55 protein-coding genes and 1 pseudogene (1 of these 56 cut by a window edge) are annotated in these 55,045 nt (G+C 68.7%); 29 read left to right on the forward strand and 27 right to left on the reverse strand.

Translation table 11 applies throughout. The features are described from left to right. Both ACTIGJ_RS02265 and ACTIGJ_RS02270 read left to right on the forward strand, forming a co-directional pair. A pseudogene (locus ACTIGJ_RS02265) lies at positions 1-307 on the forward strand (signal recognition particle protein); the annotation flags it as partial. Continuing rightward, on the forward strand, positions 307-780 hold the full coding sequence (locus tag ACTIGJ_RS02270) for a GNAT family N-acetyltransferase (protein ID WP_439638655.1): 474 nt from the start codon (positions 307-309) through the stop codon (positions 778-780). The pseudogene ACTIGJ_RS02265 and the gene ACTIGJ_RS02270, both read left to right, overlap by 1 nt. An 18-nt stretch (positions 781-798) precedes the next feature. Here the strand turns inward: ACTIGJ_RS02270 and ACTIGJ_RS02275 are convergent, their stop codons facing one another. The 4 genes from ACTIGJ_RS02275 to ACTIGJ_RS02290 form a co-directional block, all read right to left on the reverse strand. Further along, a complete protein-coding gene (locus ACTIGJ_RS02275; protein ID WP_439638656.1) occupies positions 799-1,401 on the reverse strand; it encodes a nucleotidyltransferase family protein in 603 nt (200 codons plus the stop codon). After that, positions 1,398-2,504, reverse strand: a complete 1,107-nt coding sequence (locus ACTIGJ_RS02280; protein ID WP_439638657.1) for an XdhC family protein — start codon at positions 2,502-2,504, stop codon at positions 1,398-1,400. The genes ACTIGJ_RS02275 and ACTIGJ_RS02280 overlap by 4 nt, the downstream gene beginning before the upstream one ends. Before the next feature lie 145 nt (positions 2,505-2,649). Next, entirely contained in the window at positions 2,650-4,917 is a 2,268-nt protein-coding gene (locus ACTIGJ_RS02285; protein ID WP_439638922.1) for a molybdopterin cofactor-binding domain-containing protein, read from the reverse strand. Between the two features lie 29 nt (positions 4,918-4,946). Continuing rightward, positions 4,947-5,405: a (2Fe-2S)-binding protein gene (locus ACTIGJ_RS02290; protein ID WP_439638658.1), complete on the reverse strand. Its 459-nt coding sequence runs from the start codon at positions 5,403-5,405 to the stop codon at positions 4,947-4,949. Between the two features lie 210 nt (positions 5,406-5,615). Between ACTIGJ_RS02290 and rpsP the strand changes: the two genes are divergently transcribed. From rpsP to ACTIGJ_RS02320, 6 genes are all read left to right on the forward strand, one after another. Continuing rightward, positions 5,616-5,870, forward strand: coding sequence for a 30S ribosomal protein S16 (gene rpsP / locus ACTIGJ_RS02295; RefSeq protein WP_439638659.1), 255 nt, complete (start codon positions 5,616-5,618; stop codon positions 5,868-5,870). Next, on the forward strand, positions 5,870-6,394 hold the full coding sequence (rimM, locus tag ACTIGJ_RS02300) for a ribosome maturation factor RimM (RefSeq protein WP_439638660.1): 525 nt from the start codon (positions 5,870-5,872) through the stop codon (positions 6,392-6,394). Before rpsP ends, rimM begins: the two co-directional genes overlap by 1 nt. A gap of 2 nt (positions 6,395-6,396) precedes the next feature. After that, the gene (trmD, locus tag ACTIGJ_RS02305; protein WP_439638661.1) at positions 6,397-7,155 is read left to right on the forward strand and encodes a tRNA (guanosine(37)-N1)-methyltransferase TrmD; all 759 of its coding nucleotides are present in this window, start codon (positions 6,397-6,399) and stop codon (positions 7,153-7,155) included. Positions 7,156-7,182: 27 nt separating this feature from the next. Then, on the forward strand, positions 7,183-7,533 hold the full coding sequence (gene rplS / locus ACTIGJ_RS02310; RefSeq protein ID WP_439638662.1) for a 50S ribosomal protein L19: 351 nt from the start codon (positions 7,183-7,185) through the stop codon (positions 7,531-7,533). A 160-nt stretch (positions 7,534-7,693) separates the two neighbouring features. Beyond that, on the forward strand, positions 7,694-9,586 hold the full coding sequence (gene htpG, locus ACTIGJ_RS02315; protein WP_439638663.1) for a molecular chaperone HtpG: 1,893 nt from the start codon (positions 7,694-7,696) through the stop codon (positions 9,584-9,586). A 227-nt stretch (positions 9,587-9,813) separates the two neighbouring features. Then, the gene (locus tag ACTIGJ_RS02320; RefSeq protein ID WP_439638664.1) at positions 9,814-10,224 is read left to right on the forward strand and encodes a hypothetical protein; all 411 of its coding nucleotides are present in this window, start codon (positions 9,814-9,816) and stop codon (positions 10,222-10,224) included. On the opposite strand, the gene ACTIGJ_RS02325 is transcribed toward ACTIGJ_RS02320, so the two are convergent. Next, positions 10,194-10,655: a C40 family peptidase gene (locus tag ACTIGJ_RS02325; protein WP_439638665.1), complete on the reverse strand. Its 462-nt coding sequence runs from the start codon at positions 10,653-10,655 to the stop codon at positions 10,194-10,196. The two genes, ACTIGJ_RS02320 and ACTIGJ_RS02325, sit on opposite strands and share 31 nt — an antisense overlap. A gap of 23 nt (positions 10,656-10,678) precedes the next feature. Then, on the reverse strand, positions 10,679-11,632 hold the full coding sequence (gene trxB, locus ACTIGJ_RS02330) for a thioredoxin-disulfide reductase (RefSeq protein WP_439638666.1): 954 nt from the start codon (positions 11,630-11,632) through the stop codon (positions 10,679-10,681). Positions 11,633-11,863: 231 nt separating this feature from the next. Between trxB and sppA the strand changes: the two genes are divergently transcribed. Further along, the gene (sppA, locus tag ACTIGJ_RS02335) at positions 11,864-13,714 is read left to right on the forward strand and encodes a signal peptide peptidase SppA (RefSeq protein ID WP_439638667.1); all 1,851 of its coding nucleotides are present in this window, start codon (positions 11,864-11,866) and stop codon (positions 13,712-13,714) included. Positions 13,715-13,750: 36 nt separating this feature from the next. Here the strand turns inward: sppA and ACTIGJ_RS02340 are convergent, their stop codons facing one another. The 4 genes from ACTIGJ_RS02340 to ACTIGJ_RS02355 all read right to left on the reverse strand — a co-directional run bounded on the left by ACTIGJ_RS02340 (position 13,751) and on the right by ACTIGJ_RS02355 (position 17,229). Further along, a complete protein-coding gene (locus tag ACTIGJ_RS02340) occupies positions 13,751-14,626 on the reverse strand; it encodes a DUF1003 domain-containing protein (RefSeq protein WP_439638668.1) in 876 nt (291 codons plus the stop codon). Positions 14,627-14,696: 70 nt separating this feature from the next. Beyond that, positions 14,697-15,557 carry a carboxylating nicotinate-nucleotide diphosphorylase gene (gene nadC / locus ACTIGJ_RS02345; RefSeq protein WP_439638669.1) on the reverse strand — a complete coding sequence of 287 codons (861 nt, stop codon included), beginning with the start codon at positions 15,555-15,557 and terminating at the stop codon, positions 14,697-14,699. A gap of 7 nt (positions 15,558-15,564) precedes the next feature. Then, entirely contained in the window at positions 15,565-16,461 is an 897-nt protein-coding gene (gene argF / locus ACTIGJ_RS02350) for an ornithine carbamoyltransferase (RefSeq protein WP_439638670.1), read from the reverse strand. 192 nt (positions 16,462-16,653) lie between these two features. Next, positions 16,654-17,229, reverse strand: coding sequence for a superoxide dismutase (locus ACTIGJ_RS02355; protein WP_439638671.1), 576 nt, complete (start codon positions 17,227-17,229; stop codon positions 16,654-16,656). Positions 17,230-17,422: 193 nt separating this feature from the next. Here ACTIGJ_RS02355 and grxD point away from each other — a divergent pair, with 193 nt between their 5' ends. Then, positions 17,423-17,743, forward strand: coding sequence for a Grx4 family monothiol glutaredoxin (gene grxD, locus ACTIGJ_RS02360; protein ID WP_439638672.1), 321 nt, complete (start codon positions 17,423-17,425; stop codon positions 17,741-17,743). A 78-nt stretch (positions 17,744-17,821) separates the two neighbouring features. On the opposite strand, the gene ACTIGJ_RS02365 is transcribed toward grxD, so the two are convergent. From ACTIGJ_RS02365 to ACTIGJ_RS02375, 3 genes are read right to left on the reverse strand one after another with little or no spacing between them, the layout of a single operon-like run. Beyond that, a complete protein-coding gene (locus ACTIGJ_RS02365) occupies positions 17,822-18,316 on the reverse strand; it encodes a GreA/GreB family elongation factor (protein ID WP_439638673.1) in 495 nt (164 codons plus the stop codon). After that, positions 18,313-19,101 carry a dienelactone hydrolase family protein gene (locus ACTIGJ_RS02370; protein WP_439638674.1) on the reverse strand — a complete coding sequence of 263 codons (789 nt, stop codon included), beginning with the start codon at positions 19,099-19,101 and terminating at the stop codon, positions 18,313-18,315. The genes ACTIGJ_RS02365 and ACTIGJ_RS02370 overlap by 4 nt, the downstream gene beginning before the upstream one ends. 30 nt (positions 19,102-19,131) lie before the next feature. Next, positions 19,132-19,803: a glutathione S-transferase gene (locus ACTIGJ_RS02375; protein WP_439638675.1), complete on the reverse strand. Its 672-nt coding sequence runs from the start codon at positions 19,801-19,803 to the stop codon at positions 19,132-19,134. Positions 19,804-19,931: 128 nt separating this feature from the next. Between ACTIGJ_RS02375 and ACTIGJ_RS02380 the strand changes: the two genes are divergently transcribed. Next, on the forward strand, positions 19,932-20,624 hold the full coding sequence (locus ACTIGJ_RS02380) for a hypothetical protein (protein WP_439638676.1): 693 nt from the start codon (positions 19,932-19,934) through the stop codon (positions 20,622-20,624). A 39-nt stretch (positions 20,625-20,663) separates the two neighbouring features. Here the strand turns inward: ACTIGJ_RS02380 and ACTIGJ_RS02385 are convergent, their stop codons facing one another. The 3 genes from ACTIGJ_RS02385 to ACTIGJ_RS02395 form a co-directional block, all read right to left on the reverse strand. After that, positions 20,664-22,619 carry a sensor histidine kinase gene (locus ACTIGJ_RS02385; protein ID WP_439638677.1) on the reverse strand — a complete coding sequence of 652 codons (1,956 nt, stop codon included), beginning with the start codon at positions 22,617-22,619 and terminating at the stop codon, positions 20,664-20,666. Between the two features lie 93 nt (positions 22,620-22,712). Further along, positions 22,713-23,924, reverse strand: coding sequence for a diguanylate cyclase (locus ACTIGJ_RS02390; protein WP_439638678.1), 1,212 nt, complete (start codon positions 23,922-23,924; stop codon positions 22,713-22,715). A gap of 43 nt (positions 23,925-23,967) precedes the next feature. Further along, a complete protein-coding gene (locus ACTIGJ_RS02395) occupies positions 23,968-24,408 on the reverse strand; it encodes an acyl-CoA thioesterase (RefSeq protein ID WP_439638679.1) in 441 nt (146 codons plus the stop codon). A gap of 175 nt (positions 24,409-24,583) precedes the next feature. Here ACTIGJ_RS02395 and ACTIGJ_RS02400 point away from each other — a divergent pair, with 175 nt between their 5' ends. Continuing rightward, the gene (locus ACTIGJ_RS02400) at positions 24,584-25,876 is read left to right on the forward strand and encodes a hypothetical protein (protein ID WP_439638680.1); all 1,293 of its coding nucleotides are present in this window, start codon (positions 24,584-24,586) and stop codon (positions 25,874-25,876) included. 89 nt (positions 25,877-25,965) lie between these two features. Here the strand turns inward: ACTIGJ_RS02400 and ACTIGJ_RS02405 are convergent, their stop codons facing one another. From ACTIGJ_RS02405 to ACTIGJ_RS02415, 3 genes are all read right to left on the reverse strand, one after another. Next, positions 25,966-26,580: a 1-acyl-sn-glycerol-3-phosphate acyltransferase gene (locus ACTIGJ_RS02405; protein ID WP_439638681.1), complete on the reverse strand. Its 615-nt coding sequence runs from the start codon at positions 26,578-26,580 to the stop codon at positions 25,966-25,968. 2 nt (positions 26,581-26,582) lie between these two features. Further along, on the reverse strand, positions 26,583-27,521 hold the full coding sequence (locus ACTIGJ_RS02410) for an alpha/beta hydrolase (protein ID WP_439638682.1): 939 nt from the start codon (positions 27,519-27,521) through the stop codon (positions 26,583-26,585). Positions 27,522-27,585: 64 nt separating this feature from the next. Next, positions 27,586-27,789 (reverse strand): oxidoreductase-like domain-containing protein, encoded by a 204-nt coding sequence (locus ACTIGJ_RS02415; protein WP_439638683.1) that lies wholly within the window; start codon positions 27,787-27,789, stop codon positions 27,586-27,588. An 80-nt stretch (positions 27,790-27,869) separates the two neighbouring features. On the opposite strand from ACTIGJ_RS02415, the gene ACTIGJ_RS02420 reads away from it, so the two are divergent. Then, a complete protein-coding gene (locus ACTIGJ_RS02420; RefSeq protein ID WP_439638684.1) occupies positions 27,870-29,102 on the forward strand; it encodes a saccharopine dehydrogenase family protein in 1,233 nt (410 codons plus the stop codon). 99 nt (positions 29,103-29,201) lie between these two features. Here ACTIGJ_RS02420 and ACTIGJ_RS02425 read toward each other — a convergent pair whose 3' ends face one another. The 3 genes from ACTIGJ_RS02425 to ACTIGJ_RS02435 form a co-directional block, all read right to left on the reverse strand. Continuing rightward, the gene (locus tag ACTIGJ_RS02425) at positions 29,202-29,897 is read right to left on the reverse strand and encodes a histidine phosphatase family protein (protein ID WP_439638685.1); all 696 of its coding nucleotides are present in this window, start codon (positions 29,895-29,897) and stop codon (positions 29,202-29,204) included. A 22-nt stretch (positions 29,898-29,919) separates the two neighbouring features. After that, the gene (locus tag ACTIGJ_RS02430) at positions 29,920-30,801 is read right to left on the reverse strand and encodes a hypothetical protein (RefSeq protein WP_439638686.1); all 882 of its coding nucleotides are present in this window, start codon (positions 30,799-30,801) and stop codon (positions 29,920-29,922) included. Between the two features lie 190 nt (positions 30,802-30,991). Continuing rightward, a complete protein-coding gene (locus ACTIGJ_RS02435) occupies positions 30,992-31,309 on the reverse strand; it encodes a hypothetical protein (protein ID WP_439638687.1) in 318 nt (105 codons plus the stop codon). A gap of 354 nt (positions 31,310-31,663) precedes the next feature. Between ACTIGJ_RS02435 and ACTIGJ_RS02440 the strand changes: the two genes are divergently transcribed. Genes ACTIGJ_RS02440 through ACTIGJ_RS02470 form a run of 7 tightly spaced genes read left to right on the forward strand, consistent with a single transcriptional unit; the run spans position 31,664 to position 38,787 of the window. Beyond that, a complete protein-coding gene (locus tag ACTIGJ_RS02440) occupies positions 31,664-33,088 on the forward strand; it encodes a 3-oxoacyl-ACP reductase (protein WP_439638688.1) in 1,425 nt (474 codons plus the stop codon). Positions 33,089-33,107: 19 nt separating this feature from the next. Beyond that, positions 33,108-33,713 (forward strand): GTP cyclohydrolase II, encoded by a 606-nt coding sequence (gene ribA / locus ACTIGJ_RS02445; protein ID WP_439638689.1) that lies wholly within the window; start codon positions 33,108-33,110, stop codon positions 33,711-33,713. After that, complete coding sequence (locus ACTIGJ_RS02450; RefSeq protein ID WP_439638690.1) at positions 33,710-35,785, forward strand: AarF/UbiB family protein; 2,076 nt, start codon at positions 33,710-33,712, stop codon at positions 35,783-35,785. The genes ribA and ACTIGJ_RS02450 overlap by 4 nt, the downstream gene beginning before the upstream one ends. A 47-nt stretch (positions 35,786-35,832) precedes the next feature. Then, positions 35,833-36,885 carry a quinone-dependent dihydroorotate dehydrogenase gene (locus ACTIGJ_RS02455; RefSeq protein WP_439638691.1) on the forward strand — a complete coding sequence of 351 codons (1,053 nt, stop codon included), beginning with the start codon at positions 35,833-35,835 and terminating at the stop codon, positions 36,883-36,885. 29 nt (positions 36,886-36,914) lie between these two features. After that, positions 36,915-38,153, forward strand: coding sequence for an OmpA family protein (locus tag ACTIGJ_RS02460; protein ID WP_439638692.1), 1,239 nt, complete (start codon positions 36,915-36,917; stop codon positions 38,151-38,153). Further along, positions 38,150-38,341 (forward strand): DUF1289 domain-containing protein, encoded by a 192-nt coding sequence (locus ACTIGJ_RS02465; protein ID WP_439638693.1) that lies wholly within the window; start codon positions 38,150-38,152, stop codon positions 38,339-38,341. The genes ACTIGJ_RS02460 and ACTIGJ_RS02465 overlap by 4 nt, the downstream gene beginning before the upstream one ends. Continuing rightward, positions 38,338-38,787 carry an acyl-CoA thioesterase gene (locus tag ACTIGJ_RS02470; protein WP_439638694.1) on the forward strand — a complete coding sequence of 150 codons (450 nt, stop codon included), beginning with the start codon at positions 38,338-38,340 and terminating at the stop codon, positions 38,785-38,787. Before ACTIGJ_RS02465 ends, ACTIGJ_RS02470 begins: the two co-directional genes overlap by 4 nt. 17 nt (positions 38,788-38,804) lie before the next feature. On the opposite strand, the gene ACTIGJ_RS02475 is transcribed toward ACTIGJ_RS02470, so the two are convergent. Further along, positions 38,805-39,299 carry a hypothetical protein gene (locus tag ACTIGJ_RS02475; protein WP_439638695.1) on the reverse strand — a complete coding sequence of 165 codons (495 nt, stop codon included), beginning with the start codon at positions 39,297-39,299 and terminating at the stop codon, positions 38,805-38,807. Continuing rightward, complete coding sequence (purB, locus tag ACTIGJ_RS02480) at positions 39,296-40,669, reverse strand: adenylosuccinate lyase (protein WP_439638696.1); 1,374 nt, start codon at positions 40,667-40,669, stop codon at positions 39,296-39,298. The genes ACTIGJ_RS02475 and purB overlap by 4 nt, the downstream gene beginning before the upstream one ends. A gap of 179 nt (positions 40,670-40,848) precedes the next feature. Here purB and ACTIGJ_RS02485 point away from each other — a divergent pair, with 179 nt between their 5' ends. The 4 genes from ACTIGJ_RS02485 (at position 40,849) to ACTIGJ_RS02500 (ending at position 44,189) form a co-directional block, all read left to right on the forward strand. After that, the gene (locus ACTIGJ_RS02485) at positions 40,849-41,424 is read left to right on the forward strand and encodes a sigma-70 family RNA polymerase sigma factor (protein WP_439638697.1); all 576 of its coding nucleotides are present in this window, start codon (positions 40,849-40,851) and stop codon (positions 41,422-41,424) included. Between the two features lie 104 nt (positions 41,425-41,528). Next, positions 41,529-42,272 carry an anti-sigma factor gene (locus tag ACTIGJ_RS02490; RefSeq protein WP_439638698.1) on the forward strand — a complete coding sequence of 248 codons (744 nt, stop codon included), beginning with the start codon at positions 41,529-41,531 and terminating at the stop codon, positions 42,270-42,272. Positions 42,273-42,336: 64 nt separating this feature from the next. Further along, positions 42,337-43,737: a class II fumarate hydratase gene (locus ACTIGJ_RS02495; protein WP_439638699.1), complete on the forward strand. Its 1,401-nt coding sequence runs from the start codon at positions 42,337-42,339 to the stop codon at positions 43,735-43,737. Between the two features lie 11 nt (positions 43,738-43,748). Continuing rightward, complete coding sequence (locus tag ACTIGJ_RS02500; protein ID WP_439638700.1) at positions 43,749-44,189, forward strand: hypothetical protein; 441 nt, start codon at positions 43,749-43,751, stop codon at positions 44,187-44,189. A gap of 106 nt (positions 44,190-44,295) precedes the next feature. Here the strand turns inward: ACTIGJ_RS02500 and ACTIGJ_RS02505 are convergent, their stop codons facing one another. Then, positions 44,296-45,270, reverse strand: coding sequence for a quinone oxidoreductase family protein (locus ACTIGJ_RS02505; RefSeq protein WP_439638701.1), 975 nt, complete (start codon positions 45,268-45,270; stop codon positions 44,296-44,298). A 146-nt stretch (positions 45,271-45,416) separates the two neighbouring features. Between ACTIGJ_RS02505 and ACTIGJ_RS02510 the strand changes: the two genes are divergently transcribed. The 3 genes from ACTIGJ_RS02510 (at position 45,417) to ACTIGJ_RS02520 (ending at position 47,618) form a co-directional block, all read left to right on the forward strand. Beyond that, complete coding sequence (locus ACTIGJ_RS02510; protein ID WP_439638702.1) at positions 45,417-45,926, forward strand: disulfide bond formation protein B; 510 nt, start codon at positions 45,417-45,419, stop codon at positions 45,924-45,926. Between the two features lie 27 nt (positions 45,927-45,953). Continuing rightward, entirely contained in the window at positions 45,954-46,451 is a 498-nt protein-coding gene (rraA, locus tag ACTIGJ_RS02515; protein WP_439638703.1) for a ribonuclease E activity regulator RraA, read from the forward strand. A gap of 138 nt (positions 46,452-46,589) precedes the next feature. Next, positions 46,590-47,618, forward strand: a complete 1,029-nt coding sequence (locus ACTIGJ_RS02520; RefSeq protein ID WP_439638704.1) for a DUF475 domain-containing protein — start codon at positions 46,590-46,592, stop codon at positions 47,616-47,618. Positions 47,619-48,005: 387 nt separating this feature from the next. Here ACTIGJ_RS02520 and ACTIGJ_RS02525 read toward each other — a convergent pair whose 3' ends face one another. After that, positions 48,006-49,868, reverse strand: coding sequence for a hypothetical protein (locus ACTIGJ_RS02525; protein ID WP_439638705.1), 1,863 nt, complete (start codon positions 49,866-49,868; stop codon positions 48,006-48,008). Between the two features lie 109 nt (positions 49,869-49,977). Next, positions 49,978-53,142 (reverse strand): TonB-dependent receptor domain-containing protein, encoded by a 3,165-nt coding sequence (locus ACTIGJ_RS02530; RefSeq protein ID WP_439638706.1) that lies wholly within the window; start codon positions 53,140-53,142, stop codon positions 49,978-49,980. A 19-nt stretch (positions 53,143-53,161) separates the two neighbouring features. Between ACTIGJ_RS02530 and ACTIGJ_RS02535 the strand changes: the two genes are divergently transcribed. Both ACTIGJ_RS02535 and aceB read left to right on the forward strand, forming a co-directional pair. Then, the gene (locus tag ACTIGJ_RS02535) at positions 53,162-53,377 is read left to right on the forward strand and encodes a hypothetical protein (protein WP_439638707.1); all 216 of its coding nucleotides are present in this window, start codon (positions 53,162-53,164) and stop codon (positions 53,375-53,377) included. Positions 53,378-53,872: 495 nt separating this feature from the next. Beyond that, positions 53,873-55,045, forward strand: the 5' portion of a protein-coding gene (gene aceB / locus ACTIGJ_RS02540) for a malate synthase A (protein ID WP_439638708.1). It continues 408 nt past the right edge of the window; 1,173 of the gene's 1,581 nt are visible here — the first part of the coding sequence; the start codon lies at positions 53,873-53,875; its stop codon lies beyond the right edge, outside the window.

A 55,045-nucleotide genomic window follows, 5' to 3' on the forward strand; every position in this document is an offset into this window, starting at 1 on the left:
GCCCGGCGGCGCCAAGCTGCAGGCGCAGATGAAGAACGTGAAGCCGGAGAAGGAGATCAAGCGGGCGGTGGCGATCATCAATTCGATGACCAAGCAGGAGCGCCGCTATCCAGACCTGATCAAGGCCTCGCGCAAGAAGCGCATCGCCACCGGCGCCGGCGTCGAGGTGCAGGAAGTCAACAAGCTGATGCGCCAGTTCGACCAGACCAAGGAGATGATGAAGAAGCTCCAGGGTGGCGGCATGGCCAAGATGATGCGGGCGCTGGCCGGCCGCCTGCCGCCGGGCTTCGGGCCTCCGGGCCGTTGATGGCGGCAGTCGCGCTGCGGATCGCCGACTGCGATCCCGGTGATCCCCAGGCCGCAGCGCTGATCGCCCGCAGCGACGCCTACATGGGCGCGCTGTATCCGGCCGAAAGCAATCACTTCGATGGCATCGACACCTTGCGCCAGCCCAACGTGCGCTTCGTCGCCGCGTGGCAGGCCGGGCGGATGGTCGGCTGTGGCGCGGTCAAGCGCCTGCCCGGGCCGCCGGCCTACGGCGAGATCAAGCGGGTGTTCGTCGCCGAGGACTGCCGAGGCCAGGGCATTTCCCGGCGGATCATGGCGGTGCTGGAGCAGACGTTGAGCGACGCCGGCATCGGCCTGGCCCGGCTGGAAACCGGCATCCACCAGCCGGAAGCAATTGGTCTGTACCGCGCGCTCGGTTACCACGAACGCGCGCCGTTCGGCGCCTACCAGCCCGATCCGCTGAGCCTGTTCATGGAGAAGCGGCTCGGCTGAGCCGGCCGAACCGTGCACTCAGGTCGGCGGCATTCTCAGCAGGTCGTCCGGGCGGTCGATGTCGAGCCCGGCCGCCGCCAGCGGCACGGCGGTGACGCGCGCTGCCTGCGCCTTCACGACGGCGCGGGCGCCGTCGTCACCATCGAGTGCGGCCAGCGCCGGCAGACAGTCGGCCGGAAACAGGCATGGCGGGCCGCGGTTGTCGCCGAAACCGGACACCAGCAATCGGTCCGGCGACTGGCGATGCAGGTCGGCCAGGCGTCTGAGGTCGAAGCTGGTGACCTGCGGCAGATCGGCCAGCGTCAGCAGCAGCCCGGACGGTGCGGCGCGCTTCGCGAGCAACGCCTCGACGCCCTGGGCGATCGAGCGGCCGATGCCGCGCCACCATTCGCTGGCCTCGACGATGGCGAGATCGAGGCCAACCAGCTCGGCGCGCACCAGTTCGCCATGGGCGCCGATCACCATCTGCACCGGCAGGCCGGTTTCCAGCGCGGTCAGCGCCGCGTGGCGCACCAGGGTGCAGCCGTTCGGCAGCCGCGCCAGCTGCTTGGCGCTGCCGAAGCGGGTCGCAGCCCCTGCAGCCATGACCATGATCACGGGGGCGGCATTCGGCGGGTTCATGCGTGGATCGGTCCGGTGGTCTGGCTGAGCGATTCTGCCCGCCGACCGCTGGTGAGTGCGAGGATTTCGGCGCTGATCGCCAGCGCGATCTCCTCTGGCGTCTCGGCACCCAGATCGAGCCCGGCAGGTGCCCGCAGCCGTTCGGCCGGCAGGCCCGACCCGTCGCGCAACCGCTGCACGCGGCTGCGGGAGCCGAGCGAGCCGAGATAGGCCAGCGGCGTTTCGGCAAGCGCGCGCAGGTAGTCGATGTCGCGGCTCAGGTTGTGGGTCATCACCACCGCGAACGTGCGGGCATCGGCGTCGATCGCATCGCGGATGGTCGCGGCGCTGGCCGTCACCCGGCGCACGCCGTCCGGCAGCACGCCGGGCGGCACGCGGTCATCGCGATCGTCGATCAGCGTCACCTGCCAGCCCAGCACGGCAGCGATCCGCGCCAGCGCCACGGCCGCAGCGTTGATGCCGACGATGAACAGCGCATACGGCGGGATCAGCGCTTCGAGCAGCGCCTCGTAGTGATTGCCGCCGTGGCTGAACGCGACGACGGCCGGCGGGCCGGGCGGGTGTTCGAGCATCTGGTCGGCGAGCACGCCGCTGATCAGCCCGGCGCCGAATTCGTTGACCATGATCCGACCTTCGTCGATCACCATCCGGCGCGGCTTCGGTGCCAGCACCCCTTGATCGCGGCTGAACACGGTGGCCAGCACGCCGCTGCGGCGGGCGTCGAGGCAGCGGGCGGCGGCGTCGAGAAAGGCGAGGTCGGCGGTCCGGGTCAGCGGCTCGATCAGCACTTCGAGCGTGCCGCCGCAGCCCAGTTCAAGCAGCACGTCGAGGCCGGATTCGCGGTCGTAGCGGACGATGCGGGCAGCGCCGTCGGCGATCACCTCGCGCGCCCGGCCGATGATGTCGGCTTCCGGGCAGCCGCCGGACAGGCCACGCACCACGGTGCCGTCGCCGCAGACCAGCATCCGCGCGCCGGCGCGGCGGAAGGTCGAGCCGCTGGTGCGGGTCAGCGTCGCCAGCGCGCCGCCGCCGCTGGCGAAGCCGCTGTCGGCCAGCCGGCGCACGCCGGCCAGCAGGCTGCCGAATTCCTGAGGGGTGTTCATCGTGTCGGGGCAGGGGTGCGTGCGCGATCAGCGGCGATCCCGCGCGGCGAGCGCCGGACGACGCGGGACGGCACGCGCCGATCGGCGCGCCGTTGCCTGCGTCGTGCCCGCGTGCTCGTCCCGGGCGTCGCTGTGCGGGCGCGGATCAGGCGCTCAGCTGGTTGCCGAACGGCAGCTTGCGGATGCGCTTGCCGACCGCCGCGAACACCGCGTTGGCAACCGCCGGGCCGACCACCGGCGTGCCCGGTTCGCCGACGCCGGTCGGCTTTTCCGCCGACGGCACGATGTGCACCTCGATCACCGGCATCTCGTTGAGGCGCAGCGGCTGGTAGTCGGCGAAGTTGCTTTGCACGACCGCGCCCTTGTCGAAGGTGATCTCGGATTTCAGGATCGCCGCCAGGCCGTAGCCGATGCCGCCTTCCATCTGCGCGCGGACCACGTCCGGATTGATCGCCAGGCCGCAGTCGACCGCGCAGACCACGCGATCGACCTTGAGCTGGCCGTCGGCATCGATCGACACCTCGGCGACTTCGGCCACGAAGGTGTTGAACGATTCGTGCACGGCGATGCCGCGGCCGCGCTTCTTGCCGGCGACTTCCGGCAGCGGCGTGCCCCAGCCGGATTTCTCGGCGGCCAGTTCCAGCACCTTCAGGTGGCGCGGCTGCTTTTCGAGCAGCGTGCGGCGGAAGGCGACCGGGTCCTGACCGGCGGCATGGGCCAGTTCGTCGATCATGGTTTCCATCGCGTAGGCCGAATGCGTGTGGCCCACCGAGCGCCACCAGAGCACCGGCAGCGGGTAGTCGACGCTGTGCAGCTCGACCTGCAGGTTGTCGATCGCATAGCGGGTGTCGGACACGCCTTCGACCGAGGTGTGGTCGACGCCGTTGTGGACCATGTACTGTTCCAGCGGCGTGCCCTTGGCGATCGACTGGCCGACCAGGCGGCTCTGCCAGCCGGTGACCTTGCCGTCGCGGTCGAGGCCGGCCTTGATGGCGTGCACGAAGGCCGGGCGGTAATAGCCGCCGCGCAGGTCGTCCTCGCGCATCCAGACCATCTTGATCGGCGCCTCGACGCCCTTGGCGCGAGCCGCCTTGGCCAGCGAGGTCGCTTCGACGATGAAGTCGGACTTCGACGACGCGCGGCGGCCGAAGCTGCCGCCGGCGTAGACCTGCTTGATCGTCACCTGCTCGGGCTTGAGGCCGAGAATGCCGGCCGACACCTGCTGGTCGATGGTGTGGAACTGCTCGCCGTTCCAGATCGTGCAGCTGTCGGCCTTCAGGTCGACGACGCAGTTCAGCGGCTCCATCGGCGCATGCGACAGGTACGGGAACTCGTAGACCGCCTCGATCGCCTTGGCCGGCTTCTTCAGTGCGGCGGCCGCATCGCCGCGCGTCGCCGCGACGGTGCCGGGCTTGCCGGCAAGCGCCTTGAACTCGCGGAAGATCTCGGCGCTGCCCTTGGTGAACGCGGCTGCTTCGTCCCATTCGATCACCAGTGCGTCGCGCCCTTGCTTGGCGACCCAGGTGTTCTTCGCCAGCACGGCGACCGCCGCCCGGGTGGTGCCCGGCACGGCGTCGACGCGAATCACATCGACCACGCCGGCCACCGCGCGGGCCGCTGACTCGTCAACCGATTTGATCGTGGCGCCCCACTTCGGCGCGTGCGCCAGCACAGCGACCAGCATGCCGGGCAGCTGCACGTCCTGCGTGAAGATCGCCGTGCCATCGGTCTTGGCCTTGGAATCCTTGCGCGGCGTGGCCGTGGTGCCGATCAGCGTGAAGTCCTTGGGCTCCTTCAGCTTGATCGCTTCTGCCGCCGGCACCGGCTGCTTGGCCGCACTTTCAGCGAACTGGCCGAAGCTGGCTTCCTTGCGGCTGGCCGCGTGACGGATCACGCCCTTGGATACGGTGATCTCGCCGGCCGGCACCTTCCACTGCTCGGCGGCGGCGGCGACCAGCATGGCCCGTGCCGACGCACCGGCATTGCGCATCTGCAGGTGAGCATCGGCCATCGCCGTCGAGCCGCCGGTGCCCTGGGCGCCGAGCAGCGCGTTCGCATACTTCTTGGCGTCGGCCGGCGCGGCCTCGACCGAGACCTGCGCCCAGTCGGCGTCGAGTTCTTCGGCGGCCAGGGTGGCCAGGCCGGTGAACGTGCCCTGGCCCATCTCGAGGAACTTGGCGATCACCGTCACCGAGTTGTCTGCGCCGATGCGCAGGAAGGCGTTCGGCACGAACGGCGCGATGTCGGCGGCGCTCACCGCTGCCTTCTCGCTAGTGCAGGCCACCGGCCCGAAGCAGATGCCCAGCGCCAGCCCGCCGCTGGTCTGCAGGAAGCCGCGCCGGCTGACGTTGATCAGCGGTGCGCGGGTGCTGTCGTCGTCTTGCTTCGTCGTCTGGCCGGCGAAGCGCTTCATGATGCCCATGGGTCTTGCTCCGGTCAGGTTCAGGCCAGCGCCTTGGCGGCGTCGTGGATCGCGGCGCGGATGCGCACGTAGGTGGCGCAGCGGCAGACGTTGCCGCTCATCGCGGCATCGATGTCCTCGTCGTTCGGCGTCTTGTTCCTGGCCAGCAACGCCACCGCCGACATCATCTGACCCGACTGGCAGTAGCCGCACTGGACCACATCGAGCTTGCGCCACGAGGCCTGGACGGCGGCGCCGACGTTGTCGGTGACCGCGCTCTCGATCGTCACCACGTTCTTGCCGGCGGCGGCCGCCACCGGCGTGACGCAGGCGCGGATCGGGTTGCCATCGAGATGCACGGTGCAGGCCCCGCACTGGGCGATGCCGCAACCGAACTTGGTGCCGGTCAGGCCGACCTCGTCGCGGATGAACCACAGCAACGGCATCGCGGGATCGCCGTCATGCGTCTTCTTGACGCCATTGATCGACAGCTCGGTCATGAGAGGGCTCCAGGGGGCAGGTGATGGCCGCCATCATAAGGAATCGGGGATGGCTGGTGTGAACGATCGGTAACACGATGCATGATCGGTGCCGGTCGCTCGATCCGCCAGTCCGGTTGCCGCCCTGTCTTTCAATTCGGGGGGGCTGCCATTACAATCCCGCGCTTTCGCGTACCCTGCGGCAGCATTTCCCCGAGAGTTCAAAAGATCATGATGAAGATTCGTCTGGCCCGCGCTGGTGCCAAGAAGCGTCCGTTCTACCACGTCGTGGCCACCGACAGCCGTTCGTCGCGCGACGGCAAGTTCGTCGAGCGCCTGGGCTACTACAACCCGAACGCCCGCGGCGGCGAGCAGAAGCTGGTGATCGATGCCGCTCGCGTGGCCTACTGGCAGCAGAACGGCGCGCAGGTGTCCGAGCGCGTGGCCTTCCTCGTCAAGGGCGTGCCGGCCGTCGCCGCAGCCTGATGCCGGAATTGTCCCGCCGGGTGACGCTCGGTCGCGTCGCCGGCGTGTTTGGTGTCAAGGGCTGGGTCAAGGTGGTGTCGAACACCCGCCCGGCGGACAACCTCCTGAAGTATCCGCAGTGGTGGCTGGGCGCTGACGAGGGTTACCTCGCGACGCTCGTCGACGCGAAAGCGCAGGTCAACGGCATCATCGCCCAGCTCAGCGGCCGCGATGGCCAGCCGATCACCGATCGCGACATCGCGGCGCGGCTGGTCGGCAAGGACATCTCGATCGATCGCGCGGAACTGCCGCCGGCGCCGCCCGGCAGCTATTACTGGGCGGACCTGATCGGCATGACGGTCGTGTCCGGCCAGGACGAGCCGCTCGGCACGGTCACCGCGATGATGGAAAACGGCGTGCAGGACGTGCTGGTGCTGAACGACGGGATCGTCGAGCGACTGATTCCGTTCGTCCAGGGGCCGATCATCCTGAAGGTGGATCTGGATACGCGGCGCATCGTCGCCGACTGGTCGCCGGACTACTGAAGATGAAGGTCGAGGTCATCACCCTGTTCCCGGCGTTCGTGGAGCAGGTGATCACGGCCGGTATCCCGCGCAAGGCGGTCGACACGGGTGCCTTGCAGTTCCACGCCCGCGACCTGCGCGACTACAGCGAGGGGGCCGATCGCCGGGTCGATGATCGTCCTTACGGCGGTGGCCCGGGGATGGTGATGGAGCCGGGGCCGCTGAGCGATGCGATCACCGCTGCGAAAGCGGCGATCGGCAGCAGCGCCAAAGTCATCGCGATGAGCCCGCAGGGCGTCGCGATGAGCCAGGCACTGATGAAGCAGTTGAGCGCGGAGCCGGGACTGATCCTGATCTGCGGGCGGTACGAGGGGCTGGACGAGCGGGTCACGCCGCAGATCGACCTCGAAGTGTCGCTAGGCGATTTCGTGCTGTCGGGCGGGGAACTCGCCGCGATGGTGCTGGTGGACGCGGTGGCGCGGCTGCTGCCGGGCGTGCTGGGGCATGAAGGGTCGGCGGAAGCCGACAGTTTCAGCGTCGGCCTGCTCGACCATCCGCACTACACCCGCCCGCCGGTGTGGCGCGACGCCGCGGTGCCGGAGGTGCTGTTGTCCGGCGACCATGCGAAAATCGCGCGCTGGCGTTTGAAGCAGGCGCTCGGGGCCACCTTCCTGAAACGGCCTGACCTGATTGAAAAGTTGTCGTTGAGCGGTCCCCATGCCGAGCTGCTTCGGGAGTTTTTGTCCGAGCGCTCCGGCGAGAAAAACCAGACGTCGAAATGACGTCATCCATGAACGAGGTGTTGTGACATGAGCAAGATCATCCAGCAGCTGGATGCGGAAACGATGGCCGGCAAGGTCGTTCCGGATTTCCGTCCGGGCGATACCGTCGAAGTGAAGGTGAAGGTCAAGGAAGGCGACCGCGAGCGTCTCCAGGCCTATGAAGGCGTGGTCATCGCCAAGCGTTCGCGGGGCGTGAACTCCGCGTTCACCGTGCGCAAGCTGAGCCACGGCGAAGGCGTGGAGCGCGTGTTCCAAACCTACAGCCCGCAGGTCGCCGAGATTCTCGTCAAGCGCCGCGGCAGCGTTGCCCGCGCCAAGCTGTACTACCTGCGTGGCCGCCAGGGCAAGGCAGCGCGCATCAAGGAAAAGCTCAGCTGAGCCGACGCGGCACTCGGCTTTTCCCGAAAGCCGGCATCGGAAACGATGCCGGCTTTTTTGTGCCCGACGTTCCTGCCGGCGACGGTGCCGGCGGGCTCTTGAAAGCGCCGGCAGCTGAACCCAACAAGCCGGAGCTGGCCCCTTTCACCGAGACTTGCCGATGACCACCGAAACCACCAATCCGCCGCAGCAGCACGAGTTCCAGACCGAGACCCGCCAGCTGCTGAAGCTGATGATCCACTCGCTGTACTCGAACAAGGAGATCTTCCTGCGCGAGCTGGTCTCGAATGCCTCGGACGCCGCCGACAAGCTGCGCTTCCTCGCGATCCAGAATCCCTCGCTGCTCGATGGCGATGCCGAACTGGCGGTCGATCTGGTCGTCGACAGCAAGGCCGGCACCTTGACCGTCCGCGACAACGGCGTCGGCATGAGCCGCCAGGATCTGGTCGACAACCTCGGCACCATCGCCCGCTCCGGCACCAAGGCGTTCATGGAACAGCTGTCGGCCGACGCCAAGAAGGACGCCCAGCTGATCGGCCAGTTCGGTGTCGGCTTCTATTCGGCGTTCATCGTCGCCGATCGCGTCACCGTCACCTCCCGCAAGGCCGGCGAAACGCAGGCCCATGTCTGGGAATCGACCGGCGAGGGCAGCTATTCGCTGGAGCCGGCCGAGAAGGCCGGGCGCGGCACCGACATCACCCTGCATCTCCGGGACGACGAGAAGGAATTTCTCGAAGCCGGCCGCCTGGGGCACCTGGTGCGCAAGTACTCCGATCACATCGGCCTGCCGGTGCGCCTGAAGGTGGACGACGGCGAAACCGAAACGCTGAACAAGGCCGCTGCACTGTGGACGCGGCCGAAATCGGAGCTGACCGATGGCGACTACACCGGCTTCTACACCCATCTGTCGCACGATCCAGAAACGCCGCTGACCTGGGCGCACCAGCGGGTCGAAGGCAACCTCAGCTACATCTCGCTGCTGTACATCCCGAGCGCCGCGCCGTTCGATCTCTGGGATCGCGACAAGGCGCGGGGCCTGCAGCTGTACGTCAAGCGCGTGTTCATCATGGATCACGGCGCCGAGCTGCTGCCGGCCTACCTGCGCTTCGTCCGTGGCCTGGTCGATTCCGATGACCTGCCGCTGAACGTCTCGCGCGAACTGCTGCAGGGCAACCGCAACGTCGAGAAGCTCAAGGCGGCGCTGACCAAGCGGGTGCTGGATCTGCTCGACGACATGGCGCGCAACAAGCCGGACGACTACGTGAAGTTCTACGGCATCTTCGGCGCCGTGCTGAAGGAAGGCCTGATCGAGGACCAGGCCAACCGCGAGCGGATCGCCAAGCTGTGCCGCTTCGATTCCACGGCGTCGGTCGACGGCGCCAAGGTGGCGCTGGCCGACTACGTCGCCCGGATGCCGGAAGGCCAGTCGAAGATCTACTACGTCACCGCCGACACGCCTGCCGCCGCGCGTGCCGTGCCGCACGTCGAAGGCTTCCGAAAGAAAGGCTGGGAAGTGCTGCTGCTGTCCGACCGCATCGACGAATGGGTGGTCATGCACCTGCACGAGTTCGACGGCAAGAAGCTGGAATCCTGTGCTGCCGGCGGTGCCGATCTGGAATCGGCGGTCGCCACGCCGGACAAGGAAAAGGCCGAGACCGAGTTCGCGCCGCTGCTGGAGCGGATCGGCAAGTCGCTGGCCGGCAAGATCGAAAGCGCCCGGCTGTCGTCGCGCCTGGTCGAGTCGCCGGCCTGCCTGGTGGTGAGCGACTTCGGCTTCAGTCGCCGGCTGGAAAAGATCCTCAAGCAGGCCGGACAGGCGGCACCGGCGCTGCCGCCGGTGCTGGAAATCAACGCGGAACATCCGCTGGTGGCACGGCTCAAGACCGCCGCCGATGCCGAGTTCGACGACCTGGCCGCGCATCTCTACGACCAGAGCGTGCTGGCCGAAGGCGGCCAGCTCGAAGACCCGGCCGCCTTCGTGCGCCGTCTCAATGCGCTGATCCTGTCATCGGCCGCGCCGGCCGACGCCGCAAGCCGGATCATCGTCGACTGAGTCGCGCGGGCGGTTGGCGGCGGCGTCAGACAGCCGTCGCCAACGAGCCGCGCTGCTGTCGTCTGCGGGTCCAGTGCCACCCAGGGCCGCTGCCGCCGGTGTCGGAACAGCGGCCTTTTTGCGTCTGGAATCAGTGATGTCGGCACGCCGTGCAGGTTGCCGGGCAGCGCCTCCCGGACGGGAACGGAAGTTGAATCAACCCCGCCGGGCTGCGATCGGAGAACCGGGTGAACCAGCGGGAGGCGCGACAGCCGTCGCCACGAGCGGTGCAGGCGCGCGCCCGCCTGCGGCCGTGGCGTGGCCGTCGCGGCGCGGGCGGCGGCTCGGTGATCGCGCCGCTGGTGGTGGTGATGACGCTGGCGCTGCTGGCCCTGATGTTTCCGTTCGCGCTGATGGCGCCGCATGTCCGCATCGCCGAGACGCTGCAGTCGCTGCAGCTGCGGTCGTCCACGCGCCGCCGCCGCATGCCTTCGGGGCCTGCGGCGATGTCTGCTCATCGGACGGCAACTGTCGCCACATCGTGCTGCGTGACGGCATGCACGGCGGCGACCGGGTCAGCCACACGGCGCTGCTGGCGGCGGAGTCCTGCCAATGAGACAGGCGCGCGTCAGCGCAGCAGGCGGATCGTTTCCAGGTAGCGCCGCTTCCAGACCGGCGTTTCCACCGCCACCAGGCTGACCTGCCGGCCGCTGGCCGGGGCGTGGATCATCCGCCCGTCGCCGAGGTACAGGCCGACGTGCAGTCCGCCGGAATTCTCGAAACGGTAGAACAGCAGATCGCCCGGCTGGGCGTCGTCGAAGGCGATGCGGCGGCCGGCATCGCGCTGCGACGCGGTATCGCGCGGCGCCAGCACGCCGGCCTCGCCGTAGGCGTACTGCACCAGCCCGCTGCAGTCGAAGCCCGAGGGATCGCGGCCGCCGTAGACATAGGGTCGGCCGAGCTGGCCGAGTGCGGTCTGGATGATCTGCTGGCGGATGCCGGGGTTGTCGACCACCGGCGCGCTGCCACAGGCGGCCAGCAGCAACGCCAGGCCCGCCAGCAGCGCGATCCGGAGCCGCCGAACGCGCATCGGGCTGATCGCGCCGCGCCGCCTCAGCCGCCGTGCAGCTTGTCCAGATAACGCTCGGCGTCGAGCGCGGCCTGGCAGCCGGTGCCGGCCGAGGTGATCGCCTGGCGGTAGACGTGGTCCATGACGTCCCCGGCTGCGAACACGCCGTCGATGCTGGTCGCGGTGGCATTGCCTTCGCTGCCGCTCTTGACCTTCAGGTAGCCGCCGGCCATGTCCAGCTGGCCGTCGAAGATGCCGGTGTTCGGGCTGTGGCCGATGGCGACGAACACGCCGGCCAGCGGAATCTCGCGGGTCGAGCCGTCGACCAGGTTCTTGACCCGCATGCCGGTGACGCCGGTCTCGTTGCCGAGCACCTCGTCCAGCGTGGCGTTCCAGATGATCTCGACCTTGCCCTCGGCCTGCCGCTTGAACAGCTTGTCGTGCAGGATCTTCTCGCCCTTGAACTTGTCGCGGCGGTGCACGACGGTGACCTTGGCGGCGATGTTCGACAGGTACAGCGCTTCCTCGACGGCGGTGTTGCCGCCGCCGATCACCGCGACTTCCTGGCCTTTGTAGAAGAAGCCGTCGCAGGTCGCGCAGGCCGACACGCCCTTGCCCTTGAACGCGTCCTCTGACGGGATGCCGAGGTACTTGGCGCTGGCGCCGGTGGCGATGATCAGCGCATCGCAGGTGTAGCTGCCCGAGCCGCCGTTCAGCGTGAACGGGCGCTGCTTCAGGTCCACCGATTCGATGTGGTCGTAGATGAACTGGGTGTCGAAGCGTTCGGCATGGCGGCGCATGCGGTCCATCAGCTCCGGGCCCTGCAGGTGCTCGACATCGCCGGGCCAGTTGTCGACTTCGGTGGTGGTCATCAGCTGGCCGCCCTGCTCGATGCCGGTGATCAGCACCGGCTTCAGGTTGGCGCGGGCGGCATAGACGGCGGCCGTGTAACCGGCGGGACCGGAGCCGAGGATGATCAGCGGGTGATGGTTGCTCATGGGTTCTTCTTGCAGTCCGGCGCCGAGGCCGGAAAGGGGCGGATGACGAGGCGCGAAGCATAACCAGCCGCGCCGGCCGGTGGCGGTCGGCCGCCGTCGTGCGGCGCCGACGGCCGGAAAGCTGGGGCCGGCGCCGCCGTTTTCCAGTCCTGCCGCAGCGCCGCTGTGGGCCGCTGCGCCCGTGCCATACTTTTCACGACCTCCTTGCCTTCGCCACGGATTGCCCCGCCGATGAATGAGCCGCGCCCCCTGATCGTCCGCCTGTTCAACTGGATCTGGACGCTGATCGTGTTCTGCTTCCGCGCCATCGTCGTGGTGTCGGTGCTGGTGATCGTCGTCGGTCTGTGGGCCGGCTCGCGCAACCAGGTGCCGACGGTCGAGAACAACATCGCGCTGGCGGTGATTCCCACCGGCGAGATCAGCGACCAGGTGATCGACGATCAGGGCCGCGCCTTCGTGCGCCAGTTCAGCGATGCCAAGCCGGCGCAGACGCCGCTGCGGATGATCGTCGACGCCATCGAGGCGGCCGCTGTCGACAGCCGCATTCCCTCGCTGGTGATCAAGCTCGACGAGATGGCCGACGCCGGCCTGCCGCAGCTCGAGGAGATCGCCGTCGCCATCCAGCATTTCCGCGCCAGCGGCAAGCCGGTCTACGCGTTCGGCGACAACTTCGACCAGAAGCAGTACTTCCTGGCCGCGCAGGCCGACGAGATCTCGGTCGACCCGTTCGGCGCCGTGCTGCTCGAAGGCTTCTCGGTCTACACCAACTACTTCAAGGACGCGCTCGACAAGCTCGGCGTCGAAATCAACGTGTTCCGGGTCGGCGAGTTCAAATCGGCGGTCGAGCCGTACGAGCGCAACGACATGTCGCCGGAGGCGCGCACCGCCAATCAGGCCTGGCTCGGTGATCTGTGGTCGCTGTACGGCGCGTCGGTCGGCAGTGCCCGCAAGCTGACGCCGGATGCCGCCGATCGCTACATCGCCGGCATGTCGGCCGGCCTCGCCAAGCACAAGGGCGACCTGGCCGCGTACGCGCTGGAGGCCGGCCTGGTCAACAAGGTCGAGACCCAGGCCGAGTTCCGCAAGCGGATGATCGAGCGGGTCGGCGAGGACCGCCAGCACGGCTCGTTCCGGCAGATCGACGTCGGCAGCTACTACGCCGCCGTGCAGGCCGAGAAGGCGGCCGGCGGCCGCGACCAGGTGGCCGTGGTGGTGGTGCAGGGCGAGATCGTCGACGGCGAGGGCGACGAGATGCGCGCCGGTGGCGACACCATCGCCGAACTGCTCGATCGCGCGCGCCGCGACGACCACGTCAAGGCGGTGCTGCTGCGCGTCAACTCGCCGGGCGGCAGCGTCTTCGCCTCGGAAAAGATCCGCCGCGGCGTGCTGGCGCTGAAGGCGGCCGGCAAGCCGGTGGTGGCGTCGATGTCGACCCTGGCGGCCAGCGGCGGTTACTGGGTGTCGATGAACGCCGACCAGATCTGGGCCGAGCCGACCACCATCACCGGCTCGATCGGCATCTTCGGCCTGATCCCGACCATCGCCCAGCCGCTGCAGAAGCTCGGCGTGCATACCGATGGCGTCGGCACCACGCCGCTGGCCGGGGCGTTCCGCATCGACCGGCCGCTGGGCAGCGAGGTGAAGACACTGATCCAGCTGCAGATCGAGAAGGGTTATCGCAACTTCATCGAAGGCGTTGCCGAAGGCCGCAAGCTGCCGGTGGCGCAGGTCGACACCATCGCCCGCGGGCGCGTCTGGAGCGGCAAGGCGGCCAAGGAGCTGGGGCTGGTCGACTCGCTGGGCGGCTTCCCGGAAGCCGAGGCGGCCTTGGCGACGCTGGCCGGCCTGGCGCCGGGCAGCTATCGCCTGAACGAGCTGCAGCCCGACCGCGACCTGTTCAAGCAGCTGTTCGGCGATCTGTTCGGCGCCCGTCAGGGCCGCTTCGCGACGCTGGTCGAACAGCTGCCGGCGACCGGCCTCGGCGGCTCGGCGAAGGCGCTCGGCAGCGCGCTTCTGCGTCTCGACGATCCGCAGCGGGTCTACGCCTACTGCTTCTGCACGCCGCAGCTCGGCGGCCGCTAAAGCCCCTGGTGCGCCCGCCCGAGGCGACGGGGGCGATCAGCGGCCGTCGTCGCCCTCGGCTGGGGGCGCGGCGGCGCTGTCGGCGGTGCGCGCACGGTCGTGGCGCAGCCGCGCCAGTTCATCGCGCAGTTCGGCGATCTCGAACAGGATGCGGTTGATGCCGGTCTCGTTCTTGAGATTCACCGCGAAGTCGGCGTCGGCATGCAGGCGTTCCTTCTTGGTCTGTCGGTTCTGGCTCATCATCAGCAGCGGTCCCTGGACGGCGACCAGGAAGGCCAGGAAGAAGTTGAAGAACTGGTACGGATAGGGGTCGAACTGCAGCGCGGGGATCGCGTTGATCGCGGCCCAGATGCCGGTGCCGACCGACAGCACGATCAGGAACGACCAGCTGCCGTTCCATTCCGCCACCCGGTCGGCCAGCCGCTGCGCCCAGGTCAGCTGGGCATCGGCTTCCTTGTTGATGTCGCGCGAGGCGGTGGAGCCCAGCAGATCGGCCGCCACCCGCAGGCGTTTCGACATGATCGCCAGCATCGCCACGCCGACGCGCGGCGAGCCGTCGAGCTGGCGCATCAGATTGTCGCGGGTCAGTTCCAGCAGGTCGGCACCGCCGGGCGAATCGACGCTGGCCATGCGCGGCGCGCTGTCGATCAGGGCCATCTCGCCGACGAATTCGCCAGCGCCCAGCTGTTCCAGCACCACCGGCTTGAGCCCCGGCCGCGCAGCCGGCAGCAGCACCCGCACCGAGCCGCGCACCACCACGTACAGAGCCGCACCCGGTTCGCCGCGGACGAACAGCGTTTCACCGGCGGCCAGCCGGCGCGGCGTCATCCGCTCGGCGATGCCGAGCAGGTCCTGCTCCGGCAGTTCGGCGAACAGCGGCACGCGGCGCAGCAGGTGCAGGTCGTGGCTCAAGGCAGTGCTCCGTCTCGGATCGGATCAGGCTCGGCGACGAGGCTAGCAGGCGGCGACGCCTGCGTTCGGTTCAGCCGGCGCTGACGCGCATCGACAGGTCGACCGCGCGCACGTGCTTGGTGATCGCGCCGATGGAAATGCGGTCGACCCCGGTTTCGGCCAGTTGGCGGATGGTCGCCAGCGTGGCGCCGCCGGAGTACTCGATCAGGGTCCGGCCGCCGCCGGCACGATGGGCACGGGTCAGGCGCACCGCTTCGCGGATGTCGGCATCGCTGAATTCGTCGACCAGCAGCAGGTCGACGTCAGCGGCCAGCGCGGCGCGCGCCTCATCAAGCGTCTCGGCCTCGGTCATCAGCGGTACGCCGGCGTCGAGCGCCCGGGCGGCGGCGATCGCCTGGCCGATGCCGCCAGCGGCAGCGATGTGGTTTTCCTTGATCAGGATGCCGTCGTAGAGGCCGACCCGGTGGTTCTGGCCGCCGCCGCACAGCACTGCGTACTTCTGGGCGTTGCGCAGGCCGGGCAGGGTCTTGCGGGTGTCGACGATCGCGGTGCCGGTGCCGGCCACGGCATCGACATACTGGCGCACGGCGGTGGCGGTGCCGGACAGCGACTGCAGGAAGTTCAGCGCCGTGCGCTCACCGGTCAGCAGGCTGCGCGCCGCGCCGTGCAGGCGGTACAGCTGCTGATCGGGCACGACGCGGTCGCCGTCGGCGACGTCCCACTCGACGATCACCGAGGGATCGATGCGGGCGAACACCGCGTTGACCCAGGCCACGCCACAGATCACGGCGGCTTCGCGCGAAATCACCCGTGCCGAGGCGCGCTGGCCGGCCGGCACCAGCTGGGCGGTCCAGTCGCAGATGCCGACATCCTCGGCGATCGCCTGGGCGACGACCTGATCGAGGTCGGTGACGTAAGCGGGCAACGGCATGGCGCGATCAGGCGGTCAGCAGGAATTCGAGCAGCGCCATCTGCGCCCACATGCGGTTCTCGGCCTCGTCCCAGACCACCGACTGCGGGCCGTCGATGACTTCGGCCGACACTTCCTGGCCCCGATGGGCCGGCAGGCAGTGCATGAAGATGGCATCGGCCTTGGCGCGCGCCATCAGCGGCGCATCGACCTGGTAATCGGCGAAGGCGATGACCCGGCGGTTGTACTCGGCTTCCTGGCCCATGCTGGTCCAGGTATCGGTGACCAGCAGGTCGGCGCCGTTGGCGGCGAAGGTGGCGCCACGCATCTGCTCCACCGAATCGCCGGCCTGCTTGATGATCGACTCAACCGGTTCGAAACCCTTGGGGCTGGCGATCCGCAGCTTGAAACCGAACAGCGGGGCCGCCTCGATCCACGAGTGGCAGACGTTGTTGCCGTCGCCGACCCAGGCCGCGATCTTGCCGGCCGGGTCGCCACGGTGCTCGAACCAGGTCTGCATGTCGGCCAGCAGCTGGCAGGGGTGGTGGAGATCCGACAGGCCGTTGACGACCGGCACCCGCGAGGCGGCGGCGAGCGCTTCCTGGTCGGCCTGGGAATCGTTGCGGATCATGATCGCGTCGCACATCCGCGACAGCACCTTGGCGGTGTCCTCGATCGGCTCGTCGCGGCCCAACTGGGTGGCGTTGGAATGCAGGAACAGCGCGTGGCCGCCGAACTTGGCCATGCCGGCCTCGAAGCTGACCCGCGTACGCGTCGAGTTCTTGGTGAAGATCATCGCCAGCGTCTTGCCTGCGATCGGCCCGCTGCGGTTCGGGCCGGCCTTCTTCAGTTCGATGGCGCGCAGCACGATGCCGCGCAGCTCCGAAGGCGTGAAATCGCTGAGCTTGAGCAGGTGACGGGTCATTCTCGGGGTCCGGTGGAGGCACGCGCCGGGTCACGGCGGACGGCGTGCGGTGTTCAGGCATCTGGCGGACGCGCCGCCGTTCGGTGGGCCAAAAACAAAAGGGGCCGCAAGCGCGACCCCCTCGAACCATAAATGAACAGCCTGTGTGCCGTCCATGTCCCGGCGCCTGGCCGGAACAGGGACGGCCGGCGATCAGTTCAGGTTCTTCTCGACGAATTCCCAGTTCACCAGCGCCCAGAAATGCTCGAGGTAGTTCGGACGCGAGTTGCGGTAGTCGATGTAATAGGCGTGTTCCCAGACGTCGACCGTCAGCAGCGGGGTGTCGCCATTGGTCATCGGGTTGCCGGCGCCGGTGGTCGACACGATCGCCAGCGTGCCGTCACCCTTCTTCACCAGCCAGGCCCAGCCCGAACCGAAGGTGCCGATGGCCGCTTCGGTGAACTGCTTCTTGAAGTCCTCGACGCCGCCGAAGGTCTTGACCAGCGCATCGGTCAGCTTCTTGCCGGGGGCGGTCTGGTTCGGCGTCAGGCAGTGCCAGAAGAACGTGTGGTTCCAGATCTGCGCGACGTTGTTGAACAGCTTGCCGGACGACTTCTTGATCACGTCCTCGATCGAGGCGTTCTCGAACTCGGTACCGACGATCAGCTTGTTGGCCATGTCGACATAGGCCTTGTGATGCTTGCCGTAGTGATACTCGAAGGTCTCGCGCGACATGTGCGGTTCGAGCGCTTCGCGGGCGTACGGCAGTTCCGGCAGGGCAAAGGTCATGGTGTCTCTCTTGAGCGATAGGCGAATAGTCGGGTTCGGTGCGTGCGTCAGGCTCCCGACCGGCAAGCGGCGTCACGTCCGATGGCGCGATTTTAGCATCGCCCTGTAACCAGGCGGACGGCTTGAATGTAGCCGATCCGCCCGGATGGTAAAATCCGTCATCCTCCGCGGTATCGATCACGGGAAACGCTCAATGGACGCACTCGAAAGAATCAAGCAGCAAGTCACCCAGAACCCGATCATCGTCTACATGAAAGGGACGCCCGATTTCCCGCAGTGCGGCTTCTCGTCGCGTGTGGTCAAGGCGCTGAACGCCTGCGATGCCGAGTACGCGTATGTGAACATCTACGAAGACGAGGAGATCTACCGCGCCCTGCCGAAGTTCGCCAACTGGCCGACGTTCCCGCAGCTGTACGTGAAGGGCGAGCTGGTCGGTGGCTGCGACATCACGCTCGACCTGTTCCAGTCCGGCGAATTGCAGAAGATGCTGAAGGAAGCGACCGTCACCGCCTGAGGCCGACGCCTCGGCACCGGAAAACGCCCGCCCTGCGCGGGCGTTTTCCGTTTCGGCCGCCGCGAGCGGCCCGTGTGCTCAGTCGTCCGGAAACGCGATGGCCTGCACTTCGATATCGCAATCGCCGGCCGGGCGCCGCCAGGTGGCGACATCCCCGACGGCCAGGCCGATCAGCGCCCGGGCCAGCGGCGACGTCCAGCTGATCAGGCCCGCCTCCGGTTCCGCCTCGTCCTCGCCGACGATCCGGTAGCGGGTTGTCGCGCCCTGTTCGTCGATCACCGTGACCCGGGCGCCGAACGCCACCCGATCCGCCGGTCGCGGGCCGCCCACCGGCTGCGCCGAGGCGATGCGTGCCACCAGCCAGCGCCGTTCGCGATCCAGCGCGGCGCGGCGCTGGCGATGATCGACCGCCTCCGGCGCCAGGCGGGCGATGTCCGCCTCGAGCGCGCCGAGACGGGCCTGCAGCAAGGCCAGCCCTCGCGGGGTGACGTAGTTCGGATGGCGACTCAGCGGCAGTTCGGGCAGGTCTTCCGGCGCATCGCCGTCGCTTTCGCGGACATGGGCGCGGCTCATCGCAGCAGCTGTTCGCGCAGGAACGCCAGTGTCCGGTCGAGGGCCGCGCGGGTCGGCTCGCCGGCGGTGTCGATCAGATGCGTCGTCAGCACGCTGTGGGCGCTGCCGAAGCCATCCGGGTTGGCGTGGCGGTCGGCGATCTCGATGCCCTCGAAGGCGTCGCCGAACTCGCGCCGCAGGCGTTCGAAGCGGCTGCCCGGACACATGAAATCGCCCTTGAAGCGCAGGCCGAGAATTCGCGCGCCATGCTGGTCGATCTTCTCGTGGGCTGCTGCCAGTTCGGCCGGCGACACATGCAGCGCGTCGCGCCGGCCGGGCAGTGCGCCCGGCAGCGAGGGCTGTGACAGCACCGGCGCGATGACCGGCGCGTCGAGCATCATCGCCAGCCCGAAGTTGCCGGTCAGGCACATGCCGATCGCGCCTACGCCGGGCCCGCCGCATTCGGCGTGGGCTTCGCGGGCCAGCGCCCGCAGCCAGTCGACGATCGGGCTCGACTGGTTGGCGGCCAGCACGCTGAATTCCCGCGAGATGCAGACGCGCGCCAGCGAAGCGGCGAGATAGCCCGCCGAAATCGGCCGCATCGGGCTGCCGAACAGCTGCGGCAGCCAGACGCTGAAGCCAGCGTCGGCGACCCGCGTGGCGAAGGCCGCCACCTGCGGCGTGATGCCGGGGATCTCGCTCATCACGATCACGGCCGGACCGCGCCCGCGCCGGAAGACGTCACGGGTCTCGCCGAGAAGGGCATGCGGCGCGGAAACGAAACCGGGAATCGGGGCAGCGGTCATCGCGAAGGCTTCCGGGGCGGGTGGAACGGATCAGCGCAGCAACTGGTACGGGCCGCCCTTGGCCAGCGCGGCGAGCCAGGCCGGGCGGGCCTGGATGCGCGCCAGGAAGGCCTGGATATTCGGGTAGCCCTGGCCGGCGCCGCCGCGCGCCACCGCCGCTTCGAGCGGAAAACTCATGATCACGTCCGCTGCCGTCAGCTCCGGGCCGGCGAACCAGCCGGTGCCCGCCAGCGCCTGCTCGATCACCGTCAGATGCAGCTTCAGGTTGGGATCGAGATACCACTGGCCGACGCCTCGGGCGATCGCCCGGGCCACTGGCCGGACCAGCCACGGCGTCGGTGCCACCGTGGTTCTGGCGAAGATCAGCTTCATCACCAGCAGCGGCATCAGCGAGCCTTCGGCGTAGTGCAGCCAGTAGCGGTACTGGCGGCGCGCCGGGCTGCCGGCCGGTGGCAACAGGCGGCCGTTGCCGTGCCGTTCGACCAGGTGTTCGATGATGGCGCCGGTCTCGGCGATCACTTCGCCGTCGTCGCTGATCACCGGCGACTTGCCCAGCGGGTGCACGACCTTCAGTTCCGGCGGCGCCAGCATGGTTTTCGGGTCGCGCGTGTAGCGGCGCACCTGGTACGGAACAGCCAGTTCCTCGAGCAGCCAGAGAATGCGCTGGGAACGGGAGTTTTCCAGATGGTGGACGAGGATCATGGCGACCGGGCCGGAATAGGGAGCCGACAGCGTAGCCGCCGCTGCATCCGGACGCAGCCGGTGGCGCATCTCAAGGCCGCGCACTGCACAGGCTGGCTGGCAGCGCCCCACCCACGAGGAACCGCCGGATGACCCCCTTTCCGCGCGCTGCGCTGGCGCTGTCGGTCTTGCTGATATTCACGGCCTGCACGCGCCATGACGATGACTCCGAGCCGGCCCCTCGGCGCGCGGCGACCGTGCATTTCGGGCACGGCGACGGTGCCATCGGCATGGATGGCGATGCCGTGGTGATCGAAGCCGGCGGCACGCCGGACCGGGCCGTGGTGAGCCCGGATGGTCGCCTGACGATCGGCGGCGTCCTGATCGACACCGACAGCACCGGACAGGCGGCGCTGAAAGCCTACGACGCGGCGGCAGTGGCGATGAAAGGCCACGCGATCGCCATCGGCCGGACCGGTGCGGCGTTCGGCGTCGACGTGCTGCAGGACGTGGTGCGTGGCTTCTTCGACGCGCAACGGATGGAGCGGCTCGGCGAGCGCGCGCGGGCCGGCGCCAAGGGCCTGCGTGCCAGCCTGCGCGACCTGTGTACGCGGATGGGCACGCTGCACACGGCCCAGCAGGCCGCCGCTGCGGCGATACCGGCCTTCCGCCCGTACGCCGTGCTGGACCCCGAGCAGGTGCGCGACTGCTACGAGGAGATCGACGAGCAGGCCGACGACGCGGCGGATGACGCCGCCGCCGACGACGTCGACGGCCCAGTCCGCGATGCCGATCCGGCCGCCGACGTGCGGGCTGCCGGTGAAGTGCTCGTCGCGGCCTGATTCGCAGCTGCGGTTTCGGCCGCCCTCACCCGACTGCGTTCAGGCCGGCAGCACGATCCGGAACACGGTGCCGGGCGCACCCGGCTCGACGCTGATCCGGCCGCGGTGCAGGTCGACGATCTTCTTGCAGATGGTCAGGCCGATGCCGTTGCCGGGGTACTTGTCGCGGGCATTGAGACGCTGGAAGAGCACGAACACCTGGTCGGCATGGCGGGCGTCGATGCCGATGCCGTTGTCGCGCACGCTGATGATCCATTCGCCGCCGGACGGCCGCGCACCGATCTCGATCTTCGGCGTGTCCTCGGCGCGGAACTTCACGGCGTTGCCGATCAGGTTCTGGAACAGCTGCACCAGCTGCCGCTCGTTGCCGGGCACGGTCGGCAGCTCGCCGACGCGCACCAGCGCCGATGCCGCGCTGATCGCGCCCTGCAGGTTGGCCAGCGCGGTTTCGACGACCCGGTTCAGATCCACCGGCTGGGCCGGCTCGCTGCCGCGCGAAACCCGGGAATAGGCGAGCAGGTCCTCGATCAGGCTCTTCATCCGCTGCACGCCGGCGGTGACATAGCCGATGTACTCGTCGGCGTCCGGGCCGAGCTTGCCTTCGTAGCGGCGCTGCAGCAGCTGCGCGAAGCCGGCCACGGTGCGCAGCGGCTCCTGAAGGTCGTGCGAGGCGACGTAGGCGAACTGTTCCAGCTCCTGGTTCGAGCGCACCAGCTCGTCGGCGCGCGCTTTCAGCTCGGCTTCGTCGCGCTTGCGGGCGGTGATGTCCTCGGCGGCGGCGACCACCGCGAAGATCTCGCCGTCGCGGCGCAGCGCAGCGGTGGAAAACTGGATCACCACCACCCGGCCGTCCTTGCGGGTGATCGACACCACGTGGTCGGTGATCGCGCTGCCGCCTTCCAGTGTGTCGCGGTATTTCGGCAGCAGCACGTCCAGCTGGGCGCGATCGGCGATCAGGCCGAACCAGCGCATGCCCAGCAGCTCGTCGAGCGCGTAGCCGGTGATCTCGCAGGTCCGCCGGTTGGCGGTCATGAAGCGGCCGTCGCGGTCCATCGTGTAGATCGCGTTGGTGGCGTTCTCCATGACCTTCTCGCGGAACTCGTTGGCCGCCTTGAGCGCCACTTCGGCCTCGCGGCGACGGGCGATCATGTCGTTGAGGTCGGTGGCCAGCACGCCGAGTTCGTCGTTGGAGTGGATCTCGATGCGGGTGTCGAGATCGCCGCCGGCGACCCGGTGGGTGCCGTCGCGCAGGCTGTCGATGCTGCTGCGGAGATCCCGGGTCACCAGCCAGGCGACGGTCAGCGACAAGGTCAGCAGCACGCCGGCGACGCCCAGAATGATCGCCAGCAGCAGCCACTGCAGGCGCCGCGAACCTTCGGCAAGCACGGCTGAAAAGGCCTGCTCCAGCGGCGTCACCCGGCGGTTGATGTCATCGATGCGGGCCAGCAGCTGGCGCCGGGTCGCGGCGTCGAGCGGTCCGGCGCGCTCGGCGCGGATCATCTGCTCCGACACCGCCAGCAGTTCGAGCACGCAGGTGTCGGCCTCGGCCCAGATGTCGATCGCCCGGGCCAGGAAGCCGAAGCCGCGAAAGTTGCGGAACAGGAAGATCATTTCCGGGATGTCGGCGGCCGGCACGCCACCCGCCAGAAAGCCCTGGTAGACGACCACTTCGTCGTAGTCCGGCCGGCTCATTTCCAGCCGTGCGCGGCGGTCGCCCAGCGGCATCGCGATCGCGGAGCTGAACAGGACAAGGGCCTGGCGATCGCCGGCATGCAGGTAGCGGGTGATGCCGTACACGGCGTCCTTCTGGCCCTTCGACCACTGGCTTTCGGCGCCGACGTAGGCGCGCACGCCGGACGACACCGTGAACGACAGCGCGACGATCGCCAGCGCGGCGCTGGCCGAGGCGAGGAACATCGCCACCATCACACCCAGCTTGGCGCCGATCGACAGATCGCGGATGCGTTGACCGAAGGATCGAGGAGGGCGGCTCACGTCTGCGGGCTCGGTAGGAGCGCGCAGCTTACGGTCGAACCGGGCCGGCGGGCAGCGGGCGCGCCGCCCGGCGGCGACCGGCCGACTGGCGTGTCAGTCGTCAATCCGGCTGCCGGTCTTGAGGTCGGTGTAGTGATCGGAATCGGAGAACACCAGCCGGCCACGGCCGGCCCGCTTGGCCGAATACAGGGCGATGTCGGCGCGTTGCACCAGGTCGGCGGTGATCCGGTCCGGCGATACCGACGGCGACGGCGCGATCACCTGGGCAAAACCGCCCGAGGCATTGACGTCCTCGGCACCGGCGACGCCGCGTTCGCGGGCCAGGCCGTTGATGCCCTCGCGCAGCGATTCGGCGAGCTGCACCGCCACTTCCGGGCTGGCGTCGTACCAGACGGCGGCGAATTCCTCGCCGCCAATCCGGGCGCAGAAATCCTGCGGCCGGCGCATCGACTGGCTCAGCCATTCGCCGACCACGTTCAGGCAGCGATCGCCGGCCGGGTGGCCGTAGCGGTCGTTGTAGGTCTTGAAGTGGTCGACATCGAGGACCATCACGGCGACATTGCGCTGCTCGCGCATCGCATCGCGGACCAGGCGGCGCAGCTCGACGTCGAAATGGCGGCGGTTCGGCAGGCCGGTCAGGCCATCGCGGGTGGCGAGATATTCCAGCAGCCGGCCGCGGTACCAGCTCTGCCGCGCCGAGTACTCGAGCAGGTACGCGGAGATGGCGGCGACCACGATCAGCATCCATGCGGAGATGGCGTCGTAGACCGTCGGCAGGCCGATCAGCCAGATCTGCGCCGCCGACACGCCGCACATGGTCAGCACGGCCCACGGCAGCGCCGTGCGGAAACGCAGCCGGCCGAGGATCAACATGCCGGCGACGGTCATCGCCGGGAAGTCGTGCGGCACGTTGAACTGGTTCTGGTAGCCGACCACGTGCTGCGCGGTCAGGCCGATCGCGGCGATGGTGGTGGCGCCGATGGTGGCCGGGATCGACCAGCGCGTCAGCCCCGGCAGCACGGTGATCAGCAGGGCCACGGCGATCGCCGGGATCTGCACGCCGAACTGCATCAGGTGCGACAGCTTCAGGAACGGCTCCGGCGCCTGCAGCAGCGTGGCGTCGTAGAGCGGCGTGAGGCCCATCATCAGCATGCCGATCACCATGATGATGACCCGCGACGTGCGTGCGCCCTGCTCGTAGCTCGCCCGAAACTGCTGCTCCAGCGGCGCGTCGAAGCGCAGGCGCAGCAGCTGGGCTTTCTGGTCCTCGTCCGGCGGCTGGACCGGTGACGGTTCCCGGCTCACGGGCGGCTCTGCTGCGCTGACTTCGGGGCAGGCTGCGAGGACTTCATGGCGACCACCCGGCATGGCAGGTGACGACCTCGGCGGCGCCGGCGATCAGGCCGGCGCGCAGGCGCTCCGGCAGCGGCGTCTTGACCAGCGCAGGGGACACCAGCACGTAGACGGTTTCCGAGCGGGCCAGCAGGGTGTCTTCGCCCGCGCGGCGGAATTCGAACGCCAGCGTGAACGAGGTGGTGCCCTGATGCGGGCTGCTGACGCTGATGCTCAGCACATCGTCGAAGTGCGCCGGCGCGCGCCATTCGGTGGTCTGCCGCACCAGCTGGTAGTCCAGCCGGCCGTCGAGCAGTTCCGCGCCAAAGCCCAGCGCGCGCATGAATTCGGTCGCGGCAAGGTCGATGTAGTCGCCGTAGCGGGCATTGAAGACGACTTTCTGGGCATCGCATTCGCCGTAGCGGACGCGAAGCCGGTAGCGGAAGGCCGTCAGCATCAGGCGGGGCTGTGAGGGGCAGGGAAGTTTTGCATCCGCGACGCTAAAGGCTGAAATTGTCTAATCTTGGATCGGGCCGGTTCTCTAGGGGCCCGATTGACGCGACCATCGCGACCAGTTCCGGGCCACCCGGCGCGGAAGAATATTCGAAGGGGGAGAGCATATGAATCTTGGCATGTCATTGCGCGCAGTGGGACTGGCTGCGCTGCTGACGGCGGCGGCACCGGCTGTCGAAGCGCAGTTGGGACCGGGCGGCAATCCGCTGCAGACCGTGCGTTACGGTTGCTACTGGACCAACACCACCGATACCACCACCAACAACACCGGCTTCCTCGACTCGACGGCGACCTACACCGTCACCACCTTGCCGCTGAATCCGGGCAACGGCGCGCGCATCGTGATCCGCGGCCGCTTCCCGAAGGTCCGTTACTTCTCGTTCCAGATCTATGACGGCTTCCGGCCGGGCAACTTCGTCGATTCGATTCCGGATGCGCTGATCACGCCGGTGGGCGGCGCCACGCCAGCCCCGAACCCGGCCGTGCTGCCGGACGCCAACGGCTACACCGCGACCTACCAGCTGCAGGTGGTGTACCGCGATCCGCCGGCCAATCCGGCCAATCGCCAGCCGAATACGCTGTACGCCGGCGTCAGCGCGCCGATCGGCGTGTTCAACAAGACGCTGCTGTACCGCACCTATCTGCCGAACACCGATAGCAACGGTCTCGGCGGCGCGGGCCTGCCGGAGTTGATCTACGCCGGCCCGGAAGCCCAGATCAACCTCCGCAACACACCGGATACCGGTGCCTGCAAACTGGCTCAGCTGAACAACGATCTGCTGCGGGTGTTCCCGGTGCCGGGCATCGGCCAGAACCAGGCCAACGTGGCCTTCCGGCCGGTCAGCGGGCGCGGTGCCGGCGTGTTCTACCCGAACGGCGACAGCAACTACCTGCGGGCCCAGACCGGGCGGCTGTATGCGCCGCTGATCGTGGTGCGTGGCCGCCTGCCGCTGACGGCGGTGCAGCCGCCGCTGCTCGTGGCCGATCCGATGGTCCGCTACTACTCGCTGTGCCAGAACGATCTGAACACCTCGCGCAACGTCGGCTGCCTGACCGATCGCGACCTGCGCCTGCAGGCCGATGGCACGTTCACGGCCGTGATCTCGATGCCGGCCAACCGGCCGAGCCTGGCGCGTCCGGAGTTCGGCTACAACTGGCTGCCGTTCGGCGACCAGCTCAATGGCCTGACCGTGCTGCGCCAGATCCTGGCCAAGCCGGGCTTCTCGGGCGATTTCGCGCGTGCCGTCGATCGTCCGGCCTTGCCGCTGACCCGTACGCTGGGCAGCTTCGCGCCGGACATCACCTACTGCGACCGGGCGACGTTCATCTCGTACGCGCCGTCAGGCGGTGCTGCGCTGGTCGATGCCTGCCGCAAGAACTTTAGCCTGCTCGGCGGGCTGCTGGGCGGTTGATCCGGCAACTGCCGCCAAGCGTTTGAAGTCCTGCGGCCCCGCCATCCTGATCGGATGGCGGGGCCGCTTGCTTTTTGCAAGGTCGGCGGTCAGCGTCGCAGCGGCTTCGACAGGCGCTGCGGATGGCGGGCAACGCCGAATCGGCGATAGAAGCCGAGCAGTTCGGCGAAGTCGGCGTCGTAGTCGCCGCTCGGCGTCAGCGGCGGGCCGAAGGTGATGATCTTCGCCGGATAGTTGATCGACGCCGGCAGCACCGGCACGCCGGCGCCTTCGGCGATCCGGTAATAGCCGCGCTTCCAGTCATCCGCGCCGTCGCGGGTGCCTTCGGGAGCGATCAGCAGCACGAAACGCTGGCGCGACGCGAACTGGTCGATGCTCTGCTCGACCACGCCCTTCGGGCTGGCGCGGTTGATCGGAATGGCGCCGAGGCCGCGCAGCAGCCAGCCGAGCGGCCCCTTGAAGGCGCTGTCCTTGATCATCGTCGAGGCATCGACACCCAGCGCCAGCAGCGTCGCCAGGCCCAGCACGCCGTCCCAGTTGGTGGTGTGCGGCGCGCCGATCCAGACCATCTTCGGCAGGTCCGGAATCTGCCCGGTGACGCGCCAGCCGAGCAGCCGCAGGAACGCCCGGCCGAGTCCGCGCGACAGTGCGCCGCCACGGCGCGGCAACTGCGGTCCGACCGCAGGGAATGGGCCGCCGGTCACGCTCAGGCGACCAGCGTGCGCTTCAGCCAGGCAATCGCCTGATCGACGGCTTCCCGGCCCAGGCTGAGGGCGCCGAAGAACGTGTAGAAGCCGTGGATCGCGCCGTCATAGCAGCGCTGTTCGACGGCCACGCCCGCTGCGGCCAGCTTGCGTGCATAGGCATTGCCTTCGTCGCGCAGCGGATCGAACTCGGCGGTGATCACCAGCGCCGGCGGCAGACGGGCGTGCGAGGCGGCCTTGATCGGGCACAGCAGCGGGTTCTGCACGGCAGCCGGATCGCGGACGTAGTGGCCGAAGAACCAGTCCATGTCGGCCCGGGTCAGCAGATAGCCCTCGGCGTTGGCGGTCATCGACGGATAGGCGTCCGGATCGGCGTCGGCCACCGGGTAGACCAGCAGCTGGGCCTTCAGCGCCGGCCCGCCTTCGTCGCGCAGGCGCAGTGCGGTGACGGCCGCCAGGTTGCCGCCGGCGCTGTCGCCGGAGACACCGATCCGGCTGGCATCGCCATTGATCGCGCTGGCGTGTGCAGCGGCCCAGCGGGTGGCGGCCAGGCAGTCGTCGGAGGCCGCCGGGAACGGATGCTCGGGGGCCAGCCGGTAGTGCACCGACACCACCACCACACCGGCGCCGGCACTGGTTTCACGGCACAGCGTATCGAAGGTGTCGAGATCGCCGATCACGAAGCCGCCGCCGTGGAAGTACATCAGGATTGGAAACGGCCCCTGGCCGACCGGGGTGTAGACGCGCAGCGGGATCTCGCCGGCCGGGCCGGGGGCATGGGTGTCGTGGACGCTGGCCAGCACGGCCTGGCTCGGCGGCATCATCCGCATCAGCGCGTTGATCGCCTGCCGGCACTGCGCCGGCTGCAGCGTGTGGAAGGCCGGTGCACCGGCGGCGGCCAGCGACTGCAGCAGGCCCTGCACCTGGGGATTGAGCGGCATGCGTGTCTCCTCGAAGAAGGTTTGTCGTTGTTCGCGGCGCCTGCACGGCGCCGGGGCCGCGATGCTAACCCGGACCGCCGGCCGGTTCGTCGCGCTGCGCCCGGGCGGCCGCCTCGGCGGCCCGGACCGCTTCGCGCCAGCGTTGCAGCTCCTCGTCATAGACGGTGTACACGCACAGCGTGCAGCCGCTTTCGCAGCAGTCCTGGGGATTCGGCGGTTCGGGTTTGGGCGGCAGGTTCAGGTTCACCCGGAAAGTTGACGGGAGCACGCGGCGGCGCGTCAAGCAGGCGACCGGGGCAGGCGGCGGGTTACGCTTGGCGCATCACTTCCGATGCGGATGCCGCTCCGATGCCCCAGCAGATCCATCACTTCGTCGTCTTCGGCGCCACCAGCTTCGTCGGCCAGATCCTGACCCGCTATCTCTACCAGCGGCATGGCGTCGGCGGGGCCGTGAAGTGGGCGATCGCCGGACGTTCGACGACCAAGCTCGACCAGCTGCGCCAGTCGCTCGGCAGCGATGGCCGCAAGCTGCCGATGATCGTCTGCGACGCCGCCGACGAAACCGCGCTGCGCGAACTGTGCGGCACCACCGGCGCCGTGGTGTCGACGGTCGGCCCGTATGCGCTGTATGGCTCGCCGCTGGTCAAGGTCTGCGCCGAAACCGGCACCGACTACTGCGACCTGACCGGCGAGGTGCAGTGGATCCAGCGGATGATCGCTGCCCACGAAGCCACCGCCAAGGCCAGTGGCGCGCGCATCGTCCACTGCTGCGGCTTCGATTCGATTCCCAGCGATCTCGGCGTGCATTTCCTGCAGCGCCGCGCGATCGCGGCCTTCGGCGCGCCTGCCCGGCGGGTCAAGCTGCGGATCAAGGCGTTCCGGGGCGGCTTCTCCGGCGGCACGGTGGCCAGCCTGATGAACCTGCTGCGGGAAGTGTCGGCCGATCCCGGGCTGCGCAAGCAGCTGGGCAATCCCTATGCAGTGGCGCCGCCGACCCATGGCCAGCGCCCGCGTCAGCCGGACGTCAGGTTCGCGCAGTTCGACGCCGACACCGGCGGCTGGGTCGCGCCGTTCGTGATGGCGGCGATCAACACCCGGATCGTCCATCGCTCCAACGGCCTGGCCGATCATGCCTACGGCCTCGACTTTGCCTACGACGAAGCGATGATGACCGGCCCCGGCCTGAAGGGGCGCCTGACGGCGGCCGGTGTCGCGCTCGGGCTCGGCGGTTTCATGGTCGCCGGTGCCATCGGGCCGACCCGCCACCTGCTGGAGCGCTACGTCGTGCCGAAGCCGGGCGAGGGACCGTCGCCGAAGGAGCAGGAAGCGGGCTTCTTCGATCTGCGCTTCATCGGCCATACGGCGGCCGGCGAGACCCTCCGCACCCAGGTGACCGGCGATCGCGACCCCGGTTACGGCTCGACTGCCAAGATGCTCGGCGAGGCGATCGCCTGCCTGGCCTTCGATGTGCCGAAGGCCGAGCTGCCGGGCGGCTTCTGGACGCCGGCCACGGCACTTGGCGACCGGCTGATCGAGCGTCTGCAGGCGCACGCCGGCCTGCGCTTCGAACAACTCGGCTGAGCCCGCGATGGCTGCCGCCACGCAGTCGAGCGGCGGTCAGCAGGGGCGGGTGGTGGCAAGGGGGGGCGCATGGCAGCGCTGCCAGCCGCACGGCCTTGCTCAGAGCCGGGTCAGCAGCGCCGGTTCGCCGGTCAGGCGCAGGTGGGCAATGTCGTTGAAGCCGGCCAGGTTCAGGCCCTTGTCGTGCAGCTGGAACTCGTGCACCGAGGCGTTGAAGATTCGCCAGTTCAGCCGCAGCGCGGTGGCGTTGTCGATGCCCAGCGCCGCCTTCAGCACGACGGTGATGACGCCGCCCGAGGTGAACACGACGACTCGTTCGGCGCCCTGCGCAGCGCGCTGCAGGCCGGCCAGGCAGCGCGCACAGAACGCCTCCCAGGTTTCGTCGACCGGCAACTCGGCAGGCAGGCCAGCGGCCCAGGCGCCCACCACGCGGCCGAACAGCGGCCCGAACTGTCGGGGGTCTCGCAGCGCAGCCGGGCTGGTCGCGGCCAGCGTCGGATGGTCGGCCAAGACCCGAGGCAGGTAGGCCTGCACCAGCTGGGCGTGGTTGAACTCGTTGAACGCCGGGTCGGTCTCCAGCGGTGGAGCGATGGGGCCGAAGCAGCGCAGCGCCTGCTCGGCCGTGCGCTGCTGGCGTTGCAGCGTACCGGCGAGCGCCCGGTCGGCGTGAAAGCCGTCGCGCTGCCAGTGTTCACCGAGGACGACCGCCTGCCGCTCGCCGAGCGGAGACAGGCGGTCGTAATTCGAAGTACCGAACGATGCCTGGCCGTGGCGGACCAGGACGATCGTGGTCATGCGGTGCCGCGAACGGCGTGACTCAGCGGACGTAGACCGGGCCGACCAGTTCGGCGCCGACCGTCTTGCCGCCCGTGTCGGCGAGGCCCGGCGAGACGATCACCGTATAGCGGCCGGGCGCGACGCCCTTGAAGGCGATCAGGCGCGGGTTGCTGCCGTTGGTCCAGCTGCCGGCCGGCGACGCGCCCTTGGCATCGATCAGCTTGATCTGGCTGCCGGCGGCGGCGGCATCGACCGCATTGTCGAACAGCAGCACGACGGCCTTTTCGGTCGACGCTTCGCCCACGTAGACCAGGTTCAGGTGGTCGCTGCTCGGCGCGCGCTGCCACCAGGCGCTGATCACATCCTGGCCGTTGCCGAGCTTGCCGCTCGGTGCCTTGGCGGGCGCTGCGGCCGGCGCCGGGCTGGCAGCCGGCTTGGCGGTGGCCTTCGGCGCGCTGGCGACCTTCGCCGGCGCAGGGGCCGGTGCGGGAGCCGGGGCGGGTGCCGCTTCCTCGACGGCCGGTTCGGCCGCTGCCTCGGGTTCGCTGGCCGGTTCCGGCTCGCTCGGAGCGGCTTCGGCGGCCGGCGCTGCGCCTTCGGCCGCAACGCGGCTGGCGACTTCGCTGGCGACATTGGCGGCGATGCGGCGCGCCTCATCTTCCGTCAGGGCCGGGTCTTCGCTCGGCGCGGCAGCCGCCGTGCTGTCTTCAGCCGGCGCATCCGCCGCCGGAGCGGCCGGCTCGGCGCTGGCGGTTTCGGCGCCCGATTCGGCAGCGGCCGGTGCTTCACTGGCGGCGGCGGCTTCGGTGGCCGCCGGTTCGGCGCCGTGGCCCTTGCCGTTGCGGGGCAGCAGGAACGTCAATGCGGCGTAAACGATCGCAGCAGTCACGGTAACGATGACGACAACACGACTGAAATTCATTGCAAACCCCGAGAGAAGGCAGAACGCCTGATTTATTGGTTTGGACGAGCCACAGCCGGACCCGTCTCGGTGGTGCCGGCGGACGAGCCTGCGTTGCACCGTGGGTTGCGGTGCAAGCCCGTTCCTGCCGGACTGGTGACTTTGCTGTGAGGCAAGGTCATGGAAAGTTTATGCCAATTGCCGCATCGCGTCAGCGCATCGCCGTGTCCTTTTCCGAGGCCTTCCGCGCCAGCGTCCTGCGGGCGCTGGCTTCGGCGCTGATGGCGGCCTGTTCGGCCACGATGCGGGCCATTCGCGCGCGACGGCTGACCGGCTTCGGTGGGTGAGTCGCGTCCGCTGCCGCCAGTGCCGGCTCCGGCGCCTGCTGCGGCTTGACGGTTGCTGCCGCGATCCGCGATTGCCCAAGGAAGGCGACGGTCCCAACAGCCACGGCGAATGCCATGGCCTGCATGGTTTTCTTCGACATGATGGATCTCCCCAAGCCGCAACTGATGAGGCGCAGCATCATGGACCTGGCTGCGCGCGGCCGAACTATGCGCAAGGCGAATCCATCGCGTCAATGAGGAATTACCTTGTATGACCGAGACTTGCACGCAGCGTCATGCCGATTGCCAGCCCTGTATCGCGCGGTCCATCGATGTCAGCGGCGAGCGGCGGTTGCGCGCAGCCGCGAAATGCCTACCGCAACGGGCCTGTGCCGCCATCGTCCAGTGCCGCAACGGACGACAATCCGTCTCAAAAAGAAACACTTGTTGACTGAACGCGTTTTTCCATGCGCATCCGTCTTGATGCACTGCGATAATGGCAGCCGGACGACGGCAGCCCGCCGCCGGTTCGCAGCATCTTCTTCGATGGAGCAGGCATGAGCGACCGTTATCTGGATTTCACCCAATCGGCCTTCGGCAAGTCCCTGAGCGGTTTGCTGGGGCTGCCGCAACCGCCGCGCCTGCGCCGTGCCACCGGGCCCTATGCGGCGCGGCCGCTCGATGGCCAGTCCGTGATGCTGGGTAGTGCCGCGAACGGCGAACTGGCGGCGGCGTTGCTGGTGGTGCTCAAGGAAGCAGGGGCGACCGTGCAGGTGGCGACGGCGCATGCCGGCCTGTCGCCGATCAAGGCCGCGTCGGCGGCGACCGGCATCAGCCTGAAGACCGAGCCGAATCCGGAAGACCGTGCGGCGGCGCCAGTCGCCTTCGTGTTCGATGCCACCGGCATCGCCGATGCCACGCAGCTGCGCGCCTTGTACGACTTCCTGCAGCCCCGGGTCGGCCGCATTCCAGCCAATGGCCGCGTGCTGCTGCTCGGCCGCGCGCCGGCCGACGCCGGCACGCCGGCAGCGGCCGCCGCCGCTGCGGCGCTGCGCGGCTTCACCCGTTCGTTCGGCAAGGAGATCGGCAAGAAGGGCGCGACCGTCAACCTGATCGAAGTCGGACGCGGCGCCGAGGACGCGCTGGCCGGTCCGCTGCGTTTCCTGCTGAGCCCGCATGCGGCCTACATCACGGCGCAGACGCTGGCGCTCAACGCGCCGGCCGGCGATCCGGCCAGCAAGTTCTTCGCGCCACTGGGCGGCAAGGTGGCCGTGGTCACCGGTGCCGCGCGCGGCATCGGCGCCGCCATCGCCGCCACGCTGGCCCGCGAAGGGGCGCAGGTGGTCGGCATCGACCGGCCACAGGAAGAGGGGGCGCTCGGCGAGACGCTGTCGGCGTTCGGCGGCTTCGGCCTCGCGCTGGACATCACGGCAGCCGACGCGCCGCAGCGCATCGCCCAGGAGCTGACGACCCGCTTCGGCGGCATCGACATCGTCGTCCACAACGCCGGCATCACCCGCGACAAGATGCTGAAGAACATGGCGCCGCACCTCTGGGACATGGTGCTGGACGTCAACTTCGGCGCCATCCTGCGCATCAACGACGCGCTGCTGGCGCACGGCCTGAACGATGGCGCGCGGATGGTCTGCATTTCCTCCATCGGCGGCATCGCCGGTAACGCCGGGCAGACCAACTACGGCGCCACCAAGGCGGGCGTGATGGGCTACGTCGAAGCGATGGCGCCGGTGATGGCGCGGCGCGGCGGGGCGATCAATGCCGTCGCGCCGGGTTTCATCGAGACCGCGATGACCGCGCAGATGCCGACCGGGCCGCGTGAAGTCGGCCGTCGTCTGGCCAGCCTTGGCCAGGGGGGATTGCCGATTGACATCGCCGAAGCGGTGACTTTCCTGGCCAGTCCGCTCGCGAGTGCGGTCAACGGGCGTACGCTTCGCGTTTGCGGACAGAATTTTGTCGGCGCCTGAACCGTATTCCGGAAACTCGATGCCCCTACCCAAGCTGATCGCGACGGCGAAGCTGCCGACGCCGTTTGCCGTTTTCACGATGCGCGCCTACCGCTCGGCGGATGGCAAGGAGCATCTGGCACTCACGCTCGGCGATCTCGCTGCCGAAGGCCCGCCGCCGCTGGTCCGCGTCCATTCGGAATGCCTGACCGGCGACGCGCTGTTCTCCCTGCGCTGCGACTGCGGTTTCCAGCTGAACGCGGCGCTGGAAAAGATCGCCAGCGAGCGGCGCGGCGTGCTGCTCTACCTGCGTCAGGAAGGGCGCGGCATCGGGCTTGCCAACAAGGTGCGCGCCTATGCGCTGCAGGATCAGGGCGCCGACACCGTCGACGCCAATCACCAGCTCGGCTTTCCGGCCGATGACCGCGATTACGGGCTGGCGGTGGCGATGCTGCGCGACATCGGCCTGTGCCGGATCCGCCTGATGACCAACAACCCGGCCAAGCTCGATGCGCTGGTCAGGGATGGCGTCGAGGTCACCGAACGGGTGGCCATCGAACGCGGCCGCAATCCGTACAACGCCGAGTACCTCGACACCAAGATGACCCGCATGGGCCATCTGATCGGAGCCCGGGGCGAGTCGTGAACGAGCCGCCGTCGCCGCTGGTGCCGGTGCCGCCGCCGACCGAGGCCGCGTCGGCCCCGGCCGGCCGGACCGTCGCCAGGGTGCGCGGCGTGGTGCGGGAAATCGCGACGCTGGGGGTTTCCACGGTGCGCCTCAGCCGCGGCCTGGTGCCGCTGCTGGCACTGATCACCGACGAGCAGGACAGCTCGCGCGAGGATCTCGAACAGGCCATCGATACGCTGTTCTCGGCGCTCTACCGGCATCCGCTGCTGCGCCACACCGGCCGGCTGACCCAGGCGCTGCGCCGGCGCAAGCTGATTCCCGACGAGCAGTCGACCGAGGACCTGATCCGTTTCGTCGTCGAGCAGGCCGTCGCCCGCAGCCCGATGCCGGTGCCGGAAGCGCTGGTCAACGAGTTCTGGAATTTCTTCAACGAGCTGTTCGAGGCGCCCGAGCTGAAGGGCCTCGGCGAGATGACGCTGGACATGGTCCGGCTGGTGGTGCGCTCCTACGAGCCGCTGCTGCTGGAGATCGTCAACCTGCTGAAGGCCGGCCGGCGCTTCAACCAGTGGCAGCTCAACGAGCTGCTGAAGCGCGCCGCGCAGATCAAGACCGACGCCGGCATCGTGCGCCGGCAGATCCGGGCGCTGCGCTACATCAAGCCGTTCTTCGCCGTCGACCCGAAGGACTACAAGGCGCAGGCGCGGATCATTGCCCAGATGGTCAACGAGTTCGGCCCGTTCTTCGTCAAGATGGCCCAGGTCGCCGCCGCCAATGCCGACTTCCTGCCCGAGGAAATCGCCCGCGAGCTGAGCGTGTTCCACGAGGACGTGGCGCCGATGACCGCCGAGGAAGTGCGCGCCGCGTTCATCGAGTGCTACGGCAAGCCGCCGGAGAAGTTCTACCTCGGTTTCGAAGCCGACAAGCCGCTGAAGTCCGGCTCGATCGGCTCGGTGTATCTCGCCAAGAAGCCGTTCTACGAGAACAACCGCGAAGTCTTGCGGCCGGTGATCATCAAGGTCGGCCGCCACAACATCGACCGCGAGTTCGAGATCGGCAAGCTGGTGCTGGGCCTCGCCATCATGTCGACCCAGTACTGGGCCCCGCATTCGCGGCTGGCGCCGTTCCTGCGCGCGATGCAGGAGCAGGTCGACGAATTCGTCGCCGGCTTCGTCGAGGAACTGGATTTCGAGGCCGAAGCCGCCAACCACCAGCGCTTCTACCAGCGGTCCCTGCGCGGCAACCTGTTCCGGGTGCCGGAGCTGTACGGTGCCTCGCGGCGGATTCTGGAAATGGAATTCCTCGGCGATGCCGTCAGCCTGACCAAGGCGCTGTCGCGGCTGCCGCGCCGCGAACGCCGGCAGTTCCAGAACAAGGTCGTCGAGCAGCTCAGCGCCACCGTGCTGTTCCACGCCTTCGCCTACCGCGAGATGCACGGCGACCTGCATCCCGGCAACCTGATGATCGACGCCCAGGGCCGGCTGAACCTGATCGACTGGGGCAATGTCGTCGACCTCAACGGCAAGTGGCGGCCGGTCTGGGATTACCTGGCCGGCTGCATCCTCGCCGATACCGATCTGCTGACCGACGCGCTGATCCGCATTTCCACGCAGCCCGAGGAAAATGCCGGCCGCCGCGACCTGATCCGGCAACTGCTCGACGACACCCTGCGCAAGAAGGATGTCGCGCCGCTGACCCGGCGCAGCTTCGTTCGCGAACTGCGTCGCGGCGGCATGGCCGGCCTGCACCGGCGCGGCCAGACCGTGCTGCAGCTGATGGCCAACACCCAGCAGGCGGGCCTGGTGCTGCAGCGCGACTACCTGCACCTGTCGCGCTCGCTGATGGCGCTCGCCGGCAGCTACGGCAGCCTCTACGAGGGCGATCGCCGCGCGCTGCTGTTCGGCGATCTGGCGCGGATGATGGCGCGCCTGCCGCTGACCCTGGGCCGCGACTATCTCGGCCATGAATGGCGCGCGTTGCAGGATCGCTTCGGTCGCCGCGAACGCCGCCAGATCGCCGTACCGGTGCCGATGATGAAGCCGCTGCCCCACCATTCCGGCCCACCGCCTGGCGTGCTGCCGGCCGGTTCCTGAGCCGGCTGCCTGACTGAAATCCCCGACGTCGATTTGAACGAGTTCCGATGAAAGGCTACCGACTGGCGCGCAAGGCGCTGTTCACGCTCGATGCCGAGCGCTCCCACGAACTGACGATGGCCTGGCTGTCGCGGTATCCCGCGTCCGGCAGCCTGTTTGCCAGCCGGCCGGTCGACGATCCGGTGCGGCTGATGGGCCTGCAGTTCCGCAACCGCGTCGGCCTGGCCGCCGGGCTGGACAAGAACGGCGAGGCGATCGAAGCCTTCGACCGCATGGGCTTCGGCTTCATCGAGGTCGGCACCGTGACGCCCCGGCCGCAGCGCGGCAACGACCGGCCGCGGATGTTCCGCATCCCGTCGGAGAAGGCGCTGATCAACCGCCTCGGCTTCAACAACCAGGGCGTCGATGCGCTGGTCAAGCGCGCCGCCTGCGTGCGCCGCCGCGCCGTGCTCGGCATCAACATCGGCAAGAACGCCGATACGCCGATGGAGCAGGCGGAGCTCGACTACCTGGCCTGCCTGCACAAGGTCTACGCGGTGGCCGACTACATCACCGTCAACATCTCCTCGCCGAACACCAAGAATCTGCGCGACCTGCAACAGGCCGGCCGTTTCGATTCGCTGCTGGCCTCGCTCGCCGATGCCCGCGAAACGCTCAGCGCCCGCTACGGCGCGCGCCGACCGATCCTGGTCAAGATCGCCCCGGACATCGACGACGAAGGTCTGGCCAGCATCGCCGACGCCGCCCGCAAGCACGGCATCGACGGCCTGATCGCCACCAACACCACGGTGTCGCGCGACGCGGTGGCAGGCCTGCCGCACGCCCACGAGACCGGCGGCCTGTCCGGCGCGCCGCTGCTGGGTGCTTCCAACGCGATCCTCGCCAAGCTGCGCGAGCGGGTCGGGCCGGACTTTCCGTTGATCGGCGTCGGCGGCATCCAGTCGGGTGCCGATGCCGCCGCCAAGCGCGCGGCCGGCGCCGATCTCGTGCAGATCTACACCGGCCTGATCTACCGTGGCCCGGCGCTGGTCGGCGAGTGTGCGCGGGCCCTGCGCGGCACCGTGCCGGCGCTGCCGCGCGTGGTCGACGCCCTTTCCTGATGCCGTACCCGCCCCATTCGACGAACGACATGACTTTCCGATTCCCGATGATCCGCGCCGGCCTGCTGGTGGCGACCCTGATGGCCTCCGATGCGATGGCGCTTGCCGTCGACGACGACCGCGGCTACTACCTGGCCGGCTTCGGCAGCTACGAGCGGCCTGACTCCGGCCGCGATTCCGACAACGGCTACGGCTTCCAGGTCACGCTCGGCCGCGCGATTGGCGCCAACCAGGCGCTGGAGCTGTCGTTCCTGAACCTGCGGCGCGACCGCAACATCGACGGCCGCCCGGATTACCAGCGCGCGCTGTCGCTCGACTACGTGCGTGACTTCGGCCTGCAGCGCTTCCAGACCGCGCTGCTGCCCGACGTCAAGCCGTACCTGCTCGGCTCGATCGGCGGCGTGCTGGAAGACGTGCGCGGCGACAGCCACCTGCACCCGGCGCTGAATCTCGGCGCCGGTCTGCTGTTCCCGCTGCGTCTCGGCATCTGGGACTGGGGCTGGGGGCTGCGCACCGAGGTCAAGGGTCTGATCCAGTACAACGATCGCAAGTCGGCACCGGCGGACGACGATTTCCTCGCCGACCTGCGCTTCCAGATCGGCCTGCACATCCCGCTGCGCTGGCAGACCCCGCCGCCGGCGGTGTCGCCGCCGAGCCGCGAATGCGCGCTGACCGCGGTCGATCCGGTGACTGGCCGGCGCGACTGCCTGAACGACGGCGACCGCGACGGCATCGCCGATGACGTCGACGCCTGCCCGGATACCGCCAGCGGCGATCGCGTCGACGATCGCGGCTGCAGCCTGACGACTGCCGGCGATGCCGATGCCGACGGCGTCGCCGATGGCACCGATGCCTGCGCGAACACCGCCACCGGCCTGCAGGTGGATGCCGGCGGCTGCGCGGTCGAGCAGACCTTGAGCCTGCAGGCGGTCAGCTTCGAGTCCGGCTCGGCGGTGCTGACCGGTGTGGCCACCGGCGTGCTCGACGGCATCGCCGCGACGCTCAACCACCAGGACAACCTGCGCCTGGAGATCGCCGGCCACACCGACGACACCGCTTCGGCGGCGTACAACCTGAAGCTGTCCGAACTGCGGGCCGAAGCGGTGCGCCAGTATCTGATCGCCCGCGGCGTCGACGGCGAGCGGCTGAGCACCCGTGGCTACGGCGAAACCCAGCCGCTGGCGGCCAACGACAGCGACGCCAACCGGGCGCTGAACCGCCGCGTCGATTTCAAGCTGCTGATCAACGCCGCCGCACCGCCGCCGTGACGGTCGAGTCGCCCTGCGTCGGCATCTGCGCGCTGAACCCGCAATCGGTCTGCACCGGCTGCGGCCGGACGCTGGCCGAGATCGCCGAGTGGTCGCAGGCCAGCGACAGCCGCCGCCAGCGGGTCGTCGAACTGGCAGCCGCGCGCCGCGCCGAACTGAGCCGCCCAACCTCCCCGAGACCTACATGAGCACCGACAACACGCGCATCCGGCTGTCCGATTTCGCGCACCGCATCGAACTGCCGGTGCGCTGGGGCGACGCCGACATGTTCGGCCACGTCAACAACGCCAAGTACTTCACCTACGTCGAATCCGGGCGTATCGACTATCTGGAGACGCTCGGTGCCGTCGACGGCTCGCGCCGTGAAGCCGGCAGCGTGATCCTGGCGTCGATCGGCGCCGACTTCATCGCCCAGGTCCGCTATCCGGCGCGGCTGGTGGTCGGCACCCGCATCACCAAGATCGGCCGCAGCAGCATGGGTCTGCTGAACGGCGTGTTTCTCGGCGAACAGCTGGTGCTGGCGGCGCGCGGCACGCTGGTCTGGTTCGACTACGCCAGCCAGAAGGCGGCGGCGGTGCCGGACGAGGTCCGCGCCGCGATCGTCGCCCGCGAGGTCATCGCGCCGGAGATGTGACGGCGGCCCGCCCGGCCTCAGAGGCCGAGCGCGCGGAATTCCGCGCAGCCGGGCGATTCTTCCCACAGCGACAGAAAGGCGGTGGCCCGTGCCCGCGCCAGCAGCGGCGCCTCGCCGTGCAGGCGGGCGAGCGGCGCATCGGGCCGGTCGCGCTCGATGAAGCAGCGCTGATCGGCGATCAGCCAGTCGGCGTGCTGGCCGGTACGCCGCTCCTCGGCCAGCTCGCGGAACTCGATGCGACTCGGCAGCCGCCGACCCAGTTCGACCAGCCGGTGGGCAGCCTGCATCGCTGCCCGCGGCTGCTTGACCAGCACCCGGACCCGCGCCCGCGTGCTGGACAGCGCCAGCCGCTGGATCGCCTCGACGAAGGCTTCGCTGCCGTACAGCGTGCGGTCGAGGTCGACGCTCAACAGCAGGATCTCGTGCCGGGCACCCGCCGCCATCGCCAGCAGGGCCGACGCCAGCGCCGCCCGACCTTCGAGCGGCGCCGGCGCGTCGGCCGTGCCGGTCACGGCGTCAGATCGCGCGCCTGCTGTGCCGCGTTGCCGACGTAGCCGCCCGGCGTCAGCGCCAGCAGCCGCGCCTTGGCGTCGGCCGGCAGATCCAGTGCTTCGACGAAGGCGCGCATCGCCGCGCCGTTGAGGCGCTGGCCGCGGGTCAGCTTCTTCAGCTGCTCGTACGGCTCTGGCAGGCCGTGGCGGCGCATCACCGTCTGGATCGCCTCGCCCAGCACTTCCCAGTTGTCGTCGAGATCGGCGGCCAGCTTGGCCGGATCGGCGTCGAGCTTGGACAGGCCCTTTTCCAGCGCCTGGAAGGCGATCACCGAGTGGGCAACGCCGACGCCCAGATTGCGCAGCACGGTGGAATCGGTGAGGTCGCGCTGCAGGCGCGAGATCGGCAGCTTCTGCGTCAGGTGCTCCATCACCGCGTTGGCCACGCCGAGATTGCCTTCGGCGTTCTCGAAGTCGATCGGGTTGACCTTGTGCGGCATCGTCGAGGACCCGACTTCGCCTTCGACCGTGCGCTGCTTGAAGTAGCCGACCGAGATGTAGTTCCAGACGTCGCGGGCGAAGTCGATCAGGATCGTGTTGGCGCGCATCAGCGCGTGGAAGTAGCGCGCCACGAAATCGTGGTTCTCGATCTGCGTCGTGTACGGGTTCTGCACCAGCCCCATGCCTTCGATGAAGGCTTCCGACAGCGCCGGCCAGTCCACTTCCGGATAGGCGATCGTGTGGGCGTTGTAGTTGCCTACCGCGCCGTTGGCCTTGCCGAACAGCGCGACCGTGGCGAGCTGGTTGCGCTCGATGATCAGGCGGTGCGCGAACACCGCGATCTCCTTGCCCAGGGTCGTCGGGCTGGCCGGCTGGCCGTGGGTGCGGGCCAGCATCGGCAGCTCGCCGTACTGGTGGGCAAGGCCGGTCAGATGGCCGATCAGCTTGTCCAGCGCCGGCAGCAGTACCAGCTCGCGGGCATCGCGGAGCATCAGCGCGTAGGCGAGGTTGTTGATGTCCTCGCTGGTGCAGGCGAAGTGGATGAACTCAGCAATCGAGGCCAGTTCCGGATGGCTGGCCACGCTCGACTTCAGGTAGTACTCGACCGCCTTCACGTCGTGGTTGGTGGTCTTCTCGAAAGCCTTGACCTTGGCCGCTTCGGTGACGTCCAGTCCGGTGCAGATCTCGGTCAGCCGGGCCGTGGCCGATTCCGACAGCGCCGGCACTTCCGGAATGCCCGGATGGGCGGCCAGCGCTTGCAGCCAGCGCACCTCGACCTCGACGCGGTAACGGATCAGGCCGTATTCGCTGAAGATCAGGCGCAGGCCCTGGGTCTTGTCGGCGTAGCGGCCGTCGATCGGGGAGATGGCGGTCAGACTGCTGAGGATCATTCGAAAGCTCGGGTGGAAGGCGGTCGGCCGCCGGATGCCGGCAGCGAGCGCGCGATTTTACGCGAGGCGCTTCCCTGGTCGTCGGCCGTCCTGCGGGCGAACCCCTGGCGTGTTCCGGTCGCCCGAAGCGCCGGCCTATGCTCGCCATGCCCTATCCGGGCCGTCCCCGCAGTCGTCCGATGTCCTCTGCGCAGCAGCTTGATCAATGGCTGACGGCCGCCGCCGCCGGGGATCGCCGGGCGTTCGCGCAGCTCTACGCGGCCACCAGCGGCCGGCTGTTCGCGCTGCTGCTGCGGGTGCTGGTGCGCCGCGAACTGGCCGAGGAAGCGCTGCAGGACAGCTATGTCCGCATCTGGCTGAAGGCGGCGAGCTTCGATCCGCAGCGCAGCGGCGCGCTGACCTGGATGGCCAGCATCGCCCGCCACCGGGCGCTCGATCTGCTGCGCGCCTGCCATGCCGAGGATGCGCTGACCGACAACATCGATGACGGCATCGACGACGCGCGGCTGCACCCGGCGTGGATCGACACCCGGGAGCGGCCGGGCGAGCGCGCCGAGCAGGACCAGGCGCTGGAGCGGCTGCAGCGCTGCATGAAGCACATGGACCCGGCGCAGCGGCGGGCGCTGGAACTTGCGTTCTTCGACGGCTACACCCACGAGGAGCTGGCCAGGATCATGAACGTGCCGCTCGGCACCGTGAAAGGCCGCATCCGCCGCGGGCTGGCGCGGCTGCGCGGCATCATCGGCATTCGCTGATGATGGAGACCCGTGATCGCCGCGCCGACCGTTCGTCGTATCCGCCGCGCGCCGCAATCCGTATCGGCTTGAAGCCCACCCGCCCGAAGGTCTAGCGTTTCACCATGAATCTGCGTTCCCCATCGCTGCGTCAGGCCCTGGCTGCCGAGTACGTGCTCGGCAATCTCGGGCCGGCAGCCTGCCGCCGCTTCGAGCGCGAGGCGGCGGCCGATCCGGCGCTGGAGGCCGAAGTACGGCGCTGGCAGCAGGCGCTGAGCTGTCTGGCGCCGGTGGCGGATGTCCAGCCGCCGCCCGAGGTCTGGACGCGGATCTGCCGCGACCTCGATGGCCTGCAGCGGCCCGCCGCACCGCGCACCGCATTGCCGCGCCGTCGCCGATGGACGCGGGCTGCCGCCGGCGTGGCTGGTCTGGCGACGACCGCCGCGCTGCTGCTGGCGGTGCTGCCGCAGCGCCGCGCCGCAGAGCCGCTGCTGCACGACGACGGGCTGCCGGCCGAGCGCCACGCGGCAGCGCAGGCGGCCTGGCTGCAGCTGCCGAAGGAATCGGCGGTGCGCTGGGAAATCAGCCTGAGCCCGGAGACGCGGATGCTGCGGGTGCGTTCGGTCGGCTATCCGATGCTCGATGCCGACGAGGACTACGAGCTGTGGTGGGTCGGCGAGGACGACGGCAAGCTGGTTTCGATCGGCCTGCTGCCGCGCGACGGCAGCTGGCTGTGCAGCCTGCCGCGCAACCTGCAGCTGAGCACCGCCAGTCGTTTCGTGGTGACCCGCGAGCCGGCCTACGGCTCGCCCACCGACGGGCCGACCGGCCCGGTGCTGATTCACGCCGCGCTGCCGCTGCGCAGCTGAGCCGCGCGGCGCCGGGCGCGATCCGTTACCGTCCGCCGCAGCCGCCCCTTCCGCAGGAACCGCCATGGCCCGAGCGCGCATCGAACGAGACAGCATGGGCGAGGTCCGGGTGCCCGCCGACGCCCTGTGGGGCGCGCAGACGCAGCGCGCGGTCGACAACTTCCCGATCTCCGGCCTGCGGCTGTCGCGGCCGCTGATCCGCGCGCTGGGCCTGATCAAGGCCACCGCCGCCGAGGTCAACGCCGAGCTGGAACTGCTCGACGGCGCGCGGGCCCAGGCGATCGTCGCCGCCAGCCTCGAAGTCGCCGCCGGCCAGCACGACGCGCAGTTCCCGGTCGACATCTTCCAGACCGGCTCCGGCACCTCCAGCAACATGAACGCCAACGAGGTCATCGCCCACCTGGCGAGCCGGGCGGCGGGCGAGGCGGTGCACCCGAACGATCACGTCAATCTCGGCCAGTCTTCCAACGACACCATCCCGACCGCGATCCATGTCGCCGCCGTGCTGGAACTGCGCGAAACGCTGCTGCCGGCGCTCAAGGGGCTGGCCAAGCAGATCGAGCGCAAGGCGAAGGCGCTGAAAGGCGTCACCAAGACTGGCCGCACCCATCTGATGGATGCGATGCCGCTGCGCTTTGATCAGGAGCTGGGCGGCTGGGCGGCGCAGATCCGCGCCGGCAGCGCCCGGATCAAGGCCGGCCTGCCGCGCCTGGAGCGGCTGGCGCAGGGCGGCACGGCGGTCGGCACCGGCATCAACGCCCATCCGAAATTCGCCGCGAAATTCGCCAGGCGGCTGGCGAAGCGCTGCGGCGTGCCGTTCAAGCCGGCACCGGATTTCTTTGCCGCGCTGTCGTCGCAGGACGCGGCGGTGGAGATGTCCGGCCAGCTGAAGACCCTGGCGGTCAGCCTGATGAAGATCGCCAACGACCTGCGCTGGATGAACTCCGGGCCGCTCGCGGGCCTCGGCGAGATCCGTCTGCCGGCCTTGCAGCCGGGGTCGAGCATCATGCCCGGCAAGGTCAACCCGGTGATCCCCGAGGCGGTGGCGATGGTCTGCGCCAAGGTCATCGGCGCCGACGTGACCATCACCATCGCCGGCCAGAGCGGCAACTTCCAGCTCAACGTGATGCTGCCGCTGATTGGCCACGAACTGCTGCAATCGATCGCGCTGCTGGCGCAGGCCGCGATCCTGCTTGGCGACAAGGCGATCGCCGGCTTCGAGGTCGATGAAGCAGCGGTCGCGGCGGCGTTGGCGAAGAACCCGATCCTGATCACCGCGCTCAATGCGGTGATCGGTTACGAGCGCGGTGCGGCGATCGCCAAGCAGGCCTACCGCGAACGGCGCGCCGTGATCGATGTGGCACTCGAACAGACGCATCTGAGCGCCGCCGAACTGGCGGCGCTGCTGGACCCCTCGGCGCTGACCGAGGGCGGCATCCAAGGGCCGGGTGGCACCGGCGGCTGAATCCCCACGACATGACTCCAACCGCAGAACTGATGCTGTACCGCGCCTCGCCCGAATTCGGCCCCTTCAACACCTGGGACGTGCCGCACTTTGATCCGCTAGGCAGCGTCGAAAAGGTCGCGGCGGCGATCCGCCACCTCTACGCCGAACCGCTGCGCTGGAGCCGCTACGCGGACACCGGCTGGGTGTTCGCCGAAGGCCAGGACGCCGGCAAGCCGGTCGATCTGATGTTCCGCGCGGCCGGCCATGGCGAGGTCGACTATCTGGTGGTCCGCAAGGCCGATGGTCCGGCGCTGGTCCGGCTGCTGGAAGCGCTGGCGCTGAACTTCGTCTTCGACCCGGCGCGCAACAAGTACCTGGACCCGTACCGCTGCGACGCCGCCGACCGGCCGCTGGTGGCGAAGGGCGTCTACGAGCTGACCATCGCCCGCCGGCCGGCGCGCGAGCACTGACGCGACGCTGCGGGCCGGCTGCAGCCTGCCGCTGACGATTCCCGTGCGGCCGGGGCGTGCCACGGCCGGACCGGTTCGGCGGTGTCGCGGCGGGCGCCTCGATCGTTCAAGGCAGCAGCACCGATGCGCCCTGCGTCTGCCGCGATTCCAGCGCGCGATGGGCGACGGCGGCTTCGCGCAGCGGCCAGCGCTGCCGGACCTGCGGCTCGATGATGCCGGTGGCGACGGCCGCGAACACGGCTTCGGCGGCGGCGTCGAGCTCGGCGCGGGTGGCCGTGTAGTGGGCCAGTGTCGGACGCGTGAAGAACAGCGAGCCCTTGTCGGCCAGCAGCACCGGTTCGAACGGCGGAGCCTTGCCGGAGGCATTGCCGTAGGACACGAACAGGCCGCGCGGCCGCAGGCTGTCGAGCGAGCCGGCGAAGGTGTCCTTGCCGACCGAGTCATAGACCACGTCGACGCCGCGGCCGCCGGTCAGCCGGCGCACTTCGCCGGCCACGTCCTGTTCGCGGTACAGGATCACCTCGTCGCAGCCGGCCGCGCGTGCCTGCGCCGCCTTTTCGGCCGAGCCGGCGGTGCCGATCACCCGCGCGCCGAGCCGCCGCGCCCACGGCACCAGCGCCGAGCCGACGCCGCCGGCCGCCGCGTGCACCAGCAGCGTTTCGCCGGGCTGCACCCGGTGGGTCAGGTGCAGCAGGTAGTAGGCGGTCATGCCCTTGAGCATCAGCGCGGCGGCGGCTTCGTCGGACACCGTGTCCGGCACCTTCACCAGCCGGCTGGCGGCGACGTTCCGGTAGGCCGAATAGGCGCCGAGCGGCCCGGTGCCGTAGGCGACGCGATCGCCGACCGCGAAGCCGGACACGCCGGGGCCCAGCGCCTCGACGACGCCGGCCGCTTCCTGGCCCAGGCCATGCGGCAGCGGGGCCTGATAGACGCCGGCGCGGAAGTAGGTATCGATGAAGTTCAGGCCGATGGCCGTGTGGCGCAGGCGGATCTCGCCGTCGGCCGGCGCCGGCAGCGTTTCGTCGGCGGCTTCGAGGACTTCGGGACCGCCGTGGCGGGTGACGCGGATGGTCAGGGACATCGGGCTAGAATGCGTGCGTTTGGCTGACGCCGGAATGGCCGAGTGTACTGGCGCAGCGAGCCGTGGTTGCCCGGCAAGCCGCGTCTTTTCGCAGAACGTCTGCGCCGCACGACGGTCCCACCTTCTCTCCCTTGCAACGAGCTGCCATGACCCGTCTGACCTATCGCAGCCTGTGCTTCGCCGGTTTCGCAGGCTGTGTCGCGGGCCTGCTGTTTGCGCTGCTGCTGCAGCACGGCTATGGCCTGGAGCCATGCCCGATGTGCATCTTCCAGCGCGTGACGATGGCTTTTGCCGGCCTTGGCTTCCTGGGCGGCGCGGTGTTCGCGCCGAAGGCCGGCGGCCGCTGGCTGTGGATCGTGCTGGCGCTGCTTGGTGCGCTGGCCGGTGCGGCGATCGCCGGCCGCCACGTCTGGCTGCAGGGCCTGCCGCCCGATCAGGTACCGGCCTGCGGCCCGACGCTCGACTACCTGCTCGACCTGCTGCCGGTCGGCGAAGTCGTCACCCTGGTGCTGAAGGGCGACGGCAACTGCGCGAAGATCGACGCCGCCTTCCTCGGCATCAGCCTGCCCGGCTGGACCCTGGTCGCCTTCATCGCGCTGAGCCTCTACGCGCTGCTGATTCCAAGGCTGGCGCGCCGTCATTCGATTTTTTCCTGAACCCCGATCCCTCCTGACCTGACGCCCATGCCTGCTCCGAAAGCCATCGCCACCACCGACATCTCCGACGCCCATCCCGATGCCCAGGTGGCCGAGCCGGTCTTCAACGACTTCGGCGGCCGCTTCAGCTTCCACGGCCCGATCAAGACGCTGAAGGTGTTCGAGGACAACGCGCAGGTCCGGGCCTTGCTGGAAACTCCGGGCAAGGGGCAGGTGCTGGTGGTCGACGGCGGCGGCTCGCCGCGCTGCGCGCTGGTCGGCGGCAACCTCGGCGTGCTCGGCGTCAAGAACGGCTGGGCCGGCATCGTCGTCTACGGCTATGTCCGCGATTCCGAGGAACTGTCCGAGCAGGACATCGGCATCAAGGCGCTCGGCACCCATCCGCGCAAGAGCGAGAAGGGCCTGCACAGCGCCGTCGCCGACAAGGTGCTGGAGTTCGGCGGCGTCCGCTTCAAGCCCGGCGCCTACCTGTATGCCGATGTCGACGGCATCGTCGTCACCGACCAGCCGGTCCACGGCAAGTAGGCCGGAAGCCGATGCGCCGACGACGGTGCCGGTCCGTTCCGGGCCGCCGTTCGGCAGCTGCCGCCGTCGGTTCGTCATCGCGCCTTGCCACAGTGCCGATGGCCGGCGTCGGCGGCTTTTCCCCAAGCGAGATTCGCAGTGCGTGATTTCCGCGGTTCCCTGCTGTTCAGCCTGATCTGCCTGATCGCCGCCGGGGTCTGGGGTGCCCAGACCGCGCTCGGCTTGCTGCCGGCGTTGTGGCTGACCGCCGTGCTGGCGGTGCTCGAAGTGTCGCTGTCGTTCGACAACGCGGTGGTCAACGCCGGCGTGCTAAAGGACATGAACGTCTACTGGCGCCGGCTGTTCCTGACGCTCGGCATCGTGATCGCGGTGTTCGGCATGCGGCTGGTGTTCCCGATCGTGATCGTCGCCGTCGCCGCCGATCTCGGGCCGATGCCGGTGATCGACATGGCGCTGAAGCAACCGGAGCAGTACAGCGCGCTGCTGACCCACGCCTATCCGGCGATCGCCGCGTTTGGCGGCATGTTCCTGCTGCTGGTGTTCCTGAACTTCCTGTTCAACGACAAGCGCCAGCTGCACTGGCTGGGCCGCAGCGAACGCTGGCTGGCCAGCCTCGGCCGCATCGAAAGCGTGGCGGTGCTGGTATCGCTGGTGACGCTGTTCGGCACCCGCTGGTTCCTGCCCGACATTCTGGAGGAGCGGGTGATGGTCGCCGGGCTGGCCGGCGTCATCCTGTACATCGCCGTCGATGCGCTCGGCAGCCTGTTCGGCGAAGCCGGCGAGACTGCTGCCGAAGGCGTCAAGCGCAGCGGCTTCGCGGCCTTCATGTACCTGGAAGTGCTCGACGCCTCGTTCTCCTTCGACGGCGTGATCGGCGCGTTCGCGATCACCCGCGACGTGGTGATCATCATGCTCGGGCTCGCCATCGGCGCGATGTTCGTGCGTTCGATGACGGTTTATCTGGTCAACAAGGGCACGCTCGACGAGTACGTGTTTCTCGAACACGGCGCGCACTACGCAATCGGCATGCTCGCGGTGATCATGATCGCCGGCACCGTGGTGCACGTGCCGGAAGTGGTCACCGGCCTGCTCGGCGTGGCCTTCATCGCCGCCTCGATCTGGAGCTCGATCCGCTACAACCGCCGGCAGCAGCGGCTGAAAGGCTGATCCCGTCCGAGCGTTGCTTGCGGCCTTCGCGCCGCTGCGCTCGGCGCCGGTAGGAGCAGTGTCTGCAGGGTTCGCCGTTGTCGTTCCTGCGCCATCTCCGGCGTTCGCTGCCTGCGCCCTGCCACGCACGTACCGCGCGGTTCGTCGACGCTTCCGTGGTCGCCCCCTGGCGTTTTCGCCTCGCTTTCCGCATCAAGGCCGCAAGCGAAGGCGTGGTGCTTGGCTCGGACCTGATCCTGCTTGGCCGAAGGCGAGCGTGCAGCAGCCTGGGACAGACGACAGCTGCTGCAGCCCGATCGCCGCGCAACGAAAAACGGGGACCGCTTGCGCGGTCCCCGTTCCTGATCCAGCGGGACGTTGTCTGATCGCGGGTCGGGTCGCGGGCGCTTACGGCGCCGGCGGCACTTCGTCGTTCTCGCGGAAGTTCACCGCCGTGCAGTCGGCGATCACGTTGCGGAACACCAGGTGCGGGCCACCGGTGGTCGACGAGCCACCCGCTTCGTTGACGCGGTCGAAGGTGTTGGTGACCGTGCTGTTGCCGTCGTTGTCATCGATGTCGATGCAGCCGAACGGGAAGTCGCCGGTGATGATGGTGTTGTTGATCGAGAAGCGCATGCCTTCGCGGGCCAGCATGCCGAGACGGTCACCCGCAGCCGGCAGCGGCCGGTTCGACGGGCCAAGCACGGTGATGTTGGCCATCAGCGGGAAGGTGATCGGCGTGCGGGCGAAGCGGCCGTCCATCTCGAAGCCCGAGTTCGGCAGGTCGTTCTCCTGGATCACGAGGGCGAACTGCACACCGCCGGTGAAGCCGTTGTCGAGGTCGATGGAGTCGTCCTGGGCGCCGGTGAACACCATGTGGGTCACGAAGGCGTTGCCGCCGAAGAACTCGATGCCGTCATCGTTCGAGCGGTGCACCTGCACGTAGTCGATGGTCGTGCCACGGCCGACGCCGCCGGCGGTGATGCCCTGCAGCTCGTTGCCTTCGGCGATGATCGAGCCGGTCGAACGGACGATCACGTAGCGCAGGCTGCCCGAGCTGTCGTTCGGCGAGTTGCCGCCGTAGCGGCCGACATTGCCTTCGATCAGCACGTCACAGGTGTCGAAGCTGGTCGGCGGAGTGCCGGCGCACTGGCTGTCCGGCGCACGGCCAAGCAGCGCAAGGCCCGCCCAGCCACCGGCGGCGGCATCGGTCGAGGTCGCGGTGTTGCCGTCGAAGCGGCTGGCCACCTGGGCGCGCGAGGTCATCACGATCGGCGCGGCGGCGGTGCCGTTGGCGATGATCTGGGCACCGCGGCCGATCACCAGGGCCGAGCGGCCGGAGGCGTAGATCAGCGTGCCCGGCTCGATCGACAGCACCGACGGCGTTTCGGCGTAGCCGGCCACGGTGCGGCCGAGGTCGCCATTGCCGATCACCGCGCCCGGGAAGCTGTCGGCCTCGATCTCGTAGACGTTGTCGTTGGTCAGCGCCAGGGTGCCGGCGGCGCCGAAGCGGGCGGGCAGGCGGCAGACATCGTAGTTGCCGGTGGCGGCGGTGCCGGTGAACAGGCCGGTCTCGTCACGCGACAGCGGCCCGAACAGGGCGACGAAGTCGCCGACCAGCGTGGTGCCGGCCGGGCAGGTGCCGTTGGCCTGCGGAACCGAGGCGCCCGACAGCGCGGTGCCGGCGGTGCCGCCGAAGAAGCGCCAGACATCGTCGTTGCCATTGACGCGGACCGTCCAGCCGTTGGTCCAGGCGTTGGCGCGGGTCACGGCCGGATCGAAGGCGCCGATGTAGTTGGTGCTGACGATCGACGACGGCACCGGCAGCGAGGTGGCGTCGGTCGCCGTGACCGGCGGCCAGACCGACGGCGCGGTAAAGCCGGCGGCGAGGCCGGTGGTGCCGAAGATCGGGTAGCCGGTGCTGTCGATGCGGCCGACCACCGAGGTGCTGTTGTTGAAGCCGGATAGGCCGAAGTAGGTGGCGATCGAGAACGGGTCCATCAGGCCGGTGCCGACCGAAGTGGTGCCGGCGCCGGTGCCGATCGAGCCGCGCAGCGCGCCGGCCGGCGGGGTGTTCGGATCGGTGCTGCCGCCGGTGGTGCCACCCGTGGTGCCGCCGGTCGTTCCACCGGTGGTGCCGCCTGTGGTGCCGCCGGTGGTACCGATGTTGATGACGGTGGTGTTCGGGTTCAGGTCGGTGCCATCACAGGCGGCCAGCAGGCCGCTACCGATCAGGGCCGCCGCGATGACTGCGGTTTTCTTGAGCTGCATCTCGATGTCTCCAGAGGGTTCGTGTTGCGATTGCTGCGACAGGCCCGCACCGGCGTGCGGCCCTGCGTCGTGATCAAGAGGGGGAGTTCTTCGCCGGCACTCCGTGGGGTCAGAACTGGTACTGCACGCTGATCTGGCCGGAGCGGCCGAGCTTGTAGCTGCGCTGCAACGCGGCCTGGCCGTTGAACTGGCCCTGCTCGATGTCGATGCGCGGGTTCAACAGGTTTCGCGCCTTGATGCCGACCTGCCAGTGCTGGCCGATGCCCTGCCGGAGGTTGAAATCCAGCACCGGGTAGGACTTTTCGGTGGAGTTCGGCAGGTCGTTGATGCCGACTTCGGCGAGGCGGTCGCCGAAGATGTTGAACAGCAGGGTGGCGTCGGTGCGGCTGGCCGGATTGGTGTAGCCGAGCGTGGCGTTGGCCAGGTAGTTCGACTGGCCCTGCAGCTGGCGGGTGTCGCCGTTGGGCAGGGTCACTTCCGATTCGATGCGCGAGAAGTTGCCGGCGATGTAGGCGAACTGCAGCACCGGCGCGATCGACTTCAGGATGCCGAGGTCGTAGCGGGCATCCAGCTCGATACCGTAGTCCTTGGCGCCGTTGGCGTTCTGGAACGAGCGCACCACCTGGTTGCCCGAGGAGGCGTCGATGTTGAATTCGATCGGGTTCTGGATGTCCTTGTAGAACACGCCGATCGACGCCGCCTTGGTGTTGCTCCAGTACTGCTCGAAGCGCAGGTCGTAGTTGGTCAGCTTGGCGGACACCAGCTGCGAGTTGCCGACCGTCAGGAAGCGCGTTTCCGGATCGAGGAAGTCCACTTCCGCCAGTTCGCGGAACTGCGGGCGGTTCAGGGACTGCGACACGCCGAGGCGCACCTGCGTCTGGCGGCTGATGAACCAGGTGGCGTTCAGGCTCGGCAGTACGTCGCTGTCGACCAGCTGCGATTTCACCGTTGCGCCGCCAGCCGGCTCGCCGGTCTCGACATTGATCGTCGAGTTCTCGATACGGGCACCGGCCTGGATCTCGAACAGGTCGCCGACGAACAGGTCGGTCAGCAGGTAGAAGGCGTTGACGTCCTGCGCGCCGGTGTAGACGTTGGCGTTGCCGCCGCCGCGGATCGACACGTTGAGATCGGTCAGGTCGAAGCCGCCGGGGCCGAAGAAGGTCGGCGTCAGCACGTTCTCCGGATTCGGCACGTACTGCACGTTGCGGAACAGCGCGCTGCGCTGCGCGGCCTGCGAGGAATAGGCGAAGCGCACCGATTCGAAATCGCGATCGCGACGGGTGCCGCGCGCGCCCCACTTGAAATCACCGCGCAGCGCATCGGACAGCTCGAACGGCAGGCTCAGGTCGACGCCCAGATCCAGCGTCTTGTCGGTCAGGAATTCCCAGGTGCGGCGCGGTTCCGAGGCTTCGCCGGACTGGCCGAAGCCGATCAGGAAGGGATCATCGGTACCGGCGGCGCGGAAGCGGCCGTAGGTGCGGCGATCGAGCACGTCGCGGTCGGCGATCGAGTAGCCGGCCTGCCATTTCACCTTCAGGCCGCCGGCATCGACGAACTGGTGCCTGCCGGTCAGCTGGTTGGTGATCAGCTGGCCTTCGACGTAATCCAGCGTCACGCGTTCCTGGTCGGTCGTGAAGCCGGCGTCGCTGGCAACGGCGCGGGCGAAGAACGCGCCTTTCTGCGTCTGGCGGCTCAGCAGGCTGACGAAATCGATCTTGTGCTGCTTGGAGTATTCGTAGCCGAGGCCCAGCGTGCCGCCGGTCTCGAAGGTCTGCTCGGAGCGCTGCAGGTTTTCCGAGTCCTGCCGCGACACGTCCTGGCCGCCACCGCCGCCAGCGGTGAACACGCCGCGCTGTTCGCGACGGAAGCGGAAGTTGGTGTCGTACAGGCCGGTGACCTGGAAGCCGAACTTCTGGCTGCCGGCCAGCTTGTAGACGTTGCCGTAGCTCAAGGAGCCGCCGAAATCGGCCGGCGCGTCGTCGATGCGCTGCAGATCGAACAGGTTGGGCAGCGACTGCAGCAGCCGGCGGCGGTCGTCCAGGCTGGCGCCACCCAGCGTGTTGGCGCCGTTGTTGGTGACCTCGCGATAGGCGCGCGGCAGATCGCGTTGGCCGCCGTCGAAGCCGAGGTAATCGAAGTCCGAACCCTGGTAGGTCAGCACCGGCGACAGCGTGGTCTGGGTGTTGCCGCCGACGTTCAGCTTGATGCTGCCGGTCTCGTAGTCCGGCGTCGGCCGGGTTTCGATCAGCGCGACACCGCCGGAGAACTCGCCCGGCAGATCGGCCGAATAGGTCTTCTGCACGGTCAGGCCGCCGAGGAATTCGCTCGGGAAGGCGTCGACCGACACCACGCGGCGGCTCGGGTTGAAGCTGGGGATTTCCGCGCCGTTGACCAGGGTCGTCGAGTAGCGATCACCGAGGCCACGGACGACCACGACGTTGTTCTGCACGCTGACGCCGGTCACGCGGCGGATCGCTTCTCCGGCGTTGGAATCGCCGGCGGCGGCGATTTCCTCGGCCGATACCGAATCGATCACCGAGGTCGCGACGCGCTCCTTGGTCACCGTCGACTGGCGCTTGACCACGCCCTTGACGGTGACCGTGCCCAGCGCTGCCGCGCCGCTGCCGGCCTTGGTGCCGGCGGTGGTCGTGGTGTCGGCCGTGGCAGCCGTTGCCGAAGCCACGCTGACCAGCAGCGGCCCGCCCAGCAGCGGCGAGGCGCGGACGCCGGCGATGTCCTGGGTCGCCGCGCCGGTCGTCGCGATCTTCACCGTGTACTCGCCGCGCGGCAGGCGCAGGTTGAAGGCGCCGCTGGCGTCGGTGGTCGTGCTGGCGCCGGTGCCGGCAGCCGATACGGTGACGCCGGACAGCGGCTTGCCGCTGCTGTCGGTCACCGTGCCACGGATGTCGGCCGGGGCGACGGCGCGGGTGTCGAAGACATCGCGCTCGATCTTCGGATCACCGCTGTCGGCGGCGAGCGTCACCGCGATTTCGGCGGCGTCGGCATCGCCCAGGCGGAACTCGGTGAAGGCCAGCGGCTTGCCGTCCCGGCTCAGCACCACGCGGTGCAGGCCGCTGCCGGCGGTGAAGCTGAGCTTGCCGCCGGCATCGGTGATGCCGACCGGCTTGCCGTCGATCACGACCGACAGGCCAGCGACGGATTCGGAATTGCGGACGACGGCAATCGACACTTCGCCGGGCGCGACCTGCGCGGCGTCGACCTGACTGACAACTGCAAAAGCAAGGAGTGACGTGGCAAGACGAGCACGCGTCATGAGTGGAGTTCCCCGGTGGTTGAGCGACGCCCAAGGCGAAGTGCGCCTTTGGAATGGCGGCAAGGTACCGGCGGAAGATGACGAAATCGTGAAATCGAGCGGCTTAGAAAACCCTTATCTCCGCGCCGTCAGGGCGGCTGTTGCAGGCTTGCTTCCATCGCCGGAAGAGCGCGCTTTCTCTCTTCAAGATGATGAAAATATTGTAAAAATCATGATCAACAGACCGCGTGTTTGAGGAAGCAGGGTTCCGACGACCCGCGATGGCTGCGCCATTCGCTGTCATGAATCCGTCATAAAAGTGAAGGAAACAGCGCGCAGGGATGGAATATCCCCGCAATCTTCAATCTTTCCGCCGGGGCGGGTGCGGGGCCGGTGCGGGGCGGCGACGGGATGGCGGTAGCGCGGGTTGCCGGCTGGCCGGCCGGCGACCTGCTGGCGCCGGGAATGTCCGCTGGGGGTGTCGGGGTGTGTGACGGGATCGGCGTCGTGCCGGCCGTCAAGTTCACGGGCGGTGGGGGGAATATCGGCTGCTGAACGTGGCGCGCCGGGCCCGTTCCGTTCGTTCGCGCATGCGCGTGGCGCTTACTCCTGTCCCCGCGATAGGACAATCTGCCCCGTTTATGTTGCATTGCGGCGAAAATCCCCTTTCGCTATCATGCGCGACCCTTGCAGCCGGGCTGCGGTGGCAGGGACCCCCAGAACAGGCAAACCAGTCGCAACGGAGTCTCGGATGAGCGCAGTGGAAGGCGTTGAAATCACCGGCGAAATTCGCCCCGCGTACAAGAAGATCCTGACGCCGGCGGCGGTCGAGTTCGTTGCCAAACTGGTTCGCAAGCACCGCAAGCGTCGCAACGAGCTGCTGGAACTGCGCAAGGAGCGCCAGCGGCTGATCGATGCCGGCAAGCTGCCGAAATTCCTTCCGGAAACCAAGGACATCCGCAGCAGCGACTGGCAGATCGCCGGCATCCCGGCCGATCTCCAGGACCGCCGCGTGGAAATCACCGGGCCGGTCGACCGCAAGATGGTCATCAACGCCCTGAACGCCGGCGCCAAGTGCTTCATGGCCGACTTCGAGGATTCCGCGTCGCCGACCTGGGACCTGATGCTCGACGGCCAGATCAACCTGCGCGATGCGGTCAACCGCACCATCAGCTACACCTCGCCGGAAGGCAAGGAATACAAGCTGAACAAGGAAGTGGCGGTGTTGATCGTGCGTCCGCGCGGCTGGCATCTCGACGAAAAGCATTTCCTGGTCGACGGCGAACCGGCCCCGGGCGGCATCGTCGATTTCGGCCTGTACTTCTTCCACAACGTTGAAACGCTGCTGAAGAAGGGCTCGGGCCCGTACTTCTACCTGCCGAAGATGCAGTCGCATCTGGAAGCGCGGCTGTGGAATTCGGTGTTCGTCGACGCCCAGAAGGCGCTCGGCATCCCGAAGAAGACCATCAAGGCCACCGTGCTGATCGAAACGCTGTGGGCCGCGTTCGAGATGGACGAGATCCTGTACGAGCTGCGCGACCATATCGTCGCCCTGAACTGCGGCCGCTGGGACTACATCTTCAGCTGCATTAAGACCCTCAACGCGCATGGCGACTGGATGGTGCCGGACCGTCACACGGTCGGCATGGATCGCCACTTCCTCGACAGCTACTCGAAGCTGCTCTGCGAAACCACGCACAAGCGTGGCGCCTTCGCGATGGGCGGCATGGCCGCCTTCATCCCGACCAAGGACAAGGCCAAGAACGAGGAAGTGTTCGCCAAGGTGCGCGCCGACAAGCTGCGCGAAGTGAAGAACGGCCATGACGGCACTTGGGTCGCGCATCCGGGCCTCGTGCCGGTGGCGATGGAAGTGTTCAACGAACACATGCCGGAGCCGAACCAGCTGCACAAGCAGTTCAACTAC

Origin of the sequence: Nevskia sp., from assembly GCF_051860985.1 — a bacterium.
In the GTDB taxonomy this organism is placed as follows: Bacteria; Pseudomonadota; Gammaproteobacteria; order Nevskiales; family Nevskiaceae; genus Nevskia.

Excerpts from the sequence above, each read along its gene's own strand:
- ACTIGJ_RS02270 (WP_439638655.1), top strand. The coding sequence starts at position 307 with ATGGCGGCAGTCGCGCTGCGGATCGCCGACTGCGATCCCGGTGATCCC.
- ACTIGJ_RS02275 (WP_439638656.1), bottom strand. The coding sequence starts at position 1,401 with ATGAACCCGCCGAATGCCGCCCCCGTGATCATGGTCATGGCTGCAGGG.
- ACTIGJ_RS02280 (WP_439638657.1), bottom strand. The coding sequence starts at position 2,504 with ATGAACACCCCTCAGGAATTCGGCAGCCTGCTGGCCGGCGTGCGCCGG.
- ACTIGJ_RS02285 (WP_439638922.1), bottom strand. The coding sequence starts at position 4,917 with ATGAAGCGCTTCGCCGGCCAGACGACGAAGCAAGACGACGACAGCACC.
- ACTIGJ_RS02290 (WP_439638658.1), bottom strand. The coding sequence starts at position 5,405 with ATGACCGAGCTGTCGATCAATGGCGTCAAGAAGACGCATGACGGCGAT.
- rpsP (WP_439638659.1), top strand. The coding sequence starts at position 5,616 with ATGATGAAGATTCGTCTGGCCCGCGCTGGTGCCAAGAAGCGTCCGTTC.
- rimM (WP_439638660.1), top strand. The coding sequence starts at position 5,870 with ATGCCGGAATTGTCCCGCCGGGTGACGCTCGGTCGCGTCGCCGGCGTG.
- trmD (WP_439638661.1), top strand. The coding sequence starts at position 6,397 with ATGAAGGTCGAGGTCATCACCCTGTTCCCGGCGTTCGTGGAGCAGGTG.
- rplS (WP_439638662.1), top strand. The coding sequence starts at position 7,183 with ATGAGCAAGATCATCCAGCAGCTGGATGCGGAAACGATGGCCGGCAAG.
- htpG (WP_439638663.1), top strand. The coding sequence starts at position 7,694 with ATGACCACCGAAACCACCAATCCGCCGCAGCAGCACGAGTTCCAGACC.
- ACTIGJ_RS02325 (WP_439638665.1), bottom strand. The coding sequence starts at position 10,655 with ATGCGCGTTCGGCGGCTCCGGATCGCGCTGCTGGCGGGCCTGGCGTTG.
- trxB (WP_439638666.1), bottom strand. The coding sequence starts at position 11,632 with ATGAGCAACCATCACCCGCTGATCATCCTCGGCTCCGGTCCCGCCGGT.
- sppA (WP_439638667.1), top strand. The coding sequence starts at position 11,864 with ATGAATGAGCCGCGCCCCCTGATCGTCCGCCTGTTCAACTGGATCTGG.
- nadC (WP_439638669.1), bottom strand. The coding sequence starts at position 15,557 with ATGCCGTTGCCCGCTTACGTCACCGACCTCGATCAGGTCGTCGCCCAG.
- argF (WP_439638670.1), bottom strand. The coding sequence starts at position 16,461 with ATGACCCGTCACCTGCTCAAGCTCAGCGATTTCACGCCTTCGGAGCTG.
- ACTIGJ_RS02355 (WP_439638671.1), bottom strand. The coding sequence starts at position 17,229 with ATGACCTTTGCCCTGCCGGAACTGCCGTACGCCCGCGAAGCGCTCGAA.
- grxD (WP_439638672.1), top strand. The coding sequence starts at position 17,423 with ATGGACGCACTCGAAAGAATCAAGCAGCAAGTCACCCAGAACCCGATC.
- ACTIGJ_RS02365 (WP_439638673.1), bottom strand. The coding sequence starts at position 18,316 with ATGAGCCGCGCCCATGTCCGCGAAAGCGACGGCGATGCGCCGGAAGAC.
- ACTIGJ_RS02370 (WP_439638674.1), bottom strand. The coding sequence starts at position 19,101 with ATGACCGCTGCCCCGATTCCCGGTTTCGTTTCCGCGCCGCATGCCCTT.
- ACTIGJ_RS02375 (WP_439638675.1), bottom strand. The coding sequence starts at position 19,803 with ATGATCCTCGTCCACCATCTGGAAAACTCCCGTTCCCAGCGCATTCTC.
- ACTIGJ_RS02380 (WP_439638676.1), top strand. The coding sequence starts at position 19,932 with ATGACCCCCTTTCCGCGCGCTGCGCTGGCGCTGTCGGTCTTGCTGATA.
- ACTIGJ_RS02395 (WP_439638679.1), bottom strand. The coding sequence starts at position 24,408 with ATGCTGACGGCCTTCCGCTACCGGCTTCGCGTCCGCTACGGCGAATGC.
- ACTIGJ_RS02400 (WP_439638680.1), top strand. The coding sequence starts at position 24,584 with ATGTCATTGCGCGCAGTGGGACTGGCTGCGCTGCTGACGGCGGCGGCA.
- ACTIGJ_RS02410 (WP_439638682.1), bottom strand. The coding sequence starts at position 27,521 with ATGCCGCTCAATCCCCAGGTGCAGGGCCTGCTGCAGTCGCTGGCCGCC.
- ACTIGJ_RS02420 (WP_439638684.1), top strand. The coding sequence starts at position 27,870 with ATGCCCCAGCAGATCCATCACTTCGTCGTCTTCGGCGCCACCAGCTTC.
- ACTIGJ_RS02425 (WP_439638685.1), bottom strand. The coding sequence starts at position 29,897 with ATGACCACGATCGTCCTGGTCCGCCACGGCCAGGCATCGTTCGGTACT.
- ACTIGJ_RS02430 (WP_439638686.1), bottom strand. The coding sequence starts at position 30,801 with ATGAATTTCAGTCGTGTTGTCGTCATCGTTACCGTGACTGCTGCGATC.
- ACTIGJ_RS02435 (WP_439638687.1), bottom strand. The coding sequence starts at position 31,309 with ATGATGCTGCGCCTCATCAGTTGCGGCTTGGGGAGATCCATCATGTCG.
- ACTIGJ_RS02440 (WP_439638688.1), top strand. The coding sequence starts at position 31,664 with ATGAGCGACCGTTATCTGGATTTCACCCAATCGGCCTTCGGCAAGTCC.
- ribA (WP_439638689.1), top strand. The coding sequence starts at position 33,108 with ATGCCCCTACCCAAGCTGATCGCGACGGCGAAGCTGCCGACGCCGTTT.
- ACTIGJ_RS02455 (WP_439638691.1), top strand. The coding sequence starts at position 35,833 with ATGAAAGGCTACCGACTGGCGCGCAAGGCGCTGTTCACGCTCGATGCC.
- ACTIGJ_RS02460 (WP_439638692.1), top strand. The coding sequence starts at position 36,915 with ATGACTTTCCGATTCCCGATGATCCGCGCCGGCCTGCTGGTGGCGACC.
- ACTIGJ_RS02470 (WP_439638694.1), top strand. The coding sequence starts at position 38,338 with ATGAGCACCGACAACACGCGCATCCGGCTGTCCGATTTCGCGCACCGC.
- purB (WP_439638696.1), bottom strand. The coding sequence starts at position 40,669 with ATGATCCTCAGCAGTCTGACCGCCATCTCCCCGATCGACGGCCGCTAC.
- ACTIGJ_RS02485 (WP_439638697.1), top strand. The coding sequence starts at position 40,849 with ATGTCCTCTGCGCAGCAGCTTGATCAATGGCTGACGGCCGCCGCCGCC.
- ACTIGJ_RS02490 (WP_439638698.1), top strand. The coding sequence starts at position 41,529 with ATGAATCTGCGTTCCCCATCGCTGCGTCAGGCCCTGGCTGCCGAGTAC.
- ACTIGJ_RS02495 (WP_439638699.1), top strand. The coding sequence starts at position 42,337 with ATGGCCCGAGCGCGCATCGAACGAGACAGCATGGGCGAGGTCCGGGTG.
- ACTIGJ_RS02500 (WP_439638700.1), top strand. The coding sequence starts at position 43,749 with ATGACTCCAACCGCAGAACTGATGCTGTACCGCGCCTCGCCCGAATTC.
- ACTIGJ_RS02505 (WP_439638701.1), bottom strand. The coding sequence starts at position 45,270 with ATGTCCCTGACCATCCGCGTCACCCGCCACGGCGGTCCCGAAGTCCTC.
- ACTIGJ_RS02510 (WP_439638702.1), top strand. The coding sequence starts at position 45,417 with ATGACCCGTCTGACCTATCGCAGCCTGTGCTTCGCCGGTTTCGCAGGC.
- rraA (WP_439638703.1), top strand. The coding sequence starts at position 45,954 with ATGCCTGCTCCGAAAGCCATCGCCACCACCGACATCTCCGACGCCCAT.
- ACTIGJ_RS02525 (WP_439638705.1), bottom strand. The coding sequence starts at position 49,868 with ATGCAGCTCAAGAAAACCGCAGTCATCGCGGCGGCCCTGATCGGTAGC.
- ACTIGJ_RS02530 (WP_439638706.1), bottom strand. The coding sequence starts at position 53,142 with ATGACGCGTGCTCGTCTTGCCACGTCACTCCTTGCTTTTGCAGTTGTC.